General features: G+C 61.0%; 53 protein-coding genes and 2 pseudogenes (2 of these 55 only partly in view). 17 read left to right on the top strand and 38 right to left on the bottom strand.

Going from position 1 to position 56080, the window contains the following annotated elements:
• Positions 1 to 470: the 5' portion of a dihydroorotase gene (gene pyrC / locus ASB58_RS06640; RefSeq protein WP_118129742.1), read on the bottom strand. It extends 565 nt beyond the left edge of the window; the window shows 470 of its 1035 coding nt (coding positions 1-470); it begins with the start codon at positions 468 to 470; its stop codon lies off the left edge, out of view.
• A gap of 181 nt (positions 471 to 651) precedes the next feature.
• Between pyrC and ASB58_RS06645 the strand changes: the two genes are divergently transcribed.
• The 4 genes from ASB58_RS06645 (at position 652) to ASB58_RS06660 (ending at position 4264) form a co-directional block, all read left to right on the top strand.
• Positions 652 to 1500 (top strand): flagellar protein MotY, encoded by an 849-nt coding sequence (locus tag ASB58_RS06645; RefSeq protein ID WP_165771288.1) that lies wholly within the window; start codon positions 652 to 654, stop codon positions 1498 to 1500.
• 145 nt (positions 1501 to 1645) lie between these two features.
• A complete protein-coding gene (locus tag ASB58_RS06650) occupies positions 1646 to 2863 on the top strand; it encodes an argininosuccinate synthase (protein WP_118129743.1) in 1218 nt (405 codons plus the stop codon).
• 123 nt (positions 2864 to 2986) lie between these two features.
• Positions 2987 to 3373 (top strand): lactoylglutathione lyase, encoded by a 387-nt coding sequence (gene gloA, locus ASB58_RS06655; RefSeq protein WP_118129744.1) that lies wholly within the window; start codon positions 2987 to 2989, stop codon positions 3371 to 3373.
• A gap of 36 nt (positions 3374 to 3409) precedes the next feature.
• A complete protein-coding gene (locus tag ASB58_RS06660; protein ID WP_118129745.1) occupies positions 3410 to 4264 on the top strand; it encodes a hypothetical protein in 855 nt (284 codons plus the stop codon).
• A 1-nt stretch (position 4265) separates the two neighbouring features.
• On the opposite strand, the gene ASB58_RS06665 is transcribed toward ASB58_RS06660, so the two are convergent.
• The gene (locus ASB58_RS06665) at positions 4266 to 5594 is read right to left on the bottom strand and encodes a deoxyguanosinetriphosphate triphosphohydrolase (RefSeq protein ID WP_118129746.1); all 1329 of its coding nucleotides are present in this window, start codon (positions 5592 to 5594) and stop codon (positions 4266 to 4268) included.
• Positions 5595 to 6013: 419 nt separating this feature from the next.
• On the opposite strand from ASB58_RS06665, the gene nadN reads away from it, so the two are divergent.
• From nadN to ASB58_RS06680, 3 genes are all read left to right on the top strand, one after another.
• Positions 6014 to 7828: an NAD nucleotidase gene (gene nadN / locus ASB58_RS06670; protein WP_202974594.1), complete on the top strand. Its 1815-nt coding sequence runs from the start codon at positions 6014 to 6016 to the stop codon at positions 7826 to 7828.
• 135 nt (positions 7829 to 7963) lie between these two features.
• Positions 7964 to 8227: a glutaredoxin family protein gene (locus ASB58_RS06675; protein WP_181977872.1), complete on the top strand. Its 264-nt coding sequence runs from the start codon at positions 7964 to 7966 to the stop codon at positions 8225 to 8227.
• A gap of 3 nt (positions 8228 to 8230) precedes the next feature.
• Complete coding sequence (locus tag ASB58_RS06680) at positions 8231 to 8683, top strand: YcgN family cysteine cluster protein (RefSeq protein ID WP_118129747.1); 453 nt, start codon at positions 8231 to 8233, stop codon at positions 8681 to 8683.
• Positions 8684 to 8720: 37 nt separating this feature from the next.
• Here ASB58_RS06680 and ASB58_RS06685 read toward each other — a convergent pair whose 3' ends face one another.
• The 12 genes from ASB58_RS06685 to metG all read right to left on the bottom strand — a co-directional run bounded on the left by ASB58_RS06685 (position 8721) and on the right by metG (position 20352).
• Entirely contained in the window at positions 8721 to 9494 is a 774-nt protein-coding gene (locus tag ASB58_RS06685; RefSeq protein ID WP_118129748.1) for an MlaA family lipoprotein, read from the bottom strand.
• Complete coding sequence (locus tag ASB58_RS06690; RefSeq protein WP_147336794.1) at positions 9491 to 10795, bottom strand: alpha/beta hydrolase family protein; 1305 nt, start codon at positions 10793 to 10795, stop codon at positions 9491 to 9493. The genes ASB58_RS06685 and ASB58_RS06690 overlap by 4 nt, the downstream gene beginning before the upstream one ends.
• A gap of 86 nt (positions 10796 to 10881) precedes the next feature.
• Positions 10882 to 11085, bottom strand: a complete 204-nt coding sequence (locus tag ASB58_RS06695) for a DUF2061 domain-containing protein (RefSeq protein ID WP_118129750.1) — start codon at positions 11083 to 11085, stop codon at positions 10882 to 10884.
• Positions 11086 to 11272: 187 nt separating this feature from the next.
• Positions 11273 to 11455: a PA3496 family putative envelope integrity protein gene (locus ASB58_RS06700; RefSeq protein ID WP_118129751.1), complete on the bottom strand. Its 183-nt coding sequence runs from the start codon at positions 11453 to 11455 to the stop codon at positions 11273 to 11275.
• 132 nt (positions 11456 to 11587) lie between these two features.
• Positions 11588 to 12223 (bottom strand): endonuclease III, encoded by a 636-nt coding sequence (nth, locus tag ASB58_RS06705; RefSeq protein WP_096005740.1) that lies wholly within the window; start codon positions 12221 to 12223, stop codon positions 11588 to 11590.
• Between the two features lie 9 nt (positions 12224 to 12232).
• Positions 12233 to 12949: an electron transport complex subunit E gene (locus ASB58_RS06710; RefSeq protein WP_096005739.1), complete on the bottom strand. Its 717-nt coding sequence runs from the start codon at positions 12947 to 12949 to the stop codon at positions 12233 to 12235.
• Between the two features lie 3 nt (positions 12950 to 12952).
• Positions 12953 to 13591: an electron transport complex subunit RsxG gene (rsxG, locus tag ASB58_RS06715; RefSeq protein ID WP_118129752.1), complete on the bottom strand. Its 639-nt coding sequence runs from the start codon at positions 13589 to 13591 to the stop codon at positions 12953 to 12955.
• Positions 13592 to 13594: 3 nt separating this feature from the next.
• Entirely contained in the window at positions 13595 to 14662 is a 1068-nt protein-coding gene (gene rsxD, locus ASB58_RS06720) for an electron transport complex subunit RsxD (RefSeq protein WP_118129753.1), read from the bottom strand.
• Entirely contained in the window at positions 14662 to 17031 is a 2370-nt protein-coding gene (rsxC, locus tag ASB58_RS06725; protein WP_118129754.1) for an electron transport complex subunit RsxC, read from the bottom strand. Before rsxC ends, rsxD begins: the two co-directional genes overlap by 1 nt.
• Positions 17031 to 17612 (bottom strand): electron transport complex subunit RsxB, encoded by a 582-nt coding sequence (gene rsxB / locus ASB58_RS06730; RefSeq protein ID WP_096005735.1) that lies wholly within the window; start codon positions 17610 to 17612, stop codon positions 17031 to 17033. The genes rsxC and rsxB overlap by 1 nt, the downstream gene beginning before the upstream one ends.
• A gap of 2 nt (positions 17613 to 17614) precedes the next feature.
• Positions 17615 to 18199: an electron transport complex subunit RsxA gene (rsxA, locus tag ASB58_RS06735; protein WP_083726308.1), complete on the bottom strand. Its 585-nt coding sequence runs from the start codon at positions 18197 to 18199 to the stop codon at positions 17615 to 17617.
• A 104-nt stretch (positions 18200 to 18303) separates the two neighbouring features.
• Complete coding sequence (gene metG, locus ASB58_RS06740; protein ID WP_456239126.1) at positions 18304 to 20352, bottom strand: methionine--tRNA ligase; 2049 nt, start codon at positions 20350 to 20352, stop codon at positions 18304 to 18306.
• A 177-nt stretch (positions 20353 to 20529) separates the two neighbouring features.
• On the opposite strand from metG, the gene ASB58_RS06745 reads away from it, so the two are divergent.
• From ASB58_RS06745 to ASB58_RS06755, 3 genes are all read left to right on the top strand, one after another.
• A complete protein-coding gene (locus ASB58_RS06745; RefSeq protein ID WP_118129755.1) occupies positions 20530 to 22077 on the top strand; it encodes an MFS transporter in 1548 nt (515 codons plus the stop codon).
• A 202-nt stretch (positions 22078 to 22279) separates the two neighbouring features.
• Positions 22280 to 22798, top strand: coding sequence for an Hcp family type VI secretion system effector (locus tag ASB58_RS06750; protein ID WP_083726312.1), 519 nt, complete (start codon positions 22280 to 22282; stop codon positions 22796 to 22798).
• Positions 22799 to 22923: 125 nt separating this feature from the next.
• Complete coding sequence (locus ASB58_RS06755) at positions 22924 to 24051, top strand: glutathione S-transferase family protein (protein ID WP_118129756.1); 1128 nt, start codon at positions 22924 to 22926, stop codon at positions 24049 to 24051.
• Here ASB58_RS06755 and ASB58_RS06760 read toward each other — a convergent pair.
• Together ASB58_RS06760 and ASB58_RS06765 are read right to left on the bottom strand one after the other, a co-directional pair.
• Positions 24041 to 24733: a substrate-binding periplasmic protein gene (locus ASB58_RS06760; RefSeq protein WP_181977873.1), complete on the bottom strand. Its 693-nt coding sequence runs from the start codon at positions 24731 to 24733 to the stop codon at positions 24041 to 24043. The two genes, ASB58_RS06755 and ASB58_RS06760, sit on opposite strands and share 11 nt — an antisense overlap.
• Before the next feature lie 193 nt (positions 24734 to 24926).
• Entirely contained in the window at positions 24927 to 25544 is a 618-nt protein-coding gene (locus ASB58_RS06765) for a phosphoribosyltransferase (RefSeq protein WP_096005719.1), read from the bottom strand.
• 73 nt (positions 25545 to 25617) lie between these two features.
• Between ASB58_RS06765 and ASB58_RS06770 the strand changes: the two genes are divergently transcribed.
• The 3 genes and pseudogenes from ASB58_RS06770 (at position 25618) to ASB58_RS20505 (ending at position 27746) form a co-directional block, all read left to right on the top strand.
• Positions 25618 to 26187 carry a phosphoribosyltransferase gene (locus ASB58_RS06770; protein ID WP_096005718.1) on the top strand — a complete coding sequence of 190 codons (570 nt, stop codon included), beginning with the start codon at positions 25618 to 25620 and terminating at the stop codon, positions 26185 to 26187.
• Between the two features lie 350 nt (positions 26188 to 26537).
• Positions 26538 to 27212: pseudogene (locus ASB58_RS20500) on the top strand (PAS domain-containing protein); the annotation flags it as partial.
• A gap of 78 nt (positions 27213 to 27290) precedes the next feature.
• On the top strand, positions 27291 to 27746 hold the full coding sequence (locus ASB58_RS20505) for a methyl-accepting chemotaxis protein (protein ID WP_268877910.1): 456 nt from the start codon (positions 27291 to 27293) through the stop codon (positions 27744 to 27746).
• Between the two features lie 66 nt (positions 27747 to 27812).
• On the opposite strand, the gene ASB58_RS06780 is transcribed toward ASB58_RS20505, so the two are convergent.
• Positions 27813 to 29150, bottom strand: a complete 1338-nt coding sequence (locus ASB58_RS06780) for a DUF1329 domain-containing protein (RefSeq protein ID WP_118129759.1) — start codon at positions 29148 to 29150, stop codon at positions 27813 to 27815.
• 271 nt (positions 29151 to 29421) lie between these two features.
• Between ASB58_RS06780 and ASB58_RS06785 the strand changes: the two genes are divergently transcribed.
• Entirely contained in the window at positions 29422 to 30705 is a 1284-nt protein-coding gene (locus tag ASB58_RS06785; RefSeq protein ID WP_118129760.1) for a glycerophosphodiester phosphodiesterase family protein, read from the top strand.
• A 28-nt stretch (positions 30706 to 30733) separates the two neighbouring features.
• Here the strand turns inward: ASB58_RS06785 and ASB58_RS20510 are convergent, their stop codons facing one another.
• From ASB58_RS20510 to ASB58_RS06860, 16 genes and pseudogenes are all read right to left on the bottom strand, one after another.
• Positions 30734 to 31522 (bottom strand): methyl-accepting chemotaxis protein, encoded by a 789-nt coding sequence (locus ASB58_RS20510; RefSeq protein ID WP_456239128.1) that lies wholly within the window; start codon positions 31520 to 31522, stop codon positions 30734 to 30736.
• A gap of 81 nt (positions 31523 to 31603) precedes the next feature.
• Positions 31604 to 32380: pseudogene (locus ASB58_RS20515) on the bottom strand (cache domain-containing protein); the annotation flags it as partial.
• Positions 32381 to 32765: 385 nt separating this feature from the next.
• On the bottom strand, positions 32766 to 33032 hold the full coding sequence (locus ASB58_RS06795; RefSeq protein ID WP_096005713.1) for a YebG family protein: 267 nt from the start codon (positions 33030 to 33032) through the stop codon (positions 32766 to 32768).
• A 97-nt stretch (positions 33033 to 33129) separates the two neighbouring features.
• Positions 33130 to 33978 carry an alpha/beta hydrolase gene (locus tag ASB58_RS06800; protein ID WP_118129762.1) on the bottom strand — a complete coding sequence of 283 codons (849 nt, stop codon included), beginning with the start codon at positions 33976 to 33978 and terminating at the stop codon, positions 33130 to 33132.
• A 46-nt stretch (positions 33979 to 34024) separates the two neighbouring features.
• The gene (locus ASB58_RS06805; protein WP_118129763.1) at positions 34025 to 36382 is read right to left on the bottom strand and encodes a TonB-dependent siderophore receptor; all 2358 of its coding nucleotides are present in this window, start codon (positions 36380 to 36382) and stop codon (positions 34025 to 34027) included.
• 110 nt (positions 36383 to 36492) lie between these two features.
• Positions 36493 to 37452, bottom strand: a complete 960-nt coding sequence (locus ASB58_RS06810) for a DUF4880 domain-containing protein (protein ID WP_118129764.1) — start codon at positions 37450 to 37452, stop codon at positions 36493 to 36495.
• 2 nt (positions 37453 to 37454) lie between these two features.
• Entirely contained in the window at positions 37455 to 37964 is a 510-nt protein-coding gene (locus tag ASB58_RS06815) for a sigma-70 family RNA polymerase sigma factor (RefSeq protein WP_118129765.1), read from the bottom strand.
• A gap of 72 nt (positions 37965 to 38036) precedes the next feature.
• Positions 38037 to 38387, bottom strand: coding sequence for a DMT family protein (locus ASB58_RS06820; RefSeq protein ID WP_118129766.1), 351 nt, complete (start codon positions 38385 to 38387; stop codon positions 38037 to 38039).
• Between the two features lie 128 nt (positions 38388 to 38515).
• Positions 38516 to 39205, bottom strand: coding sequence for an aspartate/glutamate racemase family protein (locus ASB58_RS06825; RefSeq protein WP_096005707.1), 690 nt, complete (start codon positions 39203 to 39205; stop codon positions 38516 to 38518).
• 106 nt (positions 39206 to 39311) lie between these two features.
• On the bottom strand, positions 39312 to 39986 hold the full coding sequence (locus tag ASB58_RS06830; protein ID WP_065335675.1) for a LysE family translocator: 675 nt from the start codon (positions 39984 to 39986) through the stop codon (positions 39312 to 39314).
• 138 nt (positions 39987 to 40124) lie between these two features.
• On the bottom strand, positions 40125 to 40556 hold the full coding sequence (locus tag ASB58_RS06835) for a hypothetical protein (RefSeq protein ID WP_407920661.1): 432 nt from the start codon (positions 40554 to 40556) through the stop codon (positions 40125 to 40127).
• Between the two features lie 184 nt (positions 40557 to 40740).
• Positions 40741 to 41526: a 3-methyl-2-oxobutanoate hydroxymethyltransferase gene (gene panB, locus ASB58_RS06840; protein WP_118129767.1), complete on the bottom strand. Its 786-nt coding sequence runs from the start codon at positions 41524 to 41526 to the stop codon at positions 40741 to 40743.
• Positions 41527 to 41823: 297 nt separating this feature from the next.
• Positions 41824 to 43530 (bottom strand): sensor domain-containing diguanylate cyclase, encoded by a 1707-nt coding sequence (locus tag ASB58_RS06845; RefSeq protein WP_118129768.1) that lies wholly within the window; start codon positions 43528 to 43530, stop codon positions 41824 to 41826.
• 86 nt (positions 43531 to 43616) lie between these two features.
• Positions 43617 to 44342: a DUF4336 domain-containing protein gene (locus ASB58_RS06850; protein ID WP_118129769.1), complete on the bottom strand. Its 726-nt coding sequence runs from the start codon at positions 44340 to 44342 to the stop codon at positions 43617 to 43619.
• Positions 44339 to 44920, bottom strand: coding sequence for a DUF6151 family protein (locus ASB58_RS06855; RefSeq protein ID WP_118129770.1), 582 nt, complete (start codon positions 44918 to 44920; stop codon positions 44339 to 44341). The genes ASB58_RS06850 and ASB58_RS06855 overlap by 4 nt, the downstream gene beginning before the upstream one ends.
• A gap of 72 nt (positions 44921 to 44992) precedes the next feature.
• The gene (locus ASB58_RS06860) at positions 44993 to 47077 is read right to left on the bottom strand and encodes a putative bifunctional diguanylate cyclase/phosphodiesterase (protein ID WP_118129771.1); all 2085 of its coding nucleotides are present in this window, start codon (positions 47075 to 47077) and stop codon (positions 44993 to 44995) included.
• Positions 47078 to 47312: 235 nt separating this feature from the next.
• Between ASB58_RS06860 and ASB58_RS06865 the strand changes: the two genes are divergently transcribed.
• Together ASB58_RS06865 and ASB58_RS06870 are read left to right on the top strand one after the other, a co-directional pair.
• Positions 47313 to 49559: an ATPase, T2SS/T4P/T4SS family gene (locus ASB58_RS06865; protein ID WP_118129772.1), complete on the top strand. Its 2247-nt coding sequence runs from the start codon at positions 47313 to 47315 to the stop codon at positions 49557 to 49559.
• 11 nt (positions 49560 to 49570) lie between these two features.
• Entirely contained in the window at positions 49571 to 50659 is a 1089-nt protein-coding gene (locus tag ASB58_RS06870) for an ATP-binding protein (RefSeq protein WP_118129773.1), read from the top strand.
• A gap of 86 nt (positions 50660 to 50745) precedes the next feature.
• Here ASB58_RS06870 and rimO read toward each other — a convergent pair whose 3' ends face one another.
• Positions 50746 to 52080: a 30S ribosomal protein S12 methylthiotransferase RimO gene (gene rimO / locus ASB58_RS06875; RefSeq protein ID WP_118129774.1), complete on the bottom strand. Its 1335-nt coding sequence runs from the start codon at positions 52078 to 52080 to the stop codon at positions 50746 to 50748.
• A gap of 13 nt (positions 52081 to 52093) precedes the next feature.
• Here rimO and ASB58_RS06880 point away from each other — a divergent pair, with 13 nt between their 5' ends.
• Positions 52094 to 53707 carry a recombinase family protein gene (locus ASB58_RS06880; protein ID WP_202974595.1) on the top strand — a complete coding sequence of 538 codons (1614 nt, stop codon included), beginning with the start codon at positions 52094 to 52096 and terminating at the stop codon, positions 53705 to 53707.
• On the opposite strand, the gene ASB58_RS06885 is transcribed toward ASB58_RS06880, so the two are convergent.
• The 4 genes in view from ASB58_RS06885 to ASB58_RS06900 are tightly spaced (each overlapping or abutting the next) and all read right to left on the bottom strand, a layout consistent with a single transcriptional unit that may run on beyond the window.
• Positions 53704 to 53970, bottom strand: coding sequence for a hypothetical protein (locus ASB58_RS06885; protein ID WP_118129775.1), 267 nt, complete (start codon positions 53968 to 53970; stop codon positions 53704 to 53706). The genes ASB58_RS06880 and ASB58_RS06885 overlap by 4 nt on opposite strands.
• Positions 53967 to 54260 carry a hypothetical protein gene (locus tag ASB58_RS06890; RefSeq protein ID WP_118129776.1) on the bottom strand — a complete coding sequence of 98 codons (294 nt, stop codon included), beginning with the start codon at positions 54258 to 54260 and terminating at the stop codon, positions 53967 to 53969. Before ASB58_RS06890 ends, ASB58_RS06885 begins: the two co-directional genes overlap by 4 nt.
• Positions 54257 to 54622 (bottom strand): hypothetical protein, encoded by a 366-nt coding sequence (locus ASB58_RS06895; protein WP_118129777.1) that lies wholly within the window; start codon positions 54620 to 54622, stop codon positions 54257 to 54259. The genes ASB58_RS06890 and ASB58_RS06895 overlap by 4 nt, the downstream gene beginning before the upstream one ends.
• Positions 54619 to 56080: the 3' portion of a DNA cytosine methyltransferase gene (locus tag ASB58_RS06900; protein WP_118129778.1), read on the bottom strand. 365 nt of this gene lie beyond the right edge of the window; only the last 1462 of its 1827 coding nucleotides appear in the window; its start codon lies beyond the right edge, outside the window; the stop codon is at positions 54619 to 54621. Before ASB58_RS06900 ends, ASB58_RS06895 begins: the two co-directional genes overlap by 4 nt.

Below are 56080 nucleotides of genomic sequence, written 5' to 3' on the forward strand. Positions count from 1 at the left end.
TGGTCGATAAAGGCTTTTTCCCGATCGAAGATGTCGACTTCGGCGTGGGTTACCTCGCCGTGCACCAGCAACAACATGCCTACCTCGGCCATGGCTTCGAGCGCCGGATAGATGTTCTCCAGCGCGGTGACGCCAGACTGGGAATTGGTGGTGGCGCCTGCCGGGTAGAGCTTGGCAGCGACGACCTGGCCGCTGGCCTTGGCCTGGCGCACGACCTCAGGAGAGGTCTGGTCGGTCAGGTACAGCACCATAAGCGGTTCAAACTGGGAGCCAGCTGGACGGGCGGCAAGAATGCGCTCGCGGTAACCAGCCGCCTCGGCGGCGTCGCGTACCGGCGGTACCAGATTGGGCATGATGATGGCGCGGCCAAAGCTGCGGGCGGCGTCCGGCACCGTGTGTTGCAGCATGGCGCCGTCGCGCAGGTGAATATGCCAGTCATCCGGGCGGGTGAGCGTCAGGCGGTCAGTCATCGGGGAAATCCAGTGCTTGAGAATGGCGCAATGCTACCGCAAACAGCCCTTCTTTGACACTGCGCCGCTGGTCGGCGGCTGCACGACAGCACTAAAGTTTCTGCTGCCTGTGCCGATGATCCCGGCAAGAGAGATGTGCGTCCGTGTGTCTTTGATATTCGGAACGAACGTGGAGACCCCGGTGACACGAGCCTACCTGACTGTTCTGCTGAGCGTGGCGCTACCGGCCCAGGCGATGACCTTCCAGACCCGCATGGAAGATGTTCGCTGGCAGGTGGAGGGGGATCAGTTTGCCTGCCGTCTGTCGCAGTCGGTGGCGGGCTACGGTGAGGCGACCTTTGTGCGTCGCGCCGGGGAGCGTCCGGCGTTTGAACTGACGGCCTGGGACAACCCGATGCGTCCGGGGCCGGCGCAGGTATTCAACGAGCCACCGCCGTGGCGTCCGGGCACGGCCGCACAGCCAGTCGGCCAGGGCGTGGTTGCCAACGGCAGTCAGGCAATGCTGCTGCCCTACGAGCAGGCAGGCCGTATGCTGGCGGGCCTGGCCTCGGGGCTGCAGCCAACCATCATGCGCAGCAGCCTGGCTGGCGGTGAATCGGTGCGGGTGGTGGTCTCCAGCGTCGGCTATCAACAGGCCTGGGTCGACTATCAGGCGTGCGTCAGCAAGCTGCTGCCGATCAGTGCGGCGCAGGCCGAGCAGAGTACCATCAGCTTTCGCTCTGGCGGGAGTGTGCTGAGCGACGACGCCAAGAGCATGCTGGATGCCGTGTTGCAGTACATTCAGGCTGCGGATCAACTGAACGAGATTGTGCTCGATGGCCACTCCGACAATCAGGGCAACCGGCTGGATAATCGCGAGCTGTCGCGCCAGCGGGCGCTGGCGGTGCGAGACTATCTGATGGAAAAGGGCGTGGATGAGTCCCTGTTCAGCATGCGTTTTCACGGCGACCGCTATCCCATTGCCAGCAATCGCACCGCCGAAGGCCGTGCGGCTAACCGGCGTGTCATGCTGCGCCTGCAATACAACTAGTCCGCCCATCTGCTTGCAGACTGTCCTGTTACAGGTCTATCGCCCTGTCTCCCCTGTGATTCCCGCCTGTGTGGCGCTAGAATAGGCGCCTTTCGCCCGCTCCGTTCGGGGTGGCGGTTCAGTCTTGCTTTTAAGGGAGCACGAAATGGCAGAAGTCAAAAAAGTCGTCCTGGCCTATTCCGGCGGTCTGGATACCTCGGTCATCCTCAAGTGGCTGCAGGAAACCTACGACTGTGAAGTGGTCACCTTTACCGCTGACCTGGGTCAGGGTGAAGAAGTAGAACCGGCACGCGCCAAGGCCCAGGCCATGGGCGTCAAGGAAATCTACATCGACGACCTGCGCGAAGAATTCGTGCGTGACTTTGTGTTCCCGATGTTCCGCGCCAACACCGTTTATGAAGGTGAGTACCTACTGGGCACCTCCATCGCGCGCCCGCTGATCGCCAAGCGCCTGATCGAAATCGCCAACGAAACCGGTGGTGATGCCATCTCCCACGGCGCCACCGGCAAGGGTAACGACCAGGTTCGCTTTGAACTGGGTGCCTACGCGCTGAAGCCGGGCGTAAAAGTGATCGCTCCCTGGCGTGAATGGGATCTGCTGTCGCGCGAGAAGCTGATGGATTACGCCGAGAAGCACGGTATTCCGATCGAGCGCCACGGCAAGAAGAAGTCTCCCTACTCGATGGACGCCAACCTGCTGCACATCTCCTATGAAGGCGGCGTGCTGGAAGATACCTGGACCGAGCACGAAGAAGACATGTGGCGCTGGACCGTCTCCCCGGAGAGCGCCCCTGACCAGGCGACCTACATCGAGCTGAGCTACCGCAACGGCGACATCGTTGCCATCGACGGCCAGGAAATGACCCCGGCTGAAGTGCTGACCTACCTGAACAAGGTTGGCGGCGCCAACGGTATCGGTCGTCTGGATATCGTCGAGAACCGCTTTGTCGGCATGAAGTCCCGCGGCTGCTACGAAACCCCCGGCGGCACCATCATGCTCAAGGGCCACCGCGCCATCGAGTCCATCACCCTGGACCGTGAAGTTGCCCACCTGAAAGACAGCCTGATGCCGAAGTACGCCGAGCTGATCTACAACGGTTTCTGGTGGAGCCCGGAGCGCGTCATGCTGCAGCAGATGATCGACGCTTCGCAGGTGAACGTGAACGGTGTCGTGCGCCTGAAGCTGTACAAGGGCAACGTCATTGTTGTCGGTCGCAAGTCCGACGACTCGCTGTTCGACGCCAACATCGCGACCTTTGAAGACGACGCTGGCGCCTACGATCAGGCCGACGCGGCTGGCTTTATCAAGCTGAATGCACTGCGCATGCGCATTGCGGCCGGCAAGGGCCGCAAGCTGCTCTAAGCCAGTCAAGGCTCGATCTGACGCCCGGTGAAAGCGATTTCACCGGGCGTTTTCGTTTTACAGTTGCGGGCGGAGCGGGGAAACCGGTAGCTTTGTCTGTACATCCTCGCAAGGGCGCCGATCATGCGAATTCTGCACACCATGCTCCGTGTTGGAGACCTCGAAAAATCCATCGCCTTCTACACCGAAGTGCTCGGCATGACCCTGCTGCGCCGCAAGGACTACCCCGACGGTCGCTTTACCAATGCCTTTGTCGGCTACGGCAACGAGGCCGAGCACGCGGTACTGGAGCTGACCTGGAATTGGGATACCAGCAGCTACGAGCTGGGCAGCGGATACGGCCACATCGCCATTGAGGTGCTGGACGTATACCGTGCCTGCGAACAGATTCGCGCTGCCGGGGGCAAAGTGGTGCGCGAGGCCGGTCCGATGAAGCACGGCAGCCGCATCCTTGCCTTTGTCGAAGATCCTGACGGCTATCGCATCGAGCTCCTGTCGGCCCGAGAGTAGGCCCGGCGTCTGCTTCACAGGGATGGGAGGGCAGAGATGGCATTGACGCTGTTGATTCTTCTGCTGGTGCTGGTTGCCGGCGCCTGGTTGCGTGCCCGTCAGCGCAAGCGGTGCCGCTACCTGCAAGAGCGGCAGGTAGCGGTGGCGCAGATTCGTTTGCTACGTCAGTTGATTGAACAGGTCCAGCGCCATCGAGGATTGTCCTATGGTGTGCAATCGGGAGAGCGTTCACTGGAAGCCCGGCTCTGGTCGGTTAACCAACAAGTTCGCCAGTTGTTCGAACGTTGCCGGGTATACCAGCCGACGCTGCACTGGCTGCCCAGCTGGCACCAGGCGGTGCAGCTCTGGGAGCGGGTCAACCAGCCCGACACGCCGACGTCGCCCGAACGCCTGCTAAGCCTTCAGATAGACCTCGTTCAGGCCCTGCTGGATACCGTCAGCGCATTGGCCGAGCGCTTTGACCTGGTGCGTCTGGGGCGCCTTGCGCCGCAGGCAGAGGGGCAATGGCTGGAGTTGCTGCGCAATATCGAACTGCTCGGGCAGTCCCGTGCCATCGGTACCGGTATCGCCGCCAATCGTCAGAACCTTGCGGTCTGGCGGGAACGCCTCGGGCAGCTCAGCACCCAGATCAACGAACAATGCTATGCGGCGCTGGCCCGTCTGGTGTCGGATCCGGAGCTGCGCCCGGTACTGAGCCAGCCGGTACGCGCTGCTGAAGAGTCACTGGACCGTCTGCTGGAGACCATTGGTGAACTGCTCAAGGAACAGTCCACAGCGGTGCACTCGGTAGACTATTTTCAGACCGCCACTCAGGCTATCAGCGCCCAGCTTCTGCTGGTCGACCTGCTGCTGCAGCGTCTGGAGCGCCGCCAGGCGGGCGCTCTGGCCTGACTCAGGCGGGGTTGATGCCGCGAATCTGGGCGGCCATATCGGCGGCGTAGAGGTCGGTCATGCCGGCGATAAAATCCAGTACCCGCAGATAGCTGCGGTAGGGCGGCCAGTCTGCCTGCGGAATGGTGTGGCCAATCAGATCAAGAATGCGCTGGTGCTTGAAACTCAGGTTTTGCCCGGCGTGCAGCTCGTTGACGGCGCTGCAGAAGGCGTCCAGCAGGGTTTCCAGCGTGCTGTAGGCGCCGATCTCGTGCAGTGTCTTGCGCTTGTCCTGGAAGATCCGCTTGCGCGCCATATCCTTGGCCGTTAGCACGCAGTTGCGCGCGGCTGGCGGCATGTGCTCGACCAGATCGCCCTGCAGCTCACCGGCCAGCAGTGCCGGCTGCTGATCAATAAAGGCCTGCGCGGCCGCATTGACCAAATGCTCAATCGCCTTGCCGCGCAAGATGGCCAGACGGCGACGCTGAGAGTCGTTAGGGCCCAGCTGGCGGTAGGTCTCCGGCAGGTCATCACCCACCAGGTCCAGCAGCACGCGCTCCACCTCGGCATATGCCAGCAGGTCCATCTCCAGCCCGTCTTCCAGATCAATCAGGCCGTAGCAGATGTCATCGGCCGCCTCCACCAGATACACCAGCGGGTGCCGCGCCCAGCGGTGCGGGCCCAGCGCCGGCAGGCCCAGTTTGCCCGCGATTTGCTGCAACAGGGGAAACTCGGCCTGGTAGCAACCGAACTTGTGCTTCTTGTAGCCAAGGTCGTTAGCGTGCTGGGCGGTCCAGGGGTATTTCAGGTAGGCTCCGAGCGTGGCATAGGTCAGGCGCATGCCGCCTTCGGCCTGGTGGTACTCAATCTGGGTAAGTACGCGAAAGCCCTGCGCGTTGCCTTCAAAATGCAGAAAGTCCTGCTTCTCGGCGTCACTCAGCTGATCCAGCATGCCGCGCTGTTCAGCCTGGCGAAACCAGTGGCGTATGGCATCTTCGCCGGAATGTCCGTAGGGCGGGTTGCCGATGTCGTGCGCCAGGCAAGCGGCCTGAACGATTACCCCCAGATCGGCGGGCTGACACCAGTCCGGCATCTCGCTGCGCAGCATCTCGCCCACCCGCATACCGAGCGAGCGCCCGACACAGCCCACTTCCAGACTGTGGGTCAGACGGGTGTGAATGTGATCGTTGCTGGACACCGGGTGAACCTGGGTTTTCTTGCCCAGGCGGCGGAAGGCACCGGAAAAAATAACGCGGTCGTGATCTTTGTGAAAGGGCGTGCGCCCCAACTCGTCGTCGCTGGCGACCGGTTTGCCCAGTCGTTCGCGGCACAGCAGTGTTTCCCAATCCATGCATGGCTCCTGTGGTTGAGCCGAGTATGCGGTAGGTATCAAGGGCTGTCGAGGGTACAGGGGCTGTCACCAAGTCGGCATCTGGGGAAGCACTGATTAATTCCACATGCCCTCTGGCGTTCAGGCCGGGCTGCAATCAAGGCGTGGTTTCGAAGGCATGTCGGGACCTGTCGAGAAACCACAACGCAGAGTGCGGCCCGGCCTGAACGCCCCGTAGGGCGAGCGCTCAAGCATGCATCTGCTGTGTTGCGCTGCTTGCCAATAGAACCACTATCGGCTGCACATCGCGCCTTGCATCTGCACGCTTGAGCGCTCGCAGAGAGCGTGTGGAATTAATCAGCGCTTCCCTAGGCATCACCGGACTGACACATACAACTGGCAGGCTTGCGCTCGAAGTACTCATTCAAAGGAGCGTATTCGTGAGACCTCAAGCCTTCCTGGTCCTGACGGCAGCCATCTCAACGTTGGTGTTGAGTGGGTGTAATAGTGATAGCGACAGCAATGCTGACGATAATCCTGCGGCTCAGCCTCTGGCGCTGAATATTCTGCATATCAACGATCATCATTCCAACCTGGAAGAAAGCAGCATCGATCTTGATATCGCTGGCACCGAAACCAGTTTCGCCCTGGGCGGGTTTCCGCGAGTGGCAGCCAAAATGGCAGAGCGTGAAGCCGAGCTGGATAACGTGCTGAAACTGCACGCCGGGGATGCGATCACCGGTACGCTGTACTTTTCCAGTTTTGAGGGTGAGGCTGACGCGGCCTTAATGAACGCGGTCTGTTTCGATGCCTTTGCCCTTGGTAACCACGAGTTTGACCGGGGCGATGCTGGGCTGGTGAAGTTCCTCGATTATCTCGCTGAAGGTAGCTGTAACACCCCGGTGCTGGCTGCCAACGTCAAGCCACAGGTAGGCACGCCGCTGGCGCCCAGTGCCGAAGACGACTACATCAAGCCCTACTACATTCATGAGGTGGACGGCCAGCAGGTCGGGGTGATCGGCATCGACATCAGCGGCAAGACCCAAGGCAGCTCCAGCCCGCTGGCAACGACCGAGTTTCTGGATGAGCAGGAAACGGCCCAGGCGATGATCAACGAGCTGGCCGATCAGGGCGTCAACAAAATCATCCTGCTGACGCATTATCAGTATGAAAATGACCTGGAGATGGCGCGTAACCTGTCGGGTGTGGATGTCATCATCGGTGGTGACTCTCACACCCTGCTGGGCGACTTTGATGCTTACGGTCTGAATGCCGGCGGCGAGTATCCGACCAGGGTCACCAATGCCGATGGCAACATGGCCTGCGTGGCCCAAGCCTGGGAGTACGCCAAGGTACTTGGCGAACTGAATGTGCAGTGGGACAGTGAAGGCAATGTTGTCTCCTGCGAAGGGGTGCCGCACCTGCTGCTGGATCAGCCAAGCCGTAATGACCTTGCCCTGACTGGTGATGCCGAGGCTGAGGTGATGGCGGTTATTGACGCCGACCCCCAGCTCAGTCTGACTACACCGGAGCCCGCGGCCCAGGCGGTGCTCAGCAGCTACACGGAGCAGCTCGACGAGTTCCGCAATAATGTTATTGGCATGGCTACTGAAGACCTTTGCCTGGCACGGATTCCGGGTGTGCCCTACGGCGACACCACCTGCACGGGTGAAGACCCCAACCGTGGCGGTGACATTCCCAATGTGGTGGCCAGTTCCTTCCTGTTTCTGAGCAAAAACGCCGATGTTTCCATTCAAAACGCGGGTGGCGTACGCATTGATATCCCTGCGGGTGATATCACCATTGGCGATGCCTACACGCTGCTGCCGTTCGCCAACACGCTGACCAACCTTGAAATAACCGGTGCGGAAATTCGCCAGGTACTAAATGAAGCGGTTGATTACGCTCACAGCAATTCCAGCGGTGCCTATCCTTATGCTTCCGGCCTGCGCTGGTATGTGGATATGAATCGTCCGGCAGGGCAGCGCTTGTACGATATCGAATATCGCGTTCGCAATGAGGGCGAGTGGCAGCCTTTGACCGATACCACGGAACTTGTTGTCGTGAGCAACAGCTTCACCGCCTTGGGGCGGGATGGGTATGTGACCTTTGGCACCGTTAGCGAAGACGGTCGCGCCGAGGATACCTTCCTCGATTACGCGCAGTCCTTTGTCGATTACATGATGGAAGTCGGCACTGTGCGCAAGCCTGCGCTGGATGAGTACTCCACGCAGTTCTACACGCCCGCCAACTGAGTTAGTCAGCGGCATGGCCCGAAGGGAAGACGACTACTTCCTTTCGGGCTTTGGCCGGTTAGCGGGGAAGTGTCGGTAGCCTATCCCAAATGGCGCTACAATAGCGGCCTGTTTCCCGACTCGCCGTGACCCTCCATGACGCACATCCCTCCTGTCACTCTCTATGGCACGCTGGCCTGCCATCTGTGTGAGACCGCCATGCACGTCCTGCAGCCGCTGATTGCCGACGGTTTGCGGGTGAGCGAGGTCGATATCAGCGACAGTGACGAACTAATGCAGCGTTATCAGACGCGTATTCCGGTGCTTCAACGCCCGGACAGCGGCGCCGAGCTGGATTTTCCGTTTGACCTGGCCCAGGTGATGGACTGGCTGGGCGATCACTTGCGCGAAGAGGCTTAACCAATGGCGATGCGAGTGGTGCCGTTCTGGAAGCGTAAGGCGTTGACCGAGCTTGATCGTGATGAGTGGGAGTCGCTGTGCGACGGCTGCGGCCTGTGCTGCCTGCAGAAGCTGGAGGACGAGGATGATCCAGAGGCGATCTACTACACGCGCATTGCCTGCAAGTTGCTGGACCTGGATACCTGTCGCTGCAGCGATTACCCCAATCGCCAACGCTTTGTGCCGGACTGTATCCAGCTGACACCGGGTAAGGCGCAGGACTTTGCCTGGTTGCCGCCCACGTGTGGCTATCGCTTGGCCGCCGAGGGTAAGGATCTGCCGCCCTGGCACCCGCTGATCTGTGGTGATGAGCAGGCGGTGCACAAGGCGGGCATTTCTCTGGCTGGTCAGATGCTGCCCGAGGGCAGTGTGGCTGATGATGACTGGGAAGATCACATCATCTTTCGCGTCGGTTAACAGGCCCGCGTAGGCGGGCCGTTGGCGCAACCATGACTCAGTGCGAAATCTCGAACTCCCGCAGCTTGGTGTGTAAGTAGCGCACCTGATCGTACTCGAACGGGCTGTCCAGAGCGCCGTAGCGGAAGGGAATACCGTAACGCAGGTCGATAGCCCAAATACCCCAGGTTGCCTGGTAGTCGTTCATGAAGTCCCGGTTGTCCATGTAGTTGACGTAATCTTCAAACACCCAGTCGGCTACCCGGCCGGTACCATCGCGCAGGCTCGACGGTCCCAGGAAGGGAATGACCAGATAAGGGCCGGCCGGCACACCCCAGACGCCTAACGTCTGTCCGAAGTCCTCGTCTTGCTGTGGCAGCCCCATTTTTTCCGCCACATCGAATATCCCCACCAGCCCGAAAATGCTGTTGAACAGCAGCCGCGCGGTGGTTTCGCCGCTGCGCTGGAACTTGCCCTGCAGCAGGCTGTTGCCCAGGTTGGGAATGTCACGCAGGTTGTCGAACACATTCGATACGCCGGTACGCACCGGGCTCGGTGTTGCCCACACGTAGGTGCGCACTACCGGCAGGTAAACGTACCGGTCGAATTGTGCGTTGAAGCGATAAATACGCCGGTTAACGCCCTCCAGCGGGTCATGTACGTTCAGGGCGCGCAGGCTGGAGCGCTCGAACTGATAGCGGTTGTCCCGCTCGTCGATATCCAGCTCCAGCAGCGGGTCATGGTAGGCCGGCACCGGGGGGCGGGCTTCCTGCGCGACTGCGTTGAAAGACAGTGCCGTGCTCAGCAGGGCAAGGGGTAAAAGCCGCTTCATTGGGCACCTCCTTGCAGGAAGGCCAGGTAGCGCTCTGCCACCGGTGCGTAGTCCAGATTGCCCCCGTGCCCACCGCTGGGGTAGAGGAAGGCGCGCTCGCCCAGGGTATCGGCGAGATAGCGGTAATCGGACTCGGTCAGAATCAGGTCGTCGGCATTGCTGACTGCCGCAACGTCGGGGCTGTTTTGCAAGAAGTCCTGCAGGCTGCGCAAGCTGGTCTCCCAGGCCATGTCTTCAATGGTTTTGTCAGCGTTTTCCAGTTTCCAGGCGGGCAGCAGCTGATCGTTGATGTAGCAGGTGAAGTCGCAGAATAGCGCGCGGCGCAGATAAGGCGTCAGTGAGGTGCTGACCTTGAGTTGCTGATCAGCCGGGACATAACGGCCGCCATGGGTCACCAGGTCGCTCATGAAACTGAGGTCCGCTGCGGAAAAACGAAACACCGCACCGATCAGCATGGCCAGCTCCGGATCGGTTAATGCATCGGGCGAGCTCTGGATCTCCTCGAACAGGCTTTCCTGGATATCGCTGTTGCCGCGGCTGGCAAAGTGACGTGAGAGCTTCTGGAAAATGTGCTCATAGAAGCTGTCGTTGTCGTCAACGCCCTCAATCCGCGTGTAGGATAGGGCGTCCAGACGCCCCACAGAGGCGTACAGGTCGACCGGCGGATTCATCAGCAGCACCCGCTCAAAGTCGAACTGTCCGAGGTGCGTGTCCAGCTCGGCGACGAACGCCGCATGCAGGGCACCGAGGCTGAAGCCCGCCAGGCGGTAGGAGGTCACCTCAAAGCCAAGCTCCTGACGCGCATTCTCGACGGCCAGACTCATGGCGGTATGCAGGTCGCGCGCATCCTCGGCGCCCATCCCGGGCAGACCGCTGTTGGAGGCGGCGGCGATAAAGTCGTGGTTGGAGGGCGAGGACAGCACAATGACATGCATGCCGGCCTGCCAGAACAGGCGCTTGAGGTAATCCATGCGTGTGCTGTCATAGCCCGAGCCGGTGCCGGCTACCAGGAAGATCAGCGGCGCAGGCTCGTCGTGCCAGGCGACGCGGTAGTGCAAGTCGCGGTACTGGGACAGAGCCGGAGGCAGCTTGCGGTCGGGCAGCACGCGAACCTTGAGGTCGGTTTGCTGCACATCCACATCACTGGGAGTGGGGGCTCGCAGTTTTTCCGGTGTCCCGGCAACGGTAGCCATGAAGGGGTTGGTGACGGGATAGGCATAGGGCTCGCCGGCATTGGCCGTGAGTGCAACGGTTGCCAGCAATCCGGCGCAAATCCCGAGCGTCTTTCGATAGGTTGGCAAGGCGTTACCTTCCTGGTGGCGTAAATAATGAAGTCCCTACAAATACCCGCCACAGCCAGGAAAGTTCCCTGCACAGCGCCTTTGGGTCAGGCGGGCAGGGCGTCTGGACGGGCTTTGCGGCGGCGCTCTGCGCGGTTCCAGAGCTTCTCGTGAAAGTAGAAGGCGACGGTGTTGATTGCCGGCTCGACCAGCGCCACTGCGCCGCCAATGAGGACGCTTCCGGTCATCAGGTAGACCACGCCAAAGGCGATGGAAAAGTGCATGCAGGCAAAGGTGATGGTCTTGATCATGGCTGCCTCGACTATATCTCAAATGAGAATCATTACTGAATGAGGTCAGTGTAGGCGAATGCTGCGCTGGTGAGAAGCGTGATTGTGTAATGGCGGTAATAGCTGGAAATAATCAGCTGTATCCGGTGGGCAGGACGCCCACCGGACCTGCCCTCTGGGCGCGGTTCTGCGCGGGAGGGCGGACTGATCAGTCGAAGTCGAAATCCGACAGCTGTTTCTGCAGGCGACGTTCTTCGAGGTAGTTATCGATCAGTCGGCGCTTGGTAAGACTGTTGCGTGAACTGGGGGCGTTATCGGTTTCAGGGGTGTCGTCGTCCTCGACGAAGTCATCATCATCGTCCAGTTCGATGTCGGATTTTGCTTTGGCCATGACTCAACTCCACAGTGAAGATGCCATTTGCGCACCTTATAAACGCGAAGTTGTCTTTGCGGAAATAGAATTTTTTTATTGAAATCGGTCAAAAAATACAGGCTGTTTTCATAGCTGCCGCAGGCAGCGCCCTCAGTCGGAGGTCTTGTGCTTGTAATCGCACAGATCCTCTATCCGGCAGCTGCCGCATTGCGGCGTGCGCGCCTTGCAGACATAGCGCCCGTGCAGGATGAGCCAGTGATGGGCATCGACCAGAAATTCCTTCGGAACATGCTTGAGCAGCTTCTTTTCGACTTCCAGTACGTTTTTGCCCGGAGCGATGCCGGTGCGGTTGCTGACGCGGAAGATGTGCGTGTCGACGGCCATGGTTGGCTGGCCGAACGCGGTGTTCAGCACCACGTTGGCGGTTTTGCGGCCAACGCCGGGCAGGGCCTCCAGCGCTTCGCGATTGTCCGGAACCTGGCTGTTGTGCTGCTCGATGAGGATCTTGCAGGCGGCAATCACGTTGCGGGCCTTGCTGTTGAACAGCCCGATGGTCTTGATGTACTCGCTCAGACCGTCCACGCCCAGTGCGTAAATCGCCTCCGGGGTATTGGCCACCGGGAACAGCTTGTCGGTCGCCTTGTTGACGCCCACGTCGGTCGCCTGGGCGGACAGGGTCACGGCGACCAGCAGCTCAAACGGCGTGCTGAAGTTCAGCTCGGTGGTCGGGTGCGGGTTGTCTTCACGCAGGCGGCGGAAGATCTCGTAGCGCTTTTCCTTGTTCATGGTGCCCGCTCAGTTGATAGTCCCGGTAACGCGTACGCGCTTGCTGCCAGCCGCCGCCGGCGTGATCTCGCGGGCCGCTGCGCGCTCCTTGACCTTGGCGTCAATGAGATTTTTAAGGGCAATCAGCAGTCCCATGAACACAAAGGCCCCCGGTGGCAGGATGACAAACAGCACATCCTTGTAGTGGGGGAACACCACCAGCGTCCAGTCGGCCGCGATAGGGCCCAGCAGTAGATCCATGCCGGCAAACAGCGTGCCGTGCCCGACCAGTTCGCGCAGGCCGCCGAGCACCACCAGCACCAGCGCAAAACCCAGGCTCATCATGAAACCGTCTACCACTGAGGGAAGAATCGGGTTTTTGGACGCAAAGGCGTCGGCGCGGCCGAGAATCACGCAGTTGGTGACAATCAGCGGGATGAAGATGCCGAGTATCTGGTACAGCTCGTAGGTAAACGCCTGCATCAGCAGCTCGATGCAGGTGGTCAGTGCGGCGATGATCATCACAAACGCCGGCAGGCGCACCGCGTCGGTCACGGCGCTGCGAATCAGCGACACCGCCAGGTTGGAGCCGGTCAATACCAGCATGGTCGCCAAACCCAGGCCAAGGGCGTTGACCACCGAGCTGCTGACGCCCAGTAGCGGGCACAGACCTAACAGTTGCACTAGCCCGGCATTGTTGTGCCACAGGCCGTCTGCGGTGATCTCGGAGAGTGTCTTGTTGGCCATGGCTTAATCCTCGTCCAGCTGCAGCAGGGCGGCGCGGTGTTCGTCGAAATAATTCAGTGCCTGATAGACCGCCTTGACGACTGCGCGCGGGGTGATGGTAGCGCCGGTAAACTGGTCAAACTGCCCGCCATCCTTTTTCACCGCCCACTGATCAGGGATCGGCATGCTCAGGCTTTTGCCGTTAAATGACAGAATCCACTGGCTTTTGCCTGCGTCGATCTTGTCGCCCAGCCCGGGCGTCTCGCGGTGGCTGACGCTGCGCACGCCGGCGATGCTGCCGTCGGCGCGAATGCCGACCAGCAGGTCAATGCGGCCGCTGTAGCCATCGGGGGCGACAACCGGCAGGATCACGGCGCTGACGCGATCGCCCTGGCGAGCGCGGTAGGCCTCGGCCGGGGCGCTGAGGCTAAGGTATTGGCGATCCTGCACGGTAAAGCTGTCAGTCAGCAGGTCGTTGTCGTGCTGATCATGCGGCACGATCTCGTTCAGCGCGCTAAGCTGGACCCGCCGTTGGGCCTCGCTGATGCGCTCGGCGGTGCCCTGTTGGGTCACGGCGATCATACCGACGGTGGCAACGGCAAACAGGCCGAGAATCACGCTGTTGCGCAGGATCGAGCGACTGGTAGTAGTTGGCGTATCCATGGCTCAGTCCGTCTTGCCCATACCGCGCTTGGCCTTGCTGTGGCCATAGGTGCGCGGTGTGCTGTAGTAGTCGATGGTGGGAGCGGCGAGGTTCATCAGCAGCACGGCAAAGGCCACCGCGTCAGGGTAACCCCCCCAAGCGCGGATCACATAGACCAGAATGCCGACGCCGGCGCCAAAGATCAGCCGACCCTGCTTGCTGGTTGCACCCGAGACCGGGTCGGTGACGATAAAAAACGCCCCGAGCATGGTTGCACCGCTGAACAGGTGAAACAGGGGGGAGCCGTTGGAGTCTGAGCCGCTGCCATTCCAGAACAGCAGGCTCATCAGCGCCAGCGCGCCGAGCATGCCGACCGGAGCGTGCCAGCTGTAGATACGCTTGTACAGGAGCGCGGCACCGCCCAGCAGGTAAGCCAGGCTCACCCACTCCCAGCCATGGCCGGCAAACTGGCCGAAGACTGGCTTGGCGGCGTACAGCTCGGCTATGGTCAAGCTGCTGTTGGTCTTGACCACATCCAGCGGGGTTGCCTGGGTCCAGCCATCTATCGCGCCGCCGCTGGGCAGGAAGATACGACTGAGGCCATCCATCAGGCCTAGTGTGGCCTGCACATCCGGCACGACCGCTTCGATACCGCGCCAGGCCGGCCAGCTGGTCATTTCCACCGGGAAGGAAATCAGCACCACCACGTAGCCCAGCATCGCCGGGTTGAACGGGTTCTGGCCCAGACCGCCGTATAGTTGCTTGCCAAACACGATTGCGAAGCTGACAGCGATCAGCGTCAGCCACCAGGGCGCGTAGGGGGGGAGCGCCAGGGCCAGCAGCCAGGCGGTAACCAAGGCGCTGCCATCACGCAGAAAGAACCCGATCGGGCGCTTGCGAATCCACAGAATCAGCGCTTCGACAGCCAGAGCGACGGCACTGGCGTAGAGGATGTTGATCAGGGTGCCAAAGCCGAAGAACCAGGTCAGGGTCAGCACGCCGGGCAGGGTGGCGCCCAGTACCCAGAGCATAATGGTCTGGGTGTGGTTGTTGCCTTTGGCGTGGGGTGAGGTCATGCGAACCAGCGCCATCAGTTGGTCTCCTTGCTGGCCATGTAGTCGGCGAAGGCCTTGGCGGCAACGTCGAGCGCGGCGCGGGCAGTGTCGAGGTGTTGCTGGGCGGCGAGGGTATCTCCGCCGGCTTGCTCAGCGTCTTTCAACTCGCGTTCGGCCCGTTTGAAGTCAGCCTTGCAGGTGGCCATGCTGGTTTTCAGCGCGCGCAGCTGCTCATCGACCGGTTTCTTGTCCACAAGCTGGCGCTGCGGCGGCGGAATCGGGCTGTTGTTTTCTGCTTCATGCAAGGCCGTCTCCGCGCTCTGATAGGCCTGTTGCTGATTGGCCAGCTGGGCCTGCAGGTCAGCATCTTCCGGGGTCTCACTCAGGGCGCGTTCGGTTTTCTTCAGTGCCGCACGTGCCATGGCCAGATCCAGCTTGGCCTGCTTGAGTTTTTCATCAACCGGCTTCTTGGTCGTGGTGCTGGCCGGGATGCGGGCGTCAGCTGCCTCGACCTGCTCTCGCAGCTTGGCGATCTCGGCTTGCTGCTCTTCGCTTGGGCTGTCGCCGGCGCTGCGCTCTGCCTTCTTCAGTGCGGCGCGCAGCATGGCTGCCTCAATCTTCAGCTTCTTGGTCTCATCGTCGCCGCCGGCCTGGGGCGCTGGCGCAGCGGGCTGGTTGCTGGACTCGCCCTGGGCCTGGTCAAAGGCTTCCTGAGCTTGCCGTGCAGCTTGTTCAAGCTGCGGAATCTGTGCCTGCAGGTCGGCGTTGTCCGGGTTGGCGACCAGCTGCTTCTGCGCTTTCTTCAACGCCATCTGCGCGGTGGCGGCGGCGATCTTCAGTTGCTTCTGTTCCGGTGACAAGCCGCCCGCTTTGGGTGCCGGTGCATCGCTCGTCGGCGTACCTGCACCGGATTCGGCTTGCTTGGCGGCTTCAGCCTCTTTGGCTGCCTTGATACGCGCGGCCTTTTCAGCACGCGCTAGGCGGTCTCGCTCTTTTTGCTCGGCCTCGCGCTGCAGGCGTTCCTGACGGTGCTCAAAGCGCTGGCGGGAATGGTCGGCCTTGTGTTGCTGCAGGTCCAAAGCGCGAATATCGGACTTGGCGGCGCGGTAGTACTGCACCAGCGGAATGCTGCTGGGGCAGACGTAGGAGCAGGCGCCGCATTCGATGCAGTCGAACAGATGCTGACGCTTGAGCTGATCGTAGTCCTTGCCCAGGGCAAAGAAATGCAGCTGCTGCGGCAACAGGCTGGCCGGGCAGGCTTCGGCGCACAGGCCGCAGCGGATGCAGGGCTGCGCCGGCGGTGGCGGCGGCAGTTCATCACGGGTGCCGGCGAGCAGGCAGTTGGTGGTCTTGACGAGGGGGGCATCCAGGCTTTGCAGGGTAAAGCCCATCATTGGCCCGCCCATGACCAGGCGGAACAGCTTGTCTGGCTGCAGGCCGGCAAAGTCCAGCAGTTCACGAATCGGCGTGCCAATCAGCGCTTCAACGTTGGTTGGATGGCTCAGCGCCTCGCCGGTCAGGGTGGTGATGCGCTTGATCAGCGGCTGACCGAGCACGACGGCATCGTGGATCGCCAGCAGGGTGCCCACGTTCTGGCAGACCATGCCAAGGTCGGCGGGCAGACCGCCGCTGGGCACTTCCTTGCCGGTCAGAATCTGAATCAGCTGCTTTTCGCCGCCGGAGGGGTATTTGGTCGGGAATACCACCACCTGCATGGCGCGCTCGCCAACCGCCGCGCGCATGGCCTGCGCGGCTTCGGGCTTGTTGTCCTCAATGCCGATCAGCACCTGCTCGGGCTGCAGCACATGCATCAGAATCTCGATGCCGGCGATGATCTCGGGCGCTCGGTAGCGCATGGCGCTGTCGTCGGCGGTGATATAGGGCTCGCACTCGGTGCCGTTGATGATCAGCGTATGGATCTTCTGCTCGGGGCGTGCCTTGAGCTTGACCGCGGTCGGAAAGCCGGCACCACCGAGCCCGCTGATACCAGCCTGACGGATCAGCTCCAGCAGGGTGACCGGCTCCAGTGCACGAAAGTCGGTGACGGGTTGCAGCTCGCACCAGCGGTCCTCGCCGTCGGCCTCGATGTGGATAGCCCATTCCTCAAGACCGGATGCGTGCGGGTAGGGCGCAGGCCCGATGGCGGTGACCGTGCCGGAGGTCGGCGCGTGCACGGGACAGCTGACCATGCTGCTGGCCTCGGCGATCATCTGGCCCTTGAGTACCGTGTCGCCAACGGACACACAGGGTTCGGCGCGACCACCCAGATGTTGCTGCAGAGGCACTGTCAGCAGGGCCGGAAGCGGCGCGATCTCAATGCCGTGGCCAAGGGATTGGGTCTTGTTCTCGGCTGGGTGAATACCACCGGGAATGTCCCAGATACGGATCGGGGTAGCTGCAGTCATCAGGCGGCTCCCCGGCTGGCGTCAGTGGCGATCAGGGCAGTACTGGGCAGCGGGAAGTCCCACTTCCAGTTTTGCGGCGTGGTGGGCAACGGCAGCATGTCGATGCAGTCGACCGGGCAGGGCTCCACGCAGAGGTCACAGCCGGTGCACTCGTCGGTGATGACGGTGTGCATCTGCTTGGCTGCGCCCAGGATGGCATCCACCGGGCAGGCCTGGATGCACTTGGTGCAGCCGATGCACTCAGCTTCACGAATGTAGGCGACCATGCGGGGCTTTTCTTCGCCGTGCTCGGCGTCCAGCGGCAGCGCTTCAACGTCCAGCAGGTCAGCCAGCGCCTGAATGGTGGATTCGCCACCGGGCGGGCATTTGTTGATCGGCTCGCCATTGGCGATGCCTTCGGCGTAGGGCCGGCAGCCGGGATGGCCACACTGGCCGCATTGGGTTTGCGGCAGCAGGTCGTTGATCTGGTCGACAATAGGGTCACCGTCGACCTTGAAGCGGACAGCGGCAAAGCCGAGGACGGCGCCGAAAATTAGCGCCAGACCCAGCAGAACGAGTACGGCAGTTATGATCATCGACATGCTTACAACCTTATCAGGCCGGTGAAGCCCATAAAGGCCAGCGACATCAGGCCTGCGGTGATCATGCCGATGGCGGCACCACGGAACGGTGTAGGCACGTCAGCGATAGCGATACGCTCACGCAGGCCGGCAAACAGGATCAGGATCATTGAGAAACCAATCGCTGCGCCAAGGCCGTAGGTGGCGGACTTCATGAAGGTCTGCTCGGCACGATTGGTGTTCAGCAGCGCCACGCCCAGCACCGCGCAGTTGGTGGTGATCAGCGGCAGAAAGATGCCCAGTACCCGGTAGAGCAGCGGGCTGGTCTTGTGTACGACCATCTCGGTGAACTGCACCACAACCGCGATGACCAGAATAAAAGAGATGGTGCGCAGGAACTCAAGATCCAGCGGTACCAGAATGTACTGAAACGTCAGGTAGCTGAGGATAGACGCCAGCGTTAGTACAAAGGTGGTGGCGGCGGACATGCCGATGGCGGTTTCCAGCTTGCCGGACACGCCCATGAAGGGACACAGCCCGAGAAACTGCACCAAGACGAAATTGTTGACCAGTATGGTACTGACCAGAATAAGGGCAAATTCAGCCATTGACCCAACCCCATGTGTGGCCAGGCAGCGCGACTCTTACGGTCGCTGCGCCCGGTCCGGCTAATCAGGGCGGCCCGCGCCGCCCCATCACTGCACTTCTGTCGTTATTTAACGCGCTGGCCTGGCTTGGCACCCTGATCGGGGCTCAGCAGGAAAATCTCTTCACCGCCGGGTCCGGCCGCCAGCACCATGCCTTCGGACACACCGAACTTCATCTTGCGCGGCGCCAGATTGGCGACGTACAGGGTCAGTCGGCCCTCCAGCTTGCTCGGGTCCGGGTAGGCGCTCTTGATGCCGGAGAAAACGTTACGCTTGGCGTCGCCAATATCCAGGCTCAGGCGCAGCAGCTTGTCGGCGCCTTCAACAAATTCACATTTCTCGATCAGTGCGACACGCAGATCGACAGCGGCAAAGGCATCAAAGTTGATCTCAGCGGCCAGCGGCTCTTTGACCAGCTCGCCGTTGCCGGCTGGCGCTGTGCTGTTGGCGGCGGCGAGGTCTTCTTTGGAAGCATCTACCATGGCGTCGATCTTGGCCGGCTCGATGCGTGCCAGCAGCGGCTTGAACGCGTTCAGCTGATGGTTGGTCAGCGGCGCCTTGTGATCGTCCCAGCGCAGTGGCGCAACATTGAGGAATGCCTCTGCGTCGGCCGCCAGCGTCGGCAAAACCGGCTTGAGGAAGATCACCAGCTGGCGGAACAGGTTGATGCCCAGGGCGCAGATGGCCTGCACCTCGTCCTGTTTGCCGTCCTGCTTGTTCAGCGCCCAGGGCGCCTTGTCGGCAATCCAGGCGTTGGCCTTGTCGGCCAGCGCCATGATTTCACGCATGGCGCGGGAAAAGTCGCGCTTCTCGTAGGCGTCGGCAATGCTTGGGGCGGCGGCGGTAAAGGCGCTGGTCAGCTCCGGCGCCGGGTTGGCCTCGACCATGACGCCGCCGTTGCCTTTGTGAATAAAGCCCGCGCAGCGGCTGGCGATGTTGACCACCTTGCCAACCAGGTCAGAGTTGACCTTCTGCACGAAGTCTTCCAGGTTCAGGTCCAGATCTTCCACGCCCCGACCCAGCTTGGCCGCGTAGTAGTAACGCAGGTACTCGGGGTTCAGATGATCCAGATAGGTGCGCGCCTTGATAAAGGTGCCGCGGGACTTGGACATCTTCTGGCCGTTCACGGTCAGGTAGCCATGCACATTGACGGCGGTCGGCTTGCGGAAGCCGGCGCCTTCCAGCATCGCCGGCCAGAACAGGGTGTGGAAGTTGACGATGTCCTTGCCGATGAAGTGATACAGCTCGGCGCTGGAGTCGGCATTCCAGAAGGCATCAAAACTCAGCTCGGGGCGGCGGCTGCACAGGTTCTTGAAGCTGGCCATGTAGCCGATAGGGGCATCCAGCCAGACATAGAAGTACTTGCCCGGCTCGCCAGGAATCTCGAAGCCGAAGTAGGGCGCATCACGGCTGATATCCCACTCCTGCAGGCCGCTGTCCAGCCATTCGGCAATCTTGTTGGCCACGGCGTCCTGCAGGGCACCGCTGCGCGTCCACTGCTGCAGCATCTCGGCAAAATCCTGCAGACGGAAGAAGAAGTGCTTGGAGTCCTTGAGTACCGGCGTGGCGCCGGAGATGGCCGAGCGCGGGTCTTTCAGTTCGGTCGGCTCGTAGGTGGCGCCGCATTTTTCGCAGTTGTCGCCGTACTGGTCCTCTGCCGCGCATTTCGGGCAGGTACCCTTGATGAAACGGTCGGCCAGGAACATGCCCTTTTCCGGGTCAAAGTACTGGGTGACCGAGCGGGTGCTGATGTGGCCAGCCTCTTTCAGTCGGGTGTAGATCAGCTCCGACAGCTCGCGGTTTTCTTCCGAGTGCGTGGAGTAAAAGTTATCGAAGTTGACCAGAAAGTCGGCAAAATCGCTGGAATGCTCGGCATGCACATTGGCGATCAGCTGTTCGGAGGTAAGGCCTTCCTTCTCGGCACGCAACATGATGGCCGAGCCGTGGGCGTCGTCAGCGCAGACATACACGGCCTGGTGGCCACGCAGCTGTTGAAAGCGGACCCAGATATCGGTCTGGATGTACTCCAGCATGTGCCCAAGGTGGATTGAACCGTTGGCATAGGGCAGGGCGCTGGTAACGAGGATCTGACGAGTCGCGGCTATATCGGACATGGGCTTCCGGGGTACTTTGCGGTTGAACGTGAAAGGGCAGGGATGATAGCAGATGGGGCGCGCCGGGGGGAGGCTTGAACACGTCTGAGCGGGCAGCTGTACCGACATTTGCGGTCACAACTGTATCTTGTTGGCGCTGGCGCGCAGGCGTATAAGAGCCGCTTGCAAGGAGCCTCCATGCCCAACATCGCCCGCCCGTCTTCCTCTCTGACTCCCCGTGCCGGCCGCCGTGAATGGCTCGGCCTGGCCGTTCTGGTGCTGCCGACGCTGCTGCTCGCGCTGGATATGACGGTGCTGCATCTGGCGGCGCCGCGGCTGAGCGCTGACCTTGAGCCGTCCAGCGCGGAGCTGCTGTGGATACTGGACATCTACGGCTTTATGGTAGCGGGCTTTCTGATCACCATGGGGACTCTGGGTGACCGTATCGGTCGCCGGCGCCTGCTGCTGATTGGCGCCTGTGCCTTTGGCCTGGCCTCCATTGCAGCGGCCTTTGCCGACTCTGCACTGATGCTGATCATCACTCGGGCGTTGCTGGGTATCGCCGGTGCCACGCTGATGCCCTCGACCCTGGCGTTGATTCGCAACCTGTTTCACGTCGAGCATGAGCGTACGCTCGCCATCACCATCTGGATGACCGGATTTATCGTCGGCAGCGCCATCGGCCCGCTGGTTGGCGGTCTGATGCTGGCGCTGTTCTGGTGGGGCTCGGTGTTTCTGCTGGCAGTGCCGGTGATGGTCTTGCTGTTGCTGGTGGGGCCGTGGCTGCTGCCCGAATCCCGTGATCCGAACGCCGGCAAGCTTGATGTGGCCAGTGCACTGTTGTGCATCAGTGCGGTGTTGCTATTGATCTTCGCGATCAAGGACGGCGCGCGGGACGGCATTAACCTGTTAGCCGTGTTTAGCCTGATTGCAGCATTGGTCACCGGTACGCTGTTTATCCGGCGGCAGCGGCGCCTGGCCGAGCCGATGTTTGATCTGACGCTGTTCAACAAGCCCAGCTTCAGCGTTTCTGTGGCAGCAATGCTGCTGTGCATCCTGGCGCTCTCCGGCAGCTGGCTGATGATTTTCCAGTTTCTGCAGGGCGTGACCGGCCTCAGTGCGTTGCACGCCGGCTTGGTGATGCTGCCTGCTGCTGTATTGCAGACGGCGGCGTCATTGCTGGTGCCAAGGCTCTCGCGCTGGCTCGCGCCAACCCGCCTGATCAGCGGCGGACTGCTGCTGGCAGCCGGTGGACTGGCACTGATGTTGCTCATTCATGCTGACAGCAGCCTGGCATTGATGGTGACAGCCAGTGTGCTGTTGGGCGTTGGGGTGATGCCGATGATGATCATGGGGACGGACCTGGTGATCGGGTCGGCCCCGCCCGAGAAAACCGGCGCGGCCGCTGCCACCTCTGAAACCGCCACCGAACTGGGGATGGCGATGGGTATTGCGGTAATCGGTAGCGTCGGCGCCACTCTGTACCGCCGCAGCATGGAGCAACAGTTGGACGGCGTGCTCGACAGCCATCAGCTGGCGGTAGCCAGCGATACCATTGGCGGTGCCATGGGCGTGTTGTCGCATCTGCCATCGGCGCAACTGGATCAGGTTCACGCCGCAGTCAACAGCAGCTTTACCCTGGCGCTGCACGCCAACGCCATGATTGGCGTGGTGATCATGTTGGGCGCCGCCTTGCTGGTGGCGCTCTGTCTGCGTCAGACGGTCGGTACGGGTAGCGGGCACTGAGGGCTGCACAAGGCAAAGACTTGCGCAAAGGGTGGTGAAAGCTGCGCTATCCGGCAGTGTTGCAGGCATGAATAATGCTGACTCTGTTGTCAGATTTCCTTTCTATCCGCTTGTTTTAAAAGAAGACGTTCTGGTTTGGCATGCGCCTTGTAGTTGATTGGAACCGGACTCACCCGGCAACCCACGCTAGCAAGGAGCAAGCATGCCAACTCCCGCCTATCTCACCATTGAAGGCACCAAACAGGGCCTGATTACCGCCGGCACCTTCACCGAGGACTCGGTCGGCAATATCTTTCAGGAAGGTCATGAAGATCAGGTCCTGGTGCAGGGCTTTGATCATCAGGTGATCATTCCCCGAGATCCGCAATCCGGTCAGCCGACCGGCCAGCGCGTCCACAAGCCGCTGATGATTACCAAGGTATTCGACAAGTCCTCACCGCTGATCTTCAACGCCTTGACCTCGGGCGAGCGCCTGTCGCGTTGTCGCCTGGAGTGGTATCGCACCTCGGCGACAGGTACCCAGGAGCATTACTTCACCATTGAGCTACAGGACGCCATCATCGTGGATGTGCAATCGCATATGCCCAATTGTCAGGACCCGGGCATGGCGCACTTTACGCATCTGGAAGACGTTTACTTCACCTACCGCAAGATTGTTTGGACCCACGAGGTCTCTGGCACCTCGGGCTCCGACGACTGGCGGAGCCCGATCGCAGCCTGAGTCGGTCAGCGGCATCCCTGGTGGCGCAGGGGATGCCGCAGTCGAGACAAGTTTGGTGCTTGTCTCGACAACGGCTCGGCTGGCAGTATCAAACCCCTTGATAACAACAACTCCCGGGGCTTTTGATGACCGCTGCACCCTATCGCCTGTATGGCGCCTCCCACTCCCTGTACACCGGCAAGGTCCGTTGCTACCTGCGCAATCAGGGGATCGATTATCGAGAAGTGCCCACCTGGCATCCTGATTTTGCCGAGCGCATCCTGCCGCGGATCGGACGCGGGATCATACCTGTGCTGGAAACCCCTGAAGGCCAGGTAATCCAGGACAGCATCGATATCATCGACCACCTGGAAGCACAGGGCGTGCCTTTTCCTGTGTATCCGTCAACGCCCCTGCAGCACATTGTGGCTGTCATTATCGAGTACTACGGCTGTCAGGCGATGCTCAAGCATGCCATGCACTACCGCTGGTCGTATCGGGCCGAGCAGGAGGCTTTTTTGCGCTGCGCCTTTACCCTGGGCTCTGGTGCCGACATGGCTGACAAGATCATGGGGCGGATGAACAGCTATTTGCCCCGCCTGGGCGTCAACCAGGCGAGCATTCCGCTGATCGAGCGTTCCTACCATGAGTTGCTGGCGTTGCTCGAAGCACACTTTACACAGGTGCCATACCTGCTCGGGTGGCGCCCATCGATTGCCGACTACGGCCTTATTGCGCCGATGTTTGCGCATCTCGGGCGCGACCCGGTTCCGCTGGCCGTCATGCAGCAACGGGCTCCACGGGTGCACCGGTGGGTGGAGCGCATGACCGCTCCGGGGCTGGACGTGGTCGAGTATCCGCAGCACGCACCTGCCTTTTTTGCCGATGACACACTGCCAGCAACGCTGGAAGCCGTGTTGCGGCACATCGCTGATGAGATATTCCCCGAGCTGACCGACAAGCTGGCGTTTGTGCAGGCCTGGCTTGATGAGCACCAGCCAGTAGATGGCAGCCCCGTCAGTGAACGGCCGCAGATACGGCAGGTCGGTATGGTGCAGACCCGGTTTCGCGGTGCGGATATCGAGGTGGGCGTTGAACCCTATTTGCTATACCTGCTGCAACGCGCCAGCGCGGTCATGCAGGCACAATCCGCTGACAAACAGCAGGCCTTGACCGCCGAGCTCAAGCGCCTTGGCCTGGCTGATGCGCTGCCGGTCCAAGACACCTATCAAGTAGGCCGGCGCGATAACCTGGAATGCTGGCTCAAGGTGTAGTGGCGAAGCTCTGCGGGTTGCCGCGCAGCGGCTGGGGTGCGGCATCAGGCTGACGGTAGGCCTGAAATGCCTGGTCAAACTGTTCAGCAATCTGGCGGGCATGCGGGTTTTTGCGGGAAATCACGTATACCAGCGGCCACTCATCCAGCTTGTGACAGCGGGTACCCTGGAGGGCGTAGTCGCCCATAGCCTCCTGCATCGGATGGCCGTAGCTGATCAGGTAGTCGGCGCGCCCACGCAGCAGCAACTGCATGGCTGCGTGGTTGTTGGGCGCGACGATCGGGGTTCGGCTGTTGCTCGAGAACAAGGTTCTGAGCTGCTCACGGTAGGTGTAACCCCGTATGGTGATGAGTGAGCGGTCCTGCAGATCGGTTAGGGAGTGGACGGCAGGAGAGCGCGTCAGCGCAAAGGCACAGAGTTTGACGCTGATGCCGAGCGGCTGGCTTTCTACCGTAAAGCCTTCAAGCGCAGGCACATTGGGTGAACCGGGCCACAAGTCGATATCGCCCGTGTTCAGCGTGCGGTAGATACGATTGATCGGATAGTTGACCCACTTGACGCGGTAACCGCTCATCGCTGCCAGTTCGTTGGTTAAATCGATGATCGTACCCTGCGCGTTGCCGTTCTCATCGGTATAGGCAATGGGTGGGAAGTGGATATATCCGGCGCGCAGCTCCCGCAATGTCTGTTCCGCGCAGACAACAGGGGCAGCCAGCAAGGTGATCGCAGCGCAGAGCGCAGGCCAAAGCCAGCGCTGCCGTAGTAGCCGTCGACGTATCATTTTTATTTTTCTTTATGATGACAGGGTGCTCGGTCAGAGTAGCCCTGTCAGCGACTGGCGTCGAGGCTGGTCACCCGAATGGGCGATTCGCTCGTTATTCCCGGTTTTTAACTGAATCGAGTATCGGGCTGAGATAAGGCTTGTGGCTGTCGATTTCGCTGCGAGTGAGTCCGTTCATTTCATAGGGAAAGACCAGCCAGTCTTCAGTCGTGTGCAGGCAGAAGTCTGGTTGCACTGCCGTCTTGGCAGCGCCGGCCCGCTTGTACAGGGTGGCGATGCGGGTATCCAGCGGCATGTTGCGCTTGAGCTGCGCATTCAGCTTGCCAAGCACGGCCTGTACGCTATGGCCGGTACCGAAGGCGTCGTCAACGATCAGCAGGCGATCATCCTGATTGAGGTTGTCCAGCAGATAGTGGGTGCCATGCACGCGGATCTCGGCCTCGGGTGCCGCCACCATTGCATCGTAGTGCTCCATGCCACGGTAGGACGTGCGCAGCGCAATGTGATCGGTTTTGACGCCGAGGGTTTGCAGGCACTCTTGCACATAGATACCGACGGTGCTGCCTCCGCGCCAGAGGCCGACAATGAAATTGGGGCGAAAACCACTCTCGAAAATTTGCACGCCAAGCCGGAAGGCATCTTCAATGAGTTGGTTCTCGTCCAGAAAACGGCGGTTGCGCGGACGTTGTTGAAGGGTGTCTGATGGGTTCATGGCTTGCCAGGCTACTCTCTCTGGTGTGATCATTGCGCGCTTTGGTGACGCTTGCGGAGAAGCTTACGTTCTTATGGCCGAGAAACAATACCTGAGTGCACAAAGCTTGCTCGAAGATGCCTTCAAGCTGGCGGCACAGATACTCAATTCAGACTTTCGTCCCACCTTCATGATTGCGGTCTGGCGTGGCGGCGTGCCGATGGGTATCGCAGTGCAGGAGTTTCTCGACTATCACGGTGTGCACACCGATAACATCGCGATTCGTACTTCCTCCTACCACGGTATTGATCAGCAAGAAAAAGAGGTGCGCGTGCACGGCCTGAACTACTTGGTCAAGCACGTGACTCACGAGGATTCGCTGCTGATCGTGGATGACGTATTTGACACCGGTCGCTCGGTTGAGGCGATTATCCAGGAGTTGAAGAACAAGGCGCGCCTGAATACGCCGCACGACATTCGCGTAGCCGTGCCTTACTACAAACCCGGTCGCAATGAGCTCGACTGGGAACCGCATTTCTATCTTCACAGCACCGATGCCTGGCTAAAATACCCGCATTCTCTTGAGGGGCTCGGCACCGACGAGATCAAGGCCAATCGTCCCGCGCTGTATGACATCCTGAAGCCGCACTTAAAACCTGCCTGATCGCCAACAATCTGCTATAGCTTGGTGGACTGCCGCCCCGCAATGCGGTGGCAGTCGCGCTATATCGCCTTGCAATTGACCTTGCAGGTGTCTGTAATTGCCATTTTATATAGCTGCAGAACCCTGTGATCGCGCTTTGAAATAAAGCATGCTGTGCGCCACATAATTTGAAACAAATAGGACTTTTGTACTGTATCCGGCGGGATGCAGTCACCATATGATGGCACCGTGCCTTTACCTACACTCAAGAGCGCGCTTATATGTTCAATAACAAATTGAAAGATATGTATAAGTCGCAGGGACGTGACCTGGCCGAGCAGAAAGCTCAAATCACAGCGTTGAAAACCCACATGGCCTGCCTCGAATGCACGCCTGACGGGCACATAACCGACGCCAACGGTCCCATGCTCGCGCTGTTGGGTTACCCCCGCGAGCGGCTGGTGGGGCAGCTTCACAGCCAACTGTGCGATCAGGATGATGGCGTCACACAGCGTCAGTTCTGGGGCGCTCTGGCGCAGGGGCAGGCGTGCGCAGGCACCTATCGTCGTTTGCGGGCAGATGGTCGAGGCCTGTGGCTGGAGGCCACCTACGTTCCGGTGCCGGACGCTGACGGCAGAGTATCCAAGGTAGTGATGCTGGCCTCCGATGTGTCTGCCGAGCGCCGTGCCGGGCTGGATCAGCAAGCGCAGATGACGGCGCTGAACAAATCGCTTGCGGTGATCGAGTTCACTCCGCAGGGCGAGATCATCACCGCCAACAGCAATTTCCTGGCCGCTGTCGGCTACTCGTTGCCGCAGATCAAGGGCAAGCACCACCGCATTTTCTGTACCGACACCTTCTATCAGCAGAACCCGAACTTCTGGCTTGAACTGGGGCGCGGTGAGTTCAAGGGCGGGCAATTTGATCGCCTCGACAGCCAAGGCCGGATTATTTGGCTTGAGGCGACCTATAACCCGATCTTTGACGAGCAAGGCAAGGTCACCAAAGTGGTGAAATTTGCCAGTGATATTACTGAGCGGGTAGAGCAGAACCAGGCAGTGCGGCAGGCGGCGGAAGTGGCCAGCAGCACCTCAGAAGAAACGGCTGCTATCGCTGAGCAAGGGATGTCGTCGTTACAGACAGCGGTGGATACCTCCGTTCAGATCGCCGCCCAGGTGGCCGACGCGACCGCCCTGATTGCGCAGCTCAACGCCCAGTCCAAGAATATCGAGGAAATTGTCGCGACCATCTCAGCGATTGCCGACCAGACCAACCTGCTGGCTCTCAACGCGGCTATCGAGGCGGCACGGGCTGGTGATCAGGGGCGGGGCTTCGCCGTGGTGGCAGATGAAGTGCGGCAGCTAGCGGCGCGTACCAGCAAGTCGACATCACAAATTGCCGAGGTGGTACAGCGCAACCGCGAGTTGACGCGCAAGGTAACCGAGACCATCGATTCTGTCAGCGTGACCGCAGAGGAGGGGAGCGAGCGCACGCGGCAGGTCAGCTCGATCATGCAGGAAATTCATCAGGGCGCGGAGAACGTCTGCCGCACTACCGCAGGCTTGCTGAACGCCAGGTAGCCAACCCAGCGCGTGCCGATCGAGTGGGGCGACCGGCAGGTACATTGCGTACCTGCCGGCATCTGCTCAGTTCCCCGAGCGGCGCAGGGCCTGAGGCGAGAAGTCGCGCGGAGTCAGGTTGGCGTCGAAGTCGTACATCGGCTCGTTGTTGTCCAGCCCGTCGACGAAGTAGTTGTTGTCCTGCAGGTGGTACAGGGTTTCCAGCGTGCTGCCGAACATCGGCACGTCGTAATAATTGATCGGGTGACTTTCCTGCAGCCCGATCAACTCACCATCCTTGTCGCGCAAATCCACTGCCAGAATCTGCCAACTGTCCTCATCGATATAGAAGCGGCGGGCAGCATAGGGGTGGCTGTAACCGGTGCGCAAGGCCGCCTCGACAATCCATACCCGGTGCAGCTCATAGCGCAGCAGCTCGGGGTTGAGGGTGCGCGGCAATACGATCTGGTCGTAGGAGATACCTTTCTGGTGCACCGCATAGCTGTTGTAGGGCACCAGCATTTCCTGCTTGCCAACCAGGGTCCAGTCATAGCGATCCGGCGCGCCATTGAATGAGTCAACTACGTCGGCAGTGGCCAGATCACTGGTGTCGGGTTGTACCGAGTCATAGGCGAGCAGCGGCAGGCGACGCACTCGACGGCTATCCGGGCTGTAACGCCAGGCACGGCGCGTGGTCAGCACCTGATCCAGCGGGTCCTGGATCACCAGTGCGGTACCTGCCAGCTTAGCCGGCGCAGTAACCACGTACTTGTAGTAGAGCAGGGTATTGTCAAGCTCGGCGGTGGTCATGCCTTCGCGGTTGTAAACGTAGTAGATCGCTCGATCACGCTTGATCAGGTTGCTGTTGCCGTTGATGACCACAGCCTGGTTGTTGATGAAGTGGGTGTTTTCGCCCTTGTAATGCAGGATATGGTTCCAGATGACCTCCATGCCCTCCTGCGGAATCGGGAAGGGAATGCCCGCAGCAGCGCCGCGAATACCGTTGCCGTTGGCGATCAGCTCTGCACGGGTGGCATTTTCGCGGGTGGCGCGGTAGATACGCTGCGGATTCGACACACTGCGGCGGCTGGGAAATACCCGCAGATGGTAGTCGGCGTGGCGAGTCAGCAGGTCGGCCAGGCCGGCGGGCAACTGGTGCTGATATTGCGCCAGGTTGCTGACATCAACGCGGTAGAGCTCCCGGTCTTGAGCGTAGGGGTCAGGGTGGTGCATGCCGGGTTGATAGCCCGGCGGCGGGGTAACACCGCCGGTCCATGCGGGAATGCTGCCGTCGGCATTGGCTGCCTGTTCGGCGCCGAGTGGGGTGAGATCGCGTCCAAGGCGTTCAGCTTGGGCTGCATCGACCTTGGCTTGTGCCTGGGTCGCAGCGAAGACCAGTGCAACGGTGGCAAACATCCTGTACATGAGCTGGCTCCTTGCAAACGGGTCGGGGCACCACGGCGTCGGACCGGATTGCGGCGGGGATATGAATGAGCGAAACCCGCTGAAACGGGCGCGCGGATTGTATCGCTATTCGGCGAACTGCCACGACCCGGGTACAAAAAGTTACGTTGAATGTGTCAATGTGCGACCTTTGTCACACGCAAGGGGTTGGTCGCCTGTGCTTCACCAGACTGTCACGAGCGCCGGGTGAGGCTGGCAGCGTGGTACTCCCATGACTCAGACGGAGCCTGATATGACACCCTCTGCATTGACCTTGTCGTTGTTGCTCGCCGGTGCGGCGAGCGCCTTGAGTTTTCCTGCGTTTGCTGGCGGGCCCGAGCGCGGATATGAGCGCGATGACCGCCGTGGCGAGCATCGCCACGAACGTGGCCACCAGTCCGTTCAACTTGGCCCACGGCCGCAGTGGCTGGTTGATGACATGGACGACAGCCACCTCAAGCGCCGCCTGCAGCGCTGTGATGTGAACAAGCCGCGCTCCTCGCGCTTCTCTATTGGCCATCGCGGCGCGCCGCTGCAGTTCCCGGAGCACACCCGCGAGTCCTATATTGCAGCAGCGCGCATGGGCGCAGGGATTCTGGAGTGTGACGTCGCCTTCACCAAGGATCGGGAGCTGGTATGTCGTCACGCCCAGAATGACCTGCATACCACTACCAACATCGTTACCATTCCCGAGCTCAACGCCAAGTGCACGCAACCCTTCGTGCCCGCTGACCCCGCGACCGGTACCCAGGCACAGGCCGAGTGCCGCACCAGCGATATTACCCTGGCCGAGTTCAAACAACTGGAAGGCAAGATGGACGCCTTCAATCCGGATGCGACAACCCCTGAACAGTATGTGCAGGGCACGGCCGACTGGCGCACCGACCTGTATGCCAGCCGCGGCACACTGATGACCCACCAGGACAGCATCGAACTGTTCAAACGCCTTGGCGTGCACATGACGCCCGAGCTGAAAACGCCGGTTGTAGAGATGCCTTATGAGGGCGACTACAGCCAGCAGGATTACGCGCGTCAGATGTTGCAGGATTATCTGGATGCCGGCGTCAGCCCACGCAAGGTCTGGCCGCAGTCCTTTCAATTGAACGATGTGCTGTTCTGGATAAACGAGATGCCGGCCTTTGCCGACCAGGCGGTCTTTCTCGATGAATCGCCCGTTACACCGGACACGGCTTCGCTAGCCTACATGGAGTCACTCAGGGCGCAGGGCGTCAAGGTGCTGGCACCCGCCATCTGGAAGATGCTGACCCTGAATGGACGCGGTGACATTGTGCCCTCGGAATACGCGGAGAATGCGCGCGCCGCCGGTCTGGACATGATCGCCTGGTCACTGGAGCGCTCGGGACCGCTGGCTGATGGTGGTGGCTGGTACTACCAGAGCATCAGCGAGGCGATCAACAACGACGGCGATATGTATGAAGTGGTTGACGTGCTGGCGCGTGATGTTGGCGTGATCGGCATTTTCTCCGACTGGCCGGCCACCGTAACCTGGTACGCCAACTGTATGGGTTTCAGATAGCGTTGGGCGGCTAAGACGCGCTGGACCTTCAGCGGGAGCTGCTGGTCTTGAATTGACTGATCAACTGGTCCAGCTGCTGCGCTGCATCAGTCAACTGCTGGGTGTTGCGCGCGGTGTCCTGCAGCTCGCGCAGCACCCGATCCCCGAGGTTGCTGAGCTGGCCGAGACTGGCGGAAATCTCGGTACTGGTGCGTGACTGTTGCTCTGCGGCGGCGGCAACCTGACTGGTCATGTCGGTGATGGTGTCGACCGAGCCGGCAATGGATTGCAGCGCCGAGCGCGAGTTTTCAACCTGTTGTTGCAAGTCTTCGGATTGTCGATAGCTGTCAGCCATCGAGCTGACCGCTTTGGCGGTACCGGCCTGCAGCGAATCAATAATGCTGCGGATCTCATCGGTCGAAGCCTGAGTGCGGCTGGCCAGGGTGCGCACTTCATCTGCCACCACCGCGAACCCGCGACCTTGTTCGCCGGCGCGTGCGGCTTCAATCGCAGCATTCAGGGCCAGCAGGTTGGTTTGCTCGGCAACGGCGCGAATAACGCCCAGTACCGAATCGATAGTGTGTGACTGTGCGTTCAGCTCGCTCACGGCCTCACCGGCGTGGGTGATATCGTCGGCCAGCTTCTGCATGGAGTGGCTGGTGGCATCGGCCGTCTGCCGACCATCAGCGGTGTGACGGTTGGCCTGTCTGGCGGCGTCGGCGGAATCGGACATGCGTTGGGCCACTTCGTCCGAGGTCGCGCTCATTTGCTCCACCGCGGAGGCGATGGTGTCGAGTTCACTGTTCTGCTGGTTGTAGGAGGCTTCTGCCGTGCTCATTGCGATACCAACGTCGCCCGCAATACGCCGGTTGCGTGCGACCACCTCGCGCAGGTCATCAATCACCTGTGCCAGGCGGTCAGTGAACGCATTGAAGCTCCTGGCGAGGCCGCTGACTTCGTCATTGCCGCTGGCGTCCAGATGGCGCGAGAGATCGCCCTCGCCGCCAGCGATATCCTGCATCGCCGCAACCGCCTGAGCCAGTGGTCGGCTGACGCTCAGGGCGATGAGCAAGTTCACGGCGACCAGCAGCAACAGGCCGAGTGCCGCCAGGCTCAACTTGGGCAGCATGTCAGCCCAGAACGCCTCGGCCACATCATCCAGATAGATTCCCGAGCCCAGTATCCAGCCCCAGGGCGCAAAGCCCGCGACATAGGAAATCTTGGGCACCGGGTCTGTGACGCCCGGTTTGGGCCACATGTAATCGACAAAACCGGCCGACTGCCCCTTGACCACGTCGACCATCTCGCGAAACAGGTATTTGCCGTTGGGATCTTTGATGTCAGCGACGCTGTTGCCAACCAGCTGGGTGCTGAAAGGGTGCATGATCATCTGCAGGTCGTTGGAATGCACCCAGAAGTAGTCATTGCTGCCATAGCGCAGGGACTGCAAGGTAGCAGCAGCCTGTTGCTGGGCCTGCTGCTGGGTTAGCTCGCCGCTTTGCTGACGCTGGTAGAAATGCTCGATCACCCCCATCGCGGATTCGACCAGGTGCTGGGTCTTCAGCGCGCGGCCATCAAGCAGGGTTTGGCGATGATCCAGCGCGAAGGCGGTGACCAGCCCGAGCACGATCAACAGCACCAGCAGGGTGACGGCAACCAGGCGCTGAAGGATGGTAAAGCGGCGCAGCATGTTCATGACGATAGCTCCAGACCGAGGGACGGTTGCGTCAGACCACCCTGAGGCAGGCGCGCTGCCGTTTTAATGCTCTTGCCCTAAGCCTAGCAGTCGGCTGTCAAAGTGCTATGGCAGGGAGCGTTGCGGAGTCATGCCTGGAGAGTAAACAGGGCTGTTGGGACTAATGCCTGCCGCCAACAGCTTTTGCCAATCGGCCCGATTGGCTCATTTGATTTCTCGTGATGCGCTGCAAACGGCAGTATTTGCCCATGCCAACAACGCTCTAAGGGAGAGACAGCATGAGCATGCTCAAACGTTTTATTCAGCGTCCTGCCAGCAAGCCGCAACAGCCGGCGCCACAGGATCACCCCAACTTCTGGATGTACTGATATCACGCCGCCGGGACTCAGGCCTCGGCGGCGGCGTCCGAGGTCAGCTCAGCCAGCGCGTCTGGGCTGCTCTTGAAGGCCTTGGCGAATATGTCGCGGTGGCGGGCCATGTAGATGCTGACATCGTCGGCCAACTGCTCGCCCAAACCGGGCACAGCGCTTTGCAGTACCTCGGCCAGTGTCTCGGCCAGTTCCAGCATCTTGTCATGACGGTCGGCTTGGGCTTTATCCATGAACAGGCGCTCCGGGTCTCTGCTGCTGCGATATACGATTTCAACGGCCATACACACCTCTGGCTGGTCGGCAATGTCTTCGGGCACGGCCGGCTGGCCGCTGCACGCATTGTACTGGATGTAAATACAGTATCAAGAGCTGATTTTGTCAGCGCCGTCGATTGCTGAACACCTGCTCCAGTACCAGCGACGGAATGCGGTAGGGGAGCGACATGTGGTCCTCGCCCTCGATCACCTGCTCGCTGACACGCAGTCCGTGTATCGACAAAGGTTGCAGTCGAGCAGCCAGCCCACGGGCGTCTTCGCGTGTGGCCGGTGCGTCTCGCTCGGCAGTGATCAGCGCCAGGCTAGTGTGGGTCACCAACTCTGACCGAGCCTGGACCTGATGAACAAAGGCGCGCTCATGCTGCAGCAGAAAACGATCACTCCACCACTGACTGGGGCTGGCGGCTACCAGGTGATCGAACAGCGTGGGGCGGGTGAACAGGGTGTAGAGCGCAAACATGCCACCAAAGGAATGGCCGAACAGGCTTTGCTGATGCGGGTCGACACTGAATCGCTCGGCGACGGCGGGCATCAATTGCTGTTCGATAAAGTCCAGCAGTTCGTCCTGGCCACCCTGTGGCGGGTCGTTCAGATCGGCTGGCGCCGGCGGGGAAAAATCATAGGAGCGACGCAAAAAGTTCAGCGGGTCGCTGCCGGGGTAGGCAATGCCAACGATGATGCTTTGGCGATAGGCTTTTAGCCCCCGTTTGGCGGCGTGAAATCCGGGAAAGTAGGCGTTGGCGTCCAGTATGTAGAGCACCGAGCGGGCGCCGGTCCAGGGCAGCTCGCCCTCAGGCAGGCTGACCATGATGCGATAGGGCGTGCCGGCGGCGTTGTGCATCAGCCACTGCTCGGTGCCGTCGAGCTTGACGGCCGGGGTCTCGGGGGGATTGGCAAACACAGGCAGACTGCAGAGCAATATCAGCAGTGCGGTGCAACAGGAGCGAAGCATGGGGAAACTCCGAATGCCCCGCGCGGCGGGCGCGGGGCGATGAGGATTACCAGCGGTAGCTGAGGCTGCCGATCAGGGAGCGGCCCTCGCCGCGATAGCAGTAGCCGTCCTGGCAGTTGATGTACTGCTTGTCGCTAAGGTTGCGTGCGTTGACCGCGAGTCTTACGCCGTCCATGTCGCCACTAAAGTCATGATGCACGCTGGCGTCGAACAGGGTGTAGTCCTCGCTCTTGGTGGTGTTGGCATCGTTGCCATACACGCTACCGGTATAGCGCGCGCCAGCGCCAAAACCGAGTCCGAACGGAAGCTGGTAGTCCAGCCACAGCGAGGCCAGGTGGTGCGGCACGTCCTTGGGATCGTTACCCTCGTCACCGTCGTTGCTCTTGGTGATTTCCGGATCGTTGTAGCTGTAGCTGGCCGTCATGTGCAGGCGCTCGCTGAGGTCGGCCACCGCTTCCAGCTCAAGACCCTTGGAAACCTGTTCACCGGTTTGCACGGTGTTGAGCGGGTCGTACGGGTCGCGGGTTGAGACGTTCTGCTGGGTCAGGTGGTAGAGCGATGCGGTGAGCATGGCGCTGGAGCCGGGCGGCTGGTACTTGAGGCCGACTTCATACTGCTTGCCTTCGGTGGGCTTGAGCGGGCCGTCGGCGTTGCTCCCGCTCTGTGGCATGAAGGATTCGGCGTAGCTTGCGTAGGGGGCTAGACCGCTGTCAAACAGGTACAGCGCGCCAAGCTGGTAGGTGGTGGCGGAGTCGCTGGTCTTGCCGTCAGCGCCGTACAGGTTGTCACTGGTGCGAGTATGTACCCAATCGCGACGCAGGCCGAACGACAGACGCCAGCGGTCGAGTCGGACCTGGTCCTGCAGATAGATGCCGCTGCGCTGGGTCAGGTTGTCCTGGTCCGCCAGCAGGCTGCTGGGCTTGCTGACCGGTTGATGGTAATCCGGGGCGTTCATATCGATGGAGGGCGCAGGGCCGGAGGCATATTGAACCGAACCGTCGAACCAGCTGTAGTCCCAGCCGGTGAGCAGGGTGTGCTGCAGCTCGCCGGTAGCGAAGCGGCTGACCAGGCGAGTGTCGCTGCTGACCGAGTCCATGTCCTCATACACGCCCACCGCGTAGCGATCCATCACACCGTTGGTGATGGTGCCGTCGGGCTGCAGGTATTGATTGGTGGTGTCGATCTGCCCGTAGCGCAGGTTTTGCTGGAGGGTAAAGGTATCGTTGAAGGCGTGCTCGAATTCGTAGCCGAGGGTCCACTGGCGCTGTTCCAGCTTGTCGAAGTACTCGTCGCCCTGCCAGAAGTCGGTAAGGTGGTCGCCGTCCTGATAGAGCATCGGCGAGGCAGCGGTCTCGCGCTCCTGGTACTGGGCGAGGACGGTGAGGTTGGTGTCTGGGCTGATTTGCCAGGACAGTGATGGTGCCAGCAGACGTACATCGTTATTCAGTTGCTCGATATCGTACTCGGCGTCGCGGTACACACCGATGGTGCGCAATAGCACGTTGCCGTTCGCGTCCAGCTGGCCGCCAACGTCGAACTGCCCTTGGCGATGCTGGTTGTTGCCGCCCTGGATCTCGACCTCATTACTGGCCTCCAGGCTCGGCCGTTTGCTCACCCGGTTGACCATGCCGCCGGGGCTGATCTGGCCGTAGAGTACGGAGGCTGGCCCCTTGAGCACTTCGATTCGCTCCAAGGTATAGGCTTCCACGCCGTAGATCGACAGCCAGCCGTTATAGGGTTGGCGCAAGCCGTCGAGAAAGTCGGCGGACATGGTCGTTTCAAAGCCGCGCACGTTGATCTGGTCGAAGCGCGGATCAAGGCCGGAGCTGCCGATGCGTACACCGGCGGTATAGGCGACGGCGTCCTCTACGCGGTCAACCTTGCGATCGGCAATCTGCTCGGCGGTCACAACGCTGATGCTTTGTGCGGTTTCCAGAATGGGCGTGTCGGTCTTGGTGGCGCTTCGGCTGACCGTCGCGTGGTAGCCTTCAGCCGGTGCGACGCCACTTTGCTGCATGGCCTGACCTTCAACCGTCAGTGGCGCAAGCTCGTAACTGCTGTCGTCCGCAGTGGCAAGAATCACATAGCCCGCGCTGCCTTGACGGGCGATCAGCCCGGTGCCGGCCAGTAGCTCGTTGAGCGCCGCTTCAACGCTGACGGCGCCGTCCAGGCCGGGGCTGCGCAGCCCTTGTACCAGTTCGGGAGCGTACGACAGGGTAATGCCGCTGCGTTGGGCGAAGGTGCTCAGGCTAGTGGCCAGGTTGCCGGCTGGAATCTGCAGGCTCTGTAGCTGCGCACTGGCGAGAGGGGCGGCATACAGCGGCGGGGCACTGGCGGCGGCGATCGCCAAACAGAGTGCCGAGGCGCTGAGGGTGAGGCGGGACTGAGTACTGGCGCGGGACATGTACGGCTCCATCGTGGTGTTGTTAGCCTCTAAACCGAACGAGACGCAAAACCCCGACAAAAAATTCTGTTTTTTTTGCAAATACTACGTTTCAGGCTGGCACTGCTTTTCTAGGCAGGTACTACTCGCAGCCACCAGCGGGTGCGGCTGACCAGTCGCACTGGCAGAATGCGCGGCAGATCTGCGAGCAGGGTATCGGGCTCGACCAACTGGAAAACGCCGGACAGGCGCAGGTTGGCGATACTGGGGTCGCAGCCCAGTACGCCGCTGCGATAGCGGCCCAGCTCAGCGATAAAGCGCCCCAGACTCAGGTTGTCGGCCACCAGCATGCCCTGACTCCAGGCCAACGGGTCAAGCGCTGGGCTGGCGGCGGCAATGCCGGATTGACTCAGGCGCAATGTTTCGCCGGCGCGCGCCTGATAGCCTTGGCCGGCGGCGTGCAACAGCAGTGCTCCCTGGGCCACGCTGACCTGGCTGTAACCCTCGTGCTCGCGCACACTGAAGCGCGCTTGCGCCGCGTCGCAGCGGCCCCAGGCGCAGCGTAGCTGCAGTTGGAAGGATGGCGCCGATCCCAGGCTGTCGATCATCACCTCACCCTCGCGCAGGTTTAGCTGCAAGGGTTGCCCGACACGGGTAATGTCCAACCCAGAGCGGGTGTTGAGCTGCACCTGCACGCCTCCCGGGAGTGTCTGTTGCTGCTGCTCGCCGGCGGCGGTGTGCAGGTTTGGGCCGTTAACCTGCCGTTGCGTCAGCCAGCCGGCTGGAGCACCAACGGCCAGGACCAGCCCAAGCAACTTGAGGGCCCGGCGGCGTTGCAGGTCGGTATCGGCCCGCTCAAGTAACTGCAGACCAAGGTCGCGGTCAGGCAGGCGGCTGGTCATGTCGCCCAACTCCTGGCGCAGGTGACACAAACGCTGCCAGGCCAGCTCGTGATCAGGGTGCTTGGCCCGCCAGTGATCAATGCGTGCCTGCAAATGCGGGCCTTGATCAGGGGACGCAAGCTGCAATTGCCAGGCGATGGCGGAGCGCACGGTGGCCTCCGGCAGATGACGAGCTTCTGCGCGGGACATGCTCAGACGGCTCCGTAACGCAGCTGATAGCAATGGAGCAGGGCCGTGGCCACGTGGCGCTCAACGGTGCGGCTGGACACACCCAGACGCTCGGCAATCTGTGCATGGGTCAGACCGCCTAACTGATGCAGCATAAATGCCTGGCGTACCGGGCTGCGCAAGCCCTCCAGCATGCGGGCGATCTGCTCGAGCGTCTGCAGCGTCTCCTGCTGCTCTTGCGGGGAAGGGGCGTATGCCTCGGGCAGTTGCGCCATCGCCTCAAGCCAGGCCCGCTCCAGTGCGCTGCGGCGCCAATGATCAACCAGCAGGCCGCGGGCGATGGTCGATAGCAGCGAGCGTGCTGCAGTGCCGGTGACCGGTTCACGCCGCATCAAGACTCTGACAAAGGTATCCTGCGCCAGGTCAGCCGCCTGTTGGGGGCAGCCCAGGCGTTGACGTAACCAGTTGTGCAGCCAGCCGTGATGATGGTTGTAGAGGCTTTCAACGCTGTGGGTAGGCGAGGTTTCGGGCATGGGCGTGGCGACAGGTCAATGGGACAGCAGGCGCCAACATTAGTTGAGAATCATTTACAATACAACTGCCGGTCAACCCAGCCGGTCACGAAACATAAAATACACCGCCCCCAATAGACACAGCCCAGCCCACAGATAATCAAGCTTCAGCGGCTCCTTCAGGTACATCACCGAGAAGGGCACGAACACGGAGAGGGTGATGACCTCCTGAATGATTTTCAGCTGACCAACACTCAACACGCTGTAACCGATGCGGTTGGCTGGCACCTGAAACAGGTATTCCAGCAAGGCAATTCCCCAACTGACCAACGCAGCGATTATCCAGGGTTTGTTATTCAGCTCTTTGAGATGAGCATACCAGGCAAAGGTCATAAACACATTGCTGCAAATCAGCAGCGCGATGGACAGCAATACAGGATGCATGGGCGGCGCTCGACATGGGCCGACGCGAGGGCGCGTCGGACGGAGGGCTATTGTGCGTCCAGCAGGCGCGCCTGAAAAGTCAGGCCGCGAGAGCCGCGAGTGGGGTCTGTTGGCGAGTGTGCTGGTGGTCAGCCTAAGGCAGCTGCCACGGCGGCCTGGGCATGAATGCGGGTGGTGTCGAAAAGCCTGATTGGCGTGTCCTGTTGCTGGACCAGCAGGCCGATTTCCGTGCAGCCGAGGATCATACCGTCGGCACCTTCAGCGGCGAGGGCGTCGATAATCTGCACAAAGCGCTGGCGTGAGCTATCGCGCAGCTCGCCTAGGCACAGTTCCTCGAAAATGATGCGATGGATCGCTTGCCGTTCGCTGTCAGCGGGTGTAACCACGTCGATGCCGTTGGCGGCCAGGCGCTCGCGGTAGAAGGCCTGTTCCATGGTAAACGCCGTGCCCAGCAACCCGGCGCGCTGGATACCCTCCGCCTTGAGTGCCGCTGCCGTGGCATCGGCGACGTGCAACAGCGGAATGCTGATGGCCGACTCGATGGCCGGAGCTACCTTGTGCATGGTGTTGGTGCCAATCAGCATCAACTCGGCACCGGCGTCTTGCAGCCGCAGGGCGTCGGCTGCCAGCAGCTCACCAGCCCGTCCCCAGTCACCTTGGCGCTGTAACTCGGCAATCTCGGCAAAGTCGACGCTGCTGATCAGCATGCGCGCCGAGTGCAACCCACCAAGGGCCGACTTTATGCCCTGATTGATCAGCGCGTAATAGCTTTGCGTCGATTCCCAGCTCATACCGCCAAGCAAGCCAATGGTTTTCATACGGGCTCCCGATACCGATAGTGTCTGCCAGTCTAGCCGCTGCTGCTGTGCTTGCAGAGGTACAGTTGGGCGCAAACAGCCTGGGCAGGGGCGCAGCCCTGCGGTTTTACCTGTCGATGACCGAGGTTTGTACCGCAGGTTTGCCTGCGCCCTGGCCGACGCTTTGTACCAAACCCTTGAGCGAAGACAGGGCCAGCAGCAAGAAGGCGATGGCGCACAGTCGATAGGTCAGCTTGACCCAACGTTGACCAGCGTTGCGAAATACCCGATCGACAATACCTGCGCAGACAAAAGACCAGAGTAGGGACGATGCCATGAAACCGGCGAAGAACAGGCCGTAATCGCCAAACCCGGGGTCGACTACGCCAACAGCGCCCATGGCGCTGCCCAGCGCCGCCCAGTAGGCGACGTTCTGCGGGTTGGTGATCGAGAGCAGTATGCCGGCGCGCAGAGCGCGGCGGGTGTTCGTCGGTGCAGCGACGTCTTCTACGCTGAACTCCTGGCTGGCAGCGGACCAGGAGTCCCAGGATAGCCAGAGCAGATAAGCCACACCGGCAATGCCGATGGGCAGCTGCAATGCCTGCATCTGCAGCAACAGGCCGACGCCTGCCAACCCTAGGATGGCCCAGGTTGCATCCCCCACCAGAGAACCAATTTGAACGGCCAGCGCCGAGCGAAAGCCACCGCGAACGCCTTCGCGCACGGTTTCGGCAAATACGGCGCCGGGCGCTGCGTTGAAGATCAGACCAAGGGCCGCTGCAGTGAGAAAAAGAGTGAGCATGAGACCTCTCCCGTAACAGGAGGGCGCATCATGACATTGGCGGGCGTGGGGCCCAAGGAGGATTTTGCAAAGCTGTGTTAAGTCGGTCTTTGTAGCTGAGGGCAGTTGCGATGTATGCGACTGCCCTCTGGCGCTCGGTTAGTAGAAGTTGTACTTCTGCTCGATCTCGCGCTTGCTGAGAATGTAGGCAGCGCTGTCTATTTCGCCGACGGCGAGCTTGTCGTCAAGCGCAGAGAGCTCGGCGTTCATCTCGCGTTTCAGTTTGTGTTTGGTGATGTCGTAGTTGATGGTCTTGGAGCCATCGTAGCCGCTGACCGGATCCCAAAGAATCGAGAGGGGCCAGAACAGTAGATTGACGAAGCCGTAACCAGGCTCACGGGCATAGAACGAACCGACTCCCGGCAGGATGCCCAGAACGGCTCCCGTCGTCGGGTTCTTCTCTTCGACCAACACACCTTGCGCCTGCATGGCGCTGTACTCACGCTCTTGTATGGAGTTGAGTCCGGTGGCGCAGCCAGTCATCAGCGATAATGCTGCGGCAGCTGCCGCAATCTTTCCGTATCTCTTCACGTATGTATCCTTATTATGGTGCGGCTTCCTTCAAGCCTTCTTTCGCCCGACAGGAAGGTTTGCGTGATGGCACCGTGCCTTCCATGGCGGTGGCGAGATTTTGCGTGCGAGATGCGAGAATGTCCAGCAGGTTACCCGTTGATGAGCCATGAAGCTGGCGGCGTGGCGCCGCCGCCTCCAGGTGTCAGCGTCGGCCCGCGCCGGTGAACTGGATGATGTTGTTGGGAAACGCCAGCGATTCGACCTCGGCAGTAAAGTCGCGTGCCACCTTGAGGATGGTGTCGCTGACATGCGCATACTGCTTGGAGAACGGTGGCCAGTAGTCGCCCAGCCCGAGTGCATCGTTGATGACCAGTACCTGACCGTCGCAGTCGGGACCGGCACCTATGCCGATGGTGGGAATATTCAGCGTACGGGTGATCACCTCAGCCAGCGGGTAGGGGATATGCTCCAGCACCACCATAAAGGCGCCTGCGTCCTCAATCAGCTTGGCTTCATCGAGAATACGTCGAGCGTCCGCGTCATCCGTGCCGACCTTTTTGAACGAGGTCGCCGTCTGCGGGGTCAGGCCGGTGTGGCCAACCACCGGCACACCATGGGCGACCAGACGGCTGATGACGTCCGCTTTGGGCCCTTCCAGTTTGATGCTGTTGGCACCGGCGGCGATCAAGCGTTGGGCGCTTGCCAGCGCAGTGTCCGGGTCTGCGTCGGTCAGGTAGGGCAAGTCACCAATGATGTGCGTGTTGGGCGCACCACGGCGCACCGCGCCAATGTGATACTCCATATGCTCCAGGGTCACATCACGGGTGCTTGCAAACCCCATGTCGACCATACCCACGGTATCGCCGACCAGAATCACCGGAACGCCAGCGGCCTCGATGCCACGGGCGACCGGGCAGGTGTAGGCGGTCAGCATGGTGATTGGCTTTTTACCCTTGCGGGCAAGAAAATCAGCTTCGTGTAGCGTCATGGTGATGTCTCCCAGTTGGGTGGTATCGGTGCGGGGTGACACTGCTGCCGATACGGCGGGCAGGGCAGCAGGCCGCACCGAGTGATGGGATACCAGCAAAGGAGCGGGGGGCTCAAGCATCATTTGGATCAATGATGTAATGCAGGGAGGTAAATTGCTCTGCGATATGTCTGGGGCAATGGGCGCGCTCCGCGCCCAGCTGCTGCCGTCGCCTTGCCCTGGGGCGGATGAATGTCTGATGTTGGGCCGGCAGATGGCGCTGGATTGGAGCCATGGCCTTTGGGCGATTCGGGCGTGTCAAGCCGCCGCGCCTACCTCGGCGATGGCCACCCGGTTGCGACCGTCTTGCTTGGCTGCGTAGAGCGCCTGATCGGCACGATCCAACGCGGACTGAATGCTGTCCTGCTCAACATCGATCAGCGCGACGCCGATACTCATCGACACATGCGCGGTCTCGCCGTCGACCATCTGGAAGGCTGTTTTTGCCACAGTCGCACGAATCCGTTCCGCGCAGAGCGCGGCCTGCCGGAGGTCCGCATCAGGCAACAGGATCACGAACTCTTCGCCGCCGAAGCGCGCCAGCAGGTCACGACTGCGACAGCAGCTTTTCAAGGTTTGGGCGATGCGCACAATCACCTTGTCGCCGACGGGGTGCCCCCAGGTGTCGTTAACGCGTTTGAAGTGATCGATATCGGCAATCATGACGGCCATCGGGCGCTTCTGCTCCCGACACAGGGCGAGTAGAAAGTCCGCCTCGCTGGAAAAATAGCGTCGGTTGTGCAGGCGTGTGAGCGGGTCAGTAGAGGCTTGCTCTTTCAATTCCTCCTGCGACGCTCTAATGTCTTCCAGAATCTTGATGCGATGGGAGATGATGAACGCCAGCATCAATGCTTCCAGCATGATGCCCAGCCCCGTGCCATGGCTGGCAAGATAGCTCGGTTCGATCAGCCCCTTGTAGAACAGTACCGCCAGCGCGTTGAAGATAACGAAAAGGCAATGGCCGACCAGGAAGTACTTGGCCAGCGGGTGCCCTTTGCGCAGCAAGGATACACAGACCGACAAGGTCACCGTCATCATGATCAGTGCCATGCTGCTGGCAGGTTTGAGTGCGCCGGATATGTCGAACAGCCCCCACACGAACATCGCGCACAAGGGGATCAGTACGGCCTGTAGAAACCGGTGCTCGATCGGGTAGTGCTGACGTGTCTCGAAAATCGCCATCATGAACAACAGCAGGAATATGGGCATGGTAATCAGCGAGATATTCAGCATGAATACCTCGTGCCCGTAGACATCGAACAGACTCGCCACCAGCCCGTAGGACAGGGCAATCCAGAGCAGCCCGGAGATCAGGTAGCACGAGTAATAGATGTTCTCGATCTTGCTGGTCGCCAGGTATAGCAGCAGGTTGTAGAACACCAGCGCGATCATCATGCCAACCAGCAGGGCGATGTCGTTGGAAACGCCTACCAGTGCGCGCCTTGAATGCTCCTGATCGAAAATCTCCAGCGCGAACCACTGGTGCGAGTAGGCGTCACTGCGCACGTACAGGGTGGTGCTCGAGTTGGCAGGCAGGGTGATCGGATAGACCGCGTTGCCCCGAAACATCAGCTTGCTGGCACCGACATTCTCCAGATCCAGTAGGTCGCTGTGTACCAGCTGGCCGTCACGCTCCTGGTAAAACGCGACTGAGCGCACGTGATAGGCGTGGGGCAGGTGGACGTTCAGTGCCATCTGCTGCCGGGTTTGATTGTCCAGCGGGATGCGAAACCAGGTAACCCGAGCATTGGTGCCCAGTGTTGTGGTGCTGCTGGTCTCTTTGAAGGACTGCTGGCGCACGTCTTCGAAGCCAAGGGTTTGGCTCTCGTCGATGTAATAGCCGATTCGGAAGGAGGTCAGATTGACCTCTGGTGATTGCAGCGTGACGCGCGGTTCAGCCAGCGCCACGCCGCTGAACACGAGCAGCACAAGCATGAGTATCGGCAAGGTACGGCTTAACCCCATTGGTGATCATCCCTGTCTGTCTGGGTCAGCCCTTCATAGGCCTAACGCAGAGCAGTTTAATGTAGCTGCAAAACTGGACCAAGTGTTCAGTTTTTATCGGTGTCCTGCTCGTGTGGTCTATCTGCGTTGGGGCGCAGCCAGGCAAAGGCGCGGCGTAGAAAAGCATCGCAGTGGTCGGTGATCAATATGCCGTGCGCCATGACGATACGCTTCGGTTGCCAGGCCAGAATCTGTTCCAGGTTAGCTCGGGCTTCGCTGTGGTGACGGCGAAAGCTGAGGCGCCAATCCAGCGGCATGCCGCCCTTGGGCGCAACAATGCCTGCAAGACGGGCCAACCCGCGCTGCACGGGGTTGAACTGCGCAGGATTAATGTTCTCGATCAGGTCGGTGACAATCAGGGTGGCCGAGCTGCGATGCAGAAAGACGCACTCGGTCATAGCGGGGGAACCGGTGAACAGGCATTGGTCAATCGCCTCGCGCCAGGGGCCGTCAGTGCCCTTCAGTGTGCCGCTGAAATGCAGGTCCGGGCGCTTTTTCTGCACCTCTTGAGTGCCCCATAGTTCAGCGTCTGGCCAGGCCTGTTGCCAGTCGGTAACAAAGAGGTGGTGCAGGTGGTTGGGCGCGATCAACCAACGGACATGCCCCAGGGCGGTGACCTGTGTGCGCAGTTCTTCGGTCAGGCGAATCGGGCTATGCACCCACAGGTTGCCATCGTCCAGCCGAATGATGGTCATCCGGGTGCTGTAGGGCAGGGTAAAAAAGGAGACGGTGTCGCCGTCTGCCAGCCACAGGTTCGAACATAACTGCTTCACTGGTCGCGCGTCTTCGTATGGATCTCAGGCTTGCAGATCGGCTGGTTGCCTGTGAAAAAAGGGTTGGGTCGAGACTGTCCGCTGAGCTTCCACTGCAGGATCTTGAACAGCAGCTTGCGCACATAGCCCTTGGCGGGCGCAGAACGCACCAGGTCGCGGGGAATGTCTCCGGTTGCGCCTGCCAGGTTGACCCGAGCACGTACCGGCCCGGTCTTGTCCTCGGCAGCCGGGTCGCTGATGAAGGTATGAATCAGCCCAACCAGCGGCATTCGTGGCGCGAGCGTATTGGCAATGGGTGTGTTGCAGCAGCCCGCGTACCAGCGGTACAGGCCCTTTTCACTGAGGCGCAGGCAGCGTACCTGCTCAAGACCACGGTGAATCTGTACCCGTGCTGCCGGCAGCTGGTAGATATCGGTGCCGCCATAGGCGTCGAGCGTGGCCTGCGCTGCTGCGATGGCCTGCGCAAAGGACTGGCAGTCCTTGCAGTAGCAGACCACGCGGGTGCCGTGATGAGGGTATACCTTGATTGCTCGGCCGCTGATGGTGCCGCAGCGACAAGCCAGAGCCAGATTGTCCATAAATACGTCTCCAGCGCTGCTAGCGCAGAGGCGCCCCCGCCGCGCTATGTCGGGTGGCGCTCAAGTTGATTGTCAGCTGATCAGAGGGCTGCGTGGTGAGCTGAGGTACTGGGTTGCCGCAGCAATCTGCATCGGTTTGCTGAACAGGTACCCCTGAAACACGTCGCACTCCATACCGGTCAGAATCTGTTGTTGTTCCCGTGTTTCCACGCCCTCGGCCACCACCGCCAACCCCAGCTTGTGGGCCAGAGCAATGATGCCGGCACACAGGTCGGCCTCACGCGGGTCGCTGGCGATCTGCTGGATGAAACTGCGGTCCAGCTTGATCTTGTTGACCGGCAAACGCTTGAGGTAGGCCATGGATGAATAACCGGTACCAAAGTCATCAATCGACAAGGTCACGCCCAAATCCCGCAGCGCCTGCAGGTGCGCAATGGCCTGTTCCGGATCGTTGAGCATCATCGACTCGGTGACCTCCATGTGCAGCATGCCAGGGCGGATGGCGTAGGCATCAATCAGTGTAGCAACTCGCTCTATCAGCGAGGGGTGGGATAGCTGCGCAGGCGACAGATTGACCGCAATGGACACCAGCATGCCATCACGGGCCCAGGCCGCCATTTGCCGGCAGGCCTGTTCAATGACCCAGTCGCCCATCTCGACTATCAGCCCCAACTGCTCGGCGAGCGGGATAAAACGGTCAGGCGGGATCAGGCCGTGGTTCGGCCGATTCCAGCGAATCAGCGCCTCGACGCCGGTAATGCGCCCGTCGCTGGCAGCGACCTTGGGTTGGTAATACAGCTCGAACTGATGCGCAGTCAGTGCCGCGCGCAGGTCGTGTTCAAGATCCAGCCGCTCGGTGGCGGCCTGGCTGAGTGAACTGGAGTAGAAAGTCCAGCGATTGCGGCCTTGCTCCTTGGCGTGATACATGGCGGATTCGGCATTGGCGAGCAGGGCCTGCGCAGTGCGGCCATCGTTGGGAAACAAGCCGATGCCCAGACTGGCGGTGAGGTGACAGGGCTGGTCATTCAGACGGTACGGCTCGTTGAGCAGGAGGCGAAGGTGTTCGGCGAGGACGGCCGTCTCTTCTGGCCCTTTGATCTGCGCCAACAGCACCACAAAGGTGTTGCCGCCAACACGTGCCAGTTGTCCCTGCAACCAGCTGGCGGTTTCCAGCCGCAGCGCAGCCTGGCGCAGCACCTCATCACCGGCGCTTTGGCCCAGGCTGTTGTTCAGGTACTTGAACTGGTCCAGGTTGATGGTGATCAGCGCTGGCCCAGCCTGGCGGTCAGAATTGGCCTTTATCTGCCAGGTGAGCGCCTCCTCCAGCCCGGTTCGATTGAGCAGGCCGGTCAGCGTATCTACGGTGCGCGCCTGCTCTGCGTCGCGGCGCAAGGCGAGCAGCTCGGTAATGTCCGACGAAAAGCCGATCAGCGCACGGGGGTGGCCCGGCAGGCGAATGGGCATCTTGATCGACCAGAAGTGACGATGGGCTCCCGAGCTGTCCACCAACAGCTCCTCGCAAGCCCGGCGCTGTTGGGAGTCCAGTACGTCCCGATCCAGTGTCATCAGCCGCCGGGCGACATCCGGGCTGTGCACATCCAGGTCGGTCAGTCCGATCACGTCTCTCTGCTCGCGCCCAAGCAGGGATATTACCTGCTGATTAGCGTACAGATAGGTGCCATCAAAGTCCTTGACGTAGATGTAGGCGTCGACGTTGGACAAGATGGTATTGAGCAACTGGTTATGGCGGATGGCGTCTGAGGTGTGGCGAACGTCATCGCCCAGCTGGGAGGAGATTCCGGTCAAGCCGACAATTTCGTTGCGAGGCCCCAGAATCGGCACCTTGATGGTCCAGAACAGCCGCGGTTCGGTTTCGTGCAACAGCAGAATCTGCTCTTCTTCATGCAGCTCTGCGCCACGTTCCAGCACTTCACGGTCATTGCGAATCAGCGAGTCTGAATGAGCAATGTCCATAAAGTCGGCGTCGGTTTTGCCGAGGATGTAGTCAAGCGGTCGGCTAAACAGCTCACATATTGCCTTGTTGGCATACAGGTAGGCGCCATTGCGATCCTTTGCGTATACGTAGGCTCCGACTGAGTCAAACAGGGAGCGCAGCGTTGTGCTGGTTGATTCGGTGATACTGCGGTCTACTGCCATTGGCTGTTCCCTACCATTGCCTGGGCCGCTGATGAGCTTATGAAATATGACAAAGATCGGCTGCGCGAGCAAAGCCGACTGCGATGATACCCTTTCATTCGCGCATTCAATGGCGCATACGTACCCATCGAATGATGTGCGCTGCGTGTTTCAGGCCGGCGAATTTGTGATGTAGGGCTCGTTGGCCCTGAGGTATGCTGCGAGAAGAACATGATGATGCTGGCAGGGGGCTATATTGCAGAACAGGGACTGGCAGACTCGCTGCGCTCATGCGCTGGCGAGCATTGATCGCAAGGCTTTCATTCTCAGTGATGGGCAACGGCGGGTCGCCGGTCGCGGCATCCCTCCGCTCAAGACGGTAGAGCAGATTTTGCAAGCCTGTCGGATCGGCCCCGGGGCTCGGGTACTGCACTTGGGCTCCGGTTCGGGCTACCTGACAGCGATACTGGCCGTGTTGGCCAAAGAAGTCATCGCCGTGGAGCGGCTGCAGAGCCTGGCCGAATTCTCACGCACCGCGCTGGCTGCCCAGGGGTTGCATAACGTGACAGTGCGCTGCGCTGACGCCGCATCAGGGGCAGCCGACATGGCGCCCTTTGATCTGATTGTGGTATCCACCCCCAAGATCAAGACCCGCGAACCTCTGTGGGATCAATTGACCCTGCGCGGTGAGTTCCTTTGTGTCGAGATTGGCGAGGCGTCGCGGCAGCTGCTGGTCAAGTACATAAACCGGGGCAACAAACGCATCGCGCGCAGCGAGCACGGGTATATCGAGTTTGTTCCGGCGGGTGATGACATCTACGTCGAGCTGGGATTTGTCTCCCCCGAGATGTTGAACGAGGCGCGCGCTCGTGCGGGTCGCAACCGCACCCTAGTGGTCGATGAAATCGCGCGTCTGCAGAACATCGACGCGCAAAAGCTGTATCGCGCGCTGTCGGATCAATACGGTCTGCCGCTGCTCAGCGCCAACGAGGTCATGGCGCAGATTGACCCCACGCTGCACGGCAACCTGTCGCGCGCCTACCTCAGCCACGAGCACATCATCCCGATCCATGCGGATAAATCCAGCGTAACCGTCGCCTGCCGGGATCCGAACGCACCGATGGACGAGGTGCAACAGTTGTTTCCAGGTCTGAAGATCAACCGCGTACTGGTCACGCCGGTTGATTATCGACGCATCTGGGGAGCGCTGGAGCGCGGTGAGAAGGGCGTGCGCAAAGCCGATGACAAGGCGCCAGGCAAAGCTGCAGATCTGCTGACGTCGGAAGCGCCACACAGTGACGCTCGCCTGGTCAACCTGTACGAGGCGCTGCTGCTGGATGCGGTGGCCGATCGCGCCAGTGACATCCATCTGGAGCGCTACGGCGCCAATATCCGGGTACGCCTGCGGGTCGATGGCGAGCTGCGTGATCTGGATCATTACTACATCACGCCGGCCGAATATGCCGGTCTGATCAATGTGGTCAAGCTGCGCTCGGAGCTGAATATCGCCGAACGCCGACTACCCCAGGGCGGCCGCTCGCAGGCACGGGTGGGCAACACCCACTATGACCTGCGCGTTCAGGTACAACCGTCGCTGCATGGCGAGCATGTGGTCATTCGCCTGTTGCCGCAAAACTCGTCGCTGATCAGCATCGAACAGCTGGGCATGCAGGAGCATATTGCCAACGCGTACCGCCGTTTGCTGCGAAACCCGGCGGGTTTGGTGCTGGTGGTGGGGCCAACGGGCTCTGGCAAAACCACCACGCTGAATGCCGGGCTGCAGCTGCTGGCTGAGGACACCACGCGCAAGGTCATCACGGTCGAAGATCCGATCGAATACTCCATCGACAACATCCAGCAGACGCGCGTACGGCCGGACATCGGCTTCAGCTTTGCCGATGCCATGCGCTCGTTCGTCCGCCAGGACCCGGATGTGATTCTGGTCGGCGAAATCCGTGACCATGAAACCGCGCAGGAAGCGATCCGTGCTTCCCAGACCGGCCATGTGGTGCTCTCAACGCTGCACTGCAACGATGCGGTCGATGCGGTGCAGCGCCTGTTCGACCTGAACGTGCACCCGAATTCGCTGGCCAGCGAGTTGCTGGCTGTGATCGCCCAGCGCCTGGCCAAGCGGGTTTGCGAGCACTGCAAAGTGGAGGATGAGCCAGACCCGGACATCCTCAAGGAGCTGTTTCCCAAAGCCGCTCCCAAGGGCTTTCGCTGCTTCCGGGGCAAGGGCTGCCCGCAATGTAACGGCACTGGCACCAAGGGGCGAGTAGGGGTGATTGAATTCCTGCAATTCAACGGTGAGCTGCGCAATGCCGTCTCCCGACGCACGCCGGTGGGCGAACTGCGTGCGCTGGCGCTCGACTCGGGCTTGTACACCATGCGTGACAGCGCGCTGGATCACGTTATTCAGGGCAATATCCCGCTAAGCGAGCTGCCGCGAATTCTGCCGCAGGAGCGCATGGCACCGGAAAAACGCGGCCAATGGAAGGGCTGAGGAGAATGGGTATGAAAGATAAGGCCATCCAGCGGCCCGCCGCAGAAGATCGCTTTCAGGATCAACTGGTAAAACTTCAGCAGTGGGATGACGGCCCGGTGCCGCCCGGTTGGCTGCTGTCGCCCACGGCTATCGAGCACTTTGTGTTGGGTAACGATGCACTCGGCATTGAGCGCAAGTTCGTCGCGCCACGTGAGATGGTCAGCCGGGTTATCGTCTCGCTGGCGACCAACCGCGGCGCCATGCTGATCGGCGAGCCGGGTACCGCCAAGTCATGGTTGTCCGAACTCATCGCCTGCGGCGTATCCGGGCAGTCGCGCCTGACCATACAGGGGGGCACTATCTCGCATTACCGCCAACTGATTTATGACTGGAACACCAGTCTGCTCGACAAACTGGGCCCCTGCCGCGAAGCGTTGATACCCGGTGCGCTGTTTATCGGCATGGAGCAGGGCAAGCTGGTGCGCTTTGAAGAGCTCGCCCGTTGCCCGCAGCTGGTGCAGGACGCGCTATTGTCAATTCTGTCCGAGCGGCAGCTGCAGATACCCGAGTTGGCGGGGGAAGACGGCGTGCTCTATGCGCGTGAAGGCTTCAATGTGATTGCGACATCCAACTCGCTCGACCGCGGTCTGTTCGACATGAGCGCAGCGCTGAAGCGCCGGCTCAACTTTGAAACCATCGAGCCCATCGATGATCTCGATGCCGAACTGGATATTGTGCAGCGCGAATCCAGCTTGCTGGCGCGTCAGTCAGGCGTGGAGATGGCTGCCGAGCCGGCCATTCTGGAGATGCTGGTAACGGTGTTTCACGAACTGCGCAACGGCCAGACGCTCAGTGGCCGCAGCACCGACCGACTGGCCGCCGCGGTGATGTCGACTGCCGAGGCGGTGGCTGTGGCTCACGCGCTGATGGTATACGCCTGGTATTACCGCGGCGGCAAGATGGCGCCGGAAGACCTGCTGCACTTCATTATCGGTGCGGCGCTGAAAGATAACCCGCAGGACCGTCGTCGGGTACGTCATTACTTCGATACTGAAGTCAGCGGCAAGCAGGGTGAGCACTGGCAGCAGCTGTATCAACAGCGCCATTTGCTCGATTAAGCGATTAACCGATCTCTGCGTGCCGGTACGAGCAGGATCCAGCGGGGGAGGCGGTCACCGGCAGGGCACGGTGACCGTTCACGGAATCAGGCCAACTGTGCCCAAAGATCGTACTCGTCGGCGTCGGTTACCACGACGGTGACCATATCGCCCGGTTTGAGGTCTTCGTCGGTATCGAGGTAAACGTTGCCGTCGATTTCCGGCGCGTCTGCCATCGAACGGCCGATTGGGCCTTCTTCGTCCACTTCGTCGATGATGACCTGGATGGTCTGGCCGATCTTCTGCTGCAGGCGCGCGGTGGAAATCGCCTGCTGGTGCGCCATGAAGCGCTCCCAGCGATCCTGTTGCACGTCTTCCGGGATCGCCTCAAGGCCCAGGTCGTTGGCCGGTGCGCCCTCAACCGGGGAGTACTTGAAGCAGCCAACGCGGTCGAGCTGCGCTTCGGTCAGCCAGTCGAGCAGGTACTGGAAGTCTTCCTCGGTTTCGCCCGGGAAGCCGACGATAAAGGTCGAGCGGATGGTCAGCTCAGGGCAGATCTCGCGCCATTTCTTGATGCGGGCAAGGGTCTTGTCTTCAAACGCCGGGCGCTTCATGGCCTTGAGCACGTTCGGGCTGGCGTGCTGGAACGGGATGTCCAGATACGGCAGGATCTTGCCTTCGGCCATCAGCGGGATCAGCTCGTCCACGTGCGGGTAGGGGTAGACGTAGTGCAGACGCACCCAAATACCCAGTTCACTGAGCGCTTCGCACATCTCGGTCATGCGCGACTTGACCGGGCGGCCGTTCCAGAAGCCGGTGCGGTATTTGATGTCGACGCCGTAGGCGCTGGTGTCCTGGGAGATGACCAGCACTTCCTTCACGCCGGCCTTGGCCAGGCGCTCGGCTTCGCTCAGCACCTCACCCACCGGGCGGCTGACCAGCTTGCCACGCATCGACGGAATGATGCAGAAGCTGCAGCTGTGGTTGCAGCCCTCGGAAATTTTCAGATAGGCGTAGTGACGTGGCGTCAGCTTGACGCCCTGTGGCGGCACCAGATCGATCAGCGGGTTGTGATCCTGCTTGGGTGGTACTACCTCATGAACAGCACTGACCACCTGCTCGTACTGCTGTGGGCCGGTGACGGCGAGCACGCTCGGGTGCACCTCACGGATCGCGCTTTCTTCAACACCCATGCAGCCGGTGACGATCACACGGCCGTTCTCGGCGATGGCTTCGCCAATGGCATCCAGCGATTCAGCCTTGGCGGTATCGATAAATCCGCAGGTGTTGACCACCACAACGTCGGCGTCTTCGTAGGTGGGTACCACCTGATAACCTTCGGTGCGCAGCTGGGTCAGGATGCGCTCGGAATCAACCAGCGCTTTCGGACACCCGAGCGATACGAATCCTATACGTGGTACTGTTGAGTTAGTTTTGTTCATCAGGGATCACGGAATGAGCAGCGGGAAAAGGGCGCGAGTATACAGTTACCTTCGGTTCTCTGACAGCCGTCAGGCGACGGGCAGTAGTGCTGATCGCCAGCTGGAGTATGCGCGGCGCTGGGCGTTGGAGCATGAGCTGGAGCTGGATTCCGCGCTGTCGATGCGTGATGAGGGCTTGTCGGCTTACCACCAGCGGCACATCAAGCAGGGCGCGCTGGGTGTGTTTCTGGCGGCGGTGAGTGAGGGGCGGATTGAGCCGGGGTCTGTGTTGGTGGTTGAGGGGTTGGACCGGCTAAGCCGGGCTGAGCCCATTTTGGCGCAGGCGCAGTTGGCGCAGATTATCAACGCTGGCATCACGGTAGTTACGGCCAGTGACGGGCGCGCCTATAACCGCGAAACGCTCAAGGCGTCGCCCATGGACCTGGTGTATAGCCTGCTGGTGATGATCCGCGCGCATGAAGAGTCGGACACCAAAAGCAAGCGGGTGCGGGCCGCGATTCGCCGGCAGTGTGAGCAGTGGCAGGCGGGGAGTTATCGCGGGCTGATCCGCAACGGGAAGGATCCGCACTGGCTGAGCTGGAATGGCGAGCGCTGGGAGCTGGTGCCCGATATTGCCGAGGGCGTGCTGGCAGCTGTTGAGCTGTTTGAGTCTGGCCTGGGTGCTACGCGGGTGCTGCGCGAGCTGGAGCGGCGCGGGCTGCGCTTTACCCGTGGTGCCGCTGCCGGTGCGCAGCTGTATAAAACCGTGCGCCTGGCGCCGCTGGTGGGTGACAAGATCCTGCGGGTGGATGGTGAGACGTACGCCCTGCAGGGCTATTACCCTGCGTTGCTGGAGCGCGATCGCTTTGAGCGGTTGCAGGCGCTGGTCAACAAGCGGCAGCAGCTGAAGGGGCGGGGCGATATCGTCAGCGTGATCAGTGGCAGCGGCATTGCGCGCTGTGGCTACTGTGGCGCGGCGCTGGCGGCGCAGAACATGATGCACCGGCGGCGGGCTGATGGGTCGATATCGGACGGGCATCGGCGGCTGATCTGCTCCAGTTATTCCCACACCCGGGCCTGTCATGCGGGCAGCTGTTCTGTGGTGCCGGTTGAGCGGGCGCTGATGCGCTACTGCTCGGACCAGATGAACCTGTCAGCTTTGCTGCAAGGCAGCGGGCGTGCCGATCAGGCCCGCGCGCGGGTGGCCACCGTGCGTGCCGAGCTGGCCGCAACTGAACGCCAGCTGGAGAAACTGACCGAGGCCCTGATGCTGGATGACGGGCCAACCCCCATTGTGTTTGTGCGCAAGGCGCGTGAGCTGGAGCAGCAGCTGGCCGGCCAGCGGCAGGCTGTGGCAGATGCTGAGCATGAGCTGGCGGCGGTGGCATCCGTAAGTGAGCCGGCGTTGGCCGAGGCCTGGGCGGCGCTGGTGGATGGGGTGGAAGCGCTGGACAGTGACGCCCGGCTCAAAGCACGCCAGCTGGTCATGGATACGTTTGAAAGGGTGGTGCTGTACACCAAGGGCGTAGACGCCGACAGCAGTAAAGAAATGGACCTGCTGTTGGCGCCCAAGGGCGGGGCGCCCCGGCTGCTGCGGATTAACCGCAGAACCGGGGAATGGCGGCAGGGTGTTGAGTTCCGCGGCTAAGCCGCTGCGTCTTTTTTGATGGGCTCTGCGGGCTTGCTGAGTACTCGCAGGTGCCCCTCACCGCGCCAGAAGTTCTGCTGAGCCTGGATGCACACCGCCCACGCCTGCTGGGCCACCTGCGGGCCTGCCTCTACGATGTTGCCGGCATCGTCTACCACCGCCAGCCTGGCTGGCCTCCCGTCTGCGGTTGTGACGGTGAACCCCTCTGATATGGTCGCGCTGATGCTGCTGGCCAGCAGTTCGCCTGCTTTCGGGTTGATCATCGCCGCTTCCCCTTCTTCTTATGCCCGCCCCGCGAGAACGCGTCCCACGTGACCTGCGTTGCTACGTTGCCCACTTCATCGCCCAGCCGCTCGATCATCTTGTCCATTACGGCCAGCAGCTCGGGGATGGTGATGGGCTGGGTGACTGTGGTGTTTTCAATGTGGGTTGCCCCGTCTGGGGTCTTGATCAGGTAGTTCACCCGCCAGCGGGTTGGCTTTTTCGGGCGCGTTCCGCGTTCGATGTAGCCAGGCTCTGGCAGGTTGGTGCAGCGGTGTAGGTGGCAGGTCATGCTGTTGCCTCCTTTGCCGTGCTGGCCGGTGCGATCAGTGGCAGTTGCTCGAGCGCTCTGGCGGTATAGCCAGCGCCCCAGCAGGCCAAGCCCTGCAGACCGCAGCGCGGGGTGCTGATGGGGTTGAAATTGCACGGTAGGCCATGGGCGCGGCACCAGCCGCCATGCCGGTGGCTGCAGGTGTTGCATGGCGCGTCTGGGGTGGCCCAGAACCGCGCGGTGCTGGTGTGGCCGGCTGTGCGGCTCAGTCGTAGCCAATGAGCCCAGCGCTGGCGGCGCAGGGCAGCGGTGGTGCTGGCTGGCAGTAGGTCTTGCCAGCGGATGGCGAGTGTCACGGCGGGTAGTGCTTGGGCTTTGGTCATGCCGCCACCCCCTGCACCAGCTGCTGATCGTGCTCGTTGGCTTTCACCAGCGCGGCCATGGGGTAGGGGCTGACGCTGTTGCCGACCATCTTCACCTGGTCCGACTTGCTGAAGGTGCGTCCGTCGTGGCCGCGGTCGATGATGTAGTTGCTGGGCATGCCTTGGCAGCCGTATAGCTCGCGGGGCTGGAGCATGCGCAGGCCGATATCGATGATGACGTAGGGCGTGCCCTGGTACACCACGGTTACCAGCGCGAGCCGGTCTTTGGTGGTGATGGTGGGCAGTGGCGAGTCAGGCGCTGACAGGTTGTCGGTGCCGTAGTAGCTCATAAGGAACGCGGCAACACGCAGGGCTTTCTCCTCGATCACTTCGGGGGAGAGGGTGCATTCAACCAGCGCATGATGCTGCCCTGCCGCCGTTACCGCCGGCAGCGGCTTATCGACTGCTTGGCTGTCGCAGTTCTGCCGCAGGGTCACCAGGTTGGCGGTGACCAGCTGCTGCTGGCTGGCTTTGCCGACGATGGTGCTGGCTGGCTGGGTGAGCGGGTGGCCGGGGGTGGTGTTGTAGCCGCCGTTCATTTGGGCCATGAAGGCGCAGGCCAGGGCGTGCTTTGCTGCGCCTGCAACGACGGTGCCTAGAGGTTTGCCGATATCCAGCGCGCGGGGCTGCTGGCCTTCGCGTTCGCCGTAACCGGTTTGCACCAGTGTTGGTGAGGCAATCATGAGCTCGCCTCGGTTGGCGCAGGTGATGGTTGGCAGTGGCTGCCGTGCGTCTTGCACGCGGTCTGCCCCTTGATGGGTTGCCGGTGCGATGACAGCAGAGGTCAGCGCAAACGCCCCGCCCTTGGGTTGGCCGGTGATGGTGCGCAGTGGTTCGTCGACGGGGTGTATGCGGTCGCTGCTCCAGTTGGCGATCGGCACGATGAAGGGCTGCGCGCTATCGAGCACAAAGCGGCGGATGCCTTTGGCGATGCGGCGCATGGTGGCGTCGGCCAGCGGGCGTGGGCGGTCGAAGATCGACGGGCAGGGCAGGCTGAAGTCGATGTGATCGGCTGCGGCTGGCCAGCGCTTCTGGCCGCGCTTGGGCTTCTCGAAGTGGGTTGGCTCGGGCCAGCAGATCGGCAGGCCGTCACGGCGGGCGACCAGAAACAGGCGCTCGCGTGTGGTGGCTGCGCCGTAGTCGCAGGCGCGCAGAAGTTGGTGCTCTACCTGGTAACCCAGCCCGCGCAAGTGCTTGAGGAAGGCGCGCCACGTTTTGCCCTTGCGCTTAGGGTCGGGTATCAGGAACTGGTTCTGCACTGGTACCCGCTCGCCCGGTTCTGCCACGCGGTTGATGGCCTTGCCGGTGCGGGGGCAGGTGATGCGGTCTAGCGTGACCACGCGCCCGGTGGCCTTGCAGCGCTTGGCGACCAGTGGCCCCCAGTTGCGGATCTGCTTGACGTTTTCCATCGTTATCATG

This window comes from Pseudomonas abyssi (assembly GCF_003444685.1).
Taxonomy (GTDB): domain Bacteria; phylum Pseudomonadota; class Gammaproteobacteria; order Pseudomonadales; family Pseudomonadaceae; genus Halopseudomonas; species Halopseudomonas abyssi.

Excerpts from the sequence above, each read along its gene's own strand:
- ASB58_RS06650 (WP_118129743.1), top strand. The coding sequence starts at position 1,646 with ATGGCAGAAGTCAAAAAAGTCGTCCTGGCCTATTCCGGCGGTCTGGAT.
- gloA (WP_118129744.1), top strand. The coding sequence starts at position 2,987 with ATGCGAATTCTGCACACCATGCTCCGTGTTGGAGACCTCGAAAAATCC.
- ASB58_RS06660 (WP_118129745.1), top strand. The coding sequence starts at position 3,410 with ATGGCATTGACGCTGTTGATTCTTCTGCTGGTGCTGGTTGCCGGCGCC.
- ASB58_RS06665 (WP_118129746.1), bottom strand. The coding sequence starts at position 5,594 with ATGGATTGGGAAACACTGCTGTGCCGCGAACGACTGGGCAAACCGGTC.
- ASB58_RS06675 (WP_181977872.1), top strand. The coding sequence starts at position 7,964 with ATGACGCACATCCCTCCTGTCACTCTCTATGGCACGCTGGCCTGCCAT.
- ASB58_RS06680 (WP_118129747.1), top strand. The coding sequence starts at position 8,231 with ATGGCGATGCGAGTGGTGCCGTTCTGGAAGCGTAAGGCGTTGACCGAG.
- ASB58_RS06685 (WP_118129748.1), bottom strand. The coding sequence starts at position 9,494 with ATGAAGCGGCTTTTACCCCTTGCCCTGCTGAGCACGGCACTGTCTTTC.
- ASB58_RS06695 (WP_118129750.1), bottom strand. The coding sequence starts at position 11,085 with ATGATCAAGACCATCACCTTTGCCTGCATGCACTTTTCCATCGCCTTT.
- ASB58_RS06700 (WP_118129751.1), bottom strand. The coding sequence starts at position 11,455 with ATGGCCAAAGCAAAATCCGACATCGAACTGGACGATGATGATGACTTC.
- nth (WP_096005740.1), bottom strand. The coding sequence starts at position 12,223 with ATGAACAAGGAAAAGCGCTACGAGATCTTCCGCCGCCTGCGTGAAGAC.
- ASB58_RS06710 (WP_096005739.1), bottom strand. The coding sequence starts at position 12,949 with ATGGCCAACAAGACACTCTCCGAGATCACCGCAGACGGCCTGTGGCAC.
- rsxG (WP_118129752.1), bottom strand. The coding sequence starts at position 13,591 with ATGGATACGCCAACTACTACCAGTCGCTCGATCCTGCGCAACAGCGTG.
- rsxD (WP_118129753.1), bottom strand. The coding sequence starts at position 14,662 with ATGGCGCTGGTTCGCATGACCTCACCCCACGCCAAAGGCAACAACCAC.
- rsxC (WP_118129754.1), bottom strand. The coding sequence starts at position 17,031 with ATGACTGCAGCTACCCCGATCCGTATCTGGGACATTCCCGGTGGTATT.
- rsxB (WP_096005735.1), bottom strand. The coding sequence starts at position 17,612 with ATGTCGATGATCATAACTGCCGTACTCGTTCTGCTGGGTCTGGCGCTA.
- rsxA (WP_083726308.1), bottom strand. The coding sequence starts at position 18,199 with ATGGCTGAATTTGCCCTTATTCTGGTCAGTACCATACTGGTCAACAAT.
- metG (WP_456239126.1), bottom strand. The coding sequence starts at position 20,352 with ATGTCCGATATAGCCGCGACTCGTCAGATCCTCGTTACCAGCGCCCTG.
- ASB58_RS06745 (WP_118129755.1), top strand. The coding sequence starts at position 20,530 with ATGCCCAACATCGCCCGCCCGTCTTCCTCTCTGACTCCCCGTGCCGGC.
- ASB58_RS06750 (WP_083726312.1), top strand. The coding sequence starts at position 22,280 with ATGCCAACTCCCGCCTATCTCACCATTGAAGGCACCAAACAGGGCCTG.
- ASB58_RS06755 (WP_118129756.1), top strand. The coding sequence starts at position 22,924 with ATGACCGCTGCACCCTATCGCCTGTATGGCGCCTCCCACTCCCTGTAC.
- ASB58_RS06765 (WP_096005719.1), bottom strand. The coding sequence starts at position 25,544 with ATGAACCCATCAGACACCCTTCAACAACGTCCGCGCAACCGCCGTTTT.
- ASB58_RS06770 (WP_096005718.1), top strand. The coding sequence starts at position 25,618 with ATGGCCGAGAAACAATACCTGAGTGCACAAAGCTTGCTCGAAGATGCC.
- ASB58_RS20505 (WP_268877910.1), top strand. The coding sequence starts at position 27,291 with ATGTCGTCGTTACAGACAGCGGTGGATACCTCCGTTCAGATCGCCGCC.
- ASB58_RS06780 (WP_118129759.1), bottom strand. The coding sequence starts at position 29,150 with ATGTACAGGATGTTTGCCACCGTTGCACTGGTCTTCGCTGCGACCCAG.
- ASB58_RS06785 (WP_118129760.1), top strand. The coding sequence starts at position 29,422 with ATGACACCCTCTGCATTGACCTTGTCGTTGTTGCTCGCCGGTGCGGCG.
- ASB58_RS20510 (WP_456239128.1), bottom strand. The coding sequence starts at position 31,522 with ATGAGCACGGCAGAAGCCTCCTACAACCAGCAGAACAGTGAACTCGAC.
- ASB58_RS06795 (WP_096005713.1), bottom strand. The coding sequence starts at position 33,032 with ATGGCCGTTGAAATCGTATATCGCAGCAGCAGAGACCCGGAGCGCCTG.
- ASB58_RS06800 (WP_118129762.1), bottom strand. The coding sequence starts at position 33,978 with ATGCTTCGCTCCTGTTGCACCGCACTGCTGATATTGCTCTGCAGTCTG.
- ASB58_RS06805 (WP_118129763.1), bottom strand. The coding sequence starts at position 36,382 with ATGTCCCGCGCCAGTACTCAGTCCCGCCTCACCCTCAGCGCCTCGGCA.
- ASB58_RS06810 (WP_118129764.1), bottom strand. The coding sequence starts at position 37,452 with ATGTCCCGCGCAGAAGCTCGTCATCTGCCGGAGGCCACCGTGCGCTCC.
- ASB58_RS06815 (WP_118129765.1), bottom strand. The coding sequence starts at position 37,964 with ATGCCCGAAACCTCGCCTACCCACAGCGTTGAAAGCCTCTACAACCAT.
- ASB58_RS06820 (WP_118129766.1), bottom strand. The coding sequence starts at position 38,387 with ATGCATCCTGTATTGCTGTCCATCGCGCTGCTGATTTGCAGCAATGTG.
- ASB58_RS06825 (WP_096005707.1), bottom strand. The coding sequence starts at position 39,205 with ATGAAAACCATTGGCTTGCTTGGCGGTATGAGCTGGGAATCGACGCAA.
- ASB58_RS06830 (WP_065335675.1), bottom strand. The coding sequence starts at position 39,986 with ATGCTCACTCTTTTTCTCACTGCAGCGGCCCTTGGTCTGATCTTCAAC.
- panB (WP_118129767.1), bottom strand. The coding sequence starts at position 41,526 with ATGACGCTACACGAAGCTGATTTTCTTGCCCGCAAGGGTAAAAAGCCA.
- ASB58_RS06845 (WP_118129768.1), bottom strand. The coding sequence starts at position 43,530 with ATGGGGTTAAGCCGTACCTTGCCGATACTCATGCTTGTGCTGCTCGTG.
- ASB58_RS06855 (WP_118129770.1), bottom strand. The coding sequence starts at position 44,920 with ATGGACAATCTGGCTCTGGCTTGTCGCTGCGGCACCATCAGCGGCCGA.
- ASB58_RS06860 (WP_118129771.1), bottom strand. The coding sequence starts at position 47,077 with ATGGCAGTAGACCGCAGTATCACCGAATCAACCAGCACAACGCTGCGC.
- ASB58_RS06870 (WP_118129773.1), top strand. The coding sequence starts at position 49,571 with ATGAAAGATAAGGCCATCCAGCGGCCCGCCGCAGAAGATCGCTTTCAG.
- rimO (WP_118129774.1), bottom strand. The coding sequence starts at position 52,080 with ATGAACAAAACTAACTCAACAGTACCACGTATAGGATTCGTATCGCTC.
- ASB58_RS06880 (WP_202974595.1), top strand. The coding sequence starts at position 52,094 with ATGAGCAGCGGGAAAAGGGCGCGAGTATACAGTTACCTTCGGTTCTCT.
- ASB58_RS06885 (WP_118129775.1), bottom strand. The coding sequence starts at position 53,970 with ATGATCAACCCGAAAGCAGGCGAACTGCTGGCCAGCAGCATCAGCGCG.
- ASB58_RS06890 (WP_118129776.1), bottom strand. The coding sequence starts at position 54,260 with ATGACCTGCCACCTACACCGCTGCACCAACCTGCCAGAGCCTGGCTAC.
- ASB58_RS06895 (WP_118129777.1), bottom strand. The coding sequence starts at position 54,622 with ATGACCAAAGCCCAAGCACTACCCGCCGTGACACTCGCCATCCGCTGG.